Here is a 56,555-nt window from a genome sequence, read left to right on the forward strand (position 1 = left end):
GCCATTTCGCGGCGGTTTGGGCCGCGAAGCGCGATGCGCAATTCGTCGATGTCGTTCGCCGGCACCTTCGCTATCCCGCGCATTTCGGCTGCTGAAAGGCTTTCGCCCATGATGAACCTCGCCGAATACCGCAAACGCTCATCGAGCCTCGCCGACTATCTACCCTGGGCGGCACTGGTTGCGCCGGGCGTGGTGCTCAACAAGGATGGCAGCTTCCAAAGGACGGCCCGCTTTCGCGGTCCCGATCTGGATTCCGCCACACCTGCGGAGTTAGTCGGCACGACCGCGCGGCTGAATGGCGCGCTGCGCCGTCTCGGCTCCGGCTGGGCGATCTTCGTCGAGGCGCAGCGCAATCCCGCCACCGACTATCCCAATAGCCGGTTTCCGGATTCCGCGTCAGCGCTTTTCGACGTCGAGCGGCGCGAGCAATTCGAAGCCTCGGGCGTACTGTTCGAAAGCGGCCATTTCCTTACCTTCGTCTGGCTGCCGCCAGTCGAAGAAGCCTCGCGGATAGAGAGCTGGCTTTACGAAGGTCGGGAGAAAAGCGGTGTCGATCCGTGGGAACTCCTGAAGGGTTTTGTCGACCGCACCGACCGCGTGCTGAACCTGGTCGAGGGGTTTGTCCCGGAAGCCACTTGGCTCGATGACCGCGAGACACTGACCTACCTGCACTCCTGCGTTTCCACCAGGCGTCATCGCGTCCGCGTGCCGGAAACGCCGATGCATCTCGATTCGCTGCTGGTTGATCAGCCACTCGCCGGCGGATTGGAGCCTAGGCTCGGCGACGCCCATCTTCGCACGCTCATCATCATAGGATTTCCTACCGCGACCTTTCCGGGGATCCTCGACGATCTCAATCAGCTGGCCTTCTCCTACCGCTGGTCGACACGGGCGATCATGCTCGACAAGACGGACGCGACCAGGCTGGTGACGAAGATCCGCCGCCAGTGGTTCGCCAAGCGCAAATCGGTCGCCGCCATCCTCAAGGAGGTGATGACCAATGAGGTGTCAGTCCTCCTCGACACGGACGCTGCCAACAAGGCGGCAGACGCAGACGCGGCCCTGCAGGACCTCGGCTCCGACCAGATCGGGCAGGCCTATGTCACCGCGACGGTGACGGTATGGGACGCCGATGCCTCGATCGCGGACGAAAAACTGCGTCTGGTCGAAAAGGTCATCCAGGGGCGCGACTTCACTTGCATCGTCGAGAGCGTCAACGCCATCGAGGCATGGCTTGGCAGCATTCCCGGTCACGTCTACGCGAATGTCCGCCAGCCGCCGCTGTCCACTTTGAACCTCTCCCACATGATCCCGCTATCGGCGGTCTGGGCTGGACCGGTTGAGGACGAACATTTTGGCGCACCGCCACTGTTCTTCGCCAGGACCGAAGGCGCGACACCGTTCCGGTTCAGCCTGCATGTCGGAGATGTTGGTCATACTCTCGTCGTCGGCCCGACCGGCGCCGGCAAGTCGGTGCTGTTGGCGATGATGGCGCTGCAGTTCCGGCGCTACGAGAACAACCAGATTTTTGCATTCGACTTCGGTGGTTCAATCCGCGCGGCCATGCTTGCCATGGCGGGCGACTGGCACAATCTGGGAAGCAATGCCGAGAGCGGCAGGGGCAAGATGACCCACTAGCCCTGCTCACCCTTGCAAATCTGTCGGACGACGTTGCTGTCGTTTCGCTACAGCCGCTTCGCAGCATCCATCATATTCCCGAGCGCGCATGGGCTGCCGACTGGCTGGTCGACATTCTTCTGCGGGAAGGCGTCCCTGTCACGCCGGACGTAAAGGAATATCTCTGGTCGGCACTGACGTCTCTGGCCTCTGCTCCGGTTCAGGAACGGACGCTGACCGGCCTGACGGTTCTGCTGCAATCTTCACCGCTCAAGCAGGCGCTTCGACCCTACTGTATCGGCGGTCCCTACGGGCGGCTGCTCGACGCCGAGCACGAACGCTTGGGTGAAGCATCCGTCCAGGCCTTTGAGACTGAAGGCCTTATCGGTACGGGTGCAGCGCCCGCGGTGCTCGCTTATCTCTTTCACCGCGTCGAGCAGCGTATGGATGGGCGGCCGACGCTGCTGATCATTGATGAAGGCTGGCTGGCGCTCGACGATGGTGGCTTTGCCGATCAACTCCGCGAATGGCTAAAAACTCTTCGCAAGAAGAACGCTTCCGTCATTTTTGCCACGCAATCGCTCTCCGATATCGACGGCAGCAGGATCGCGCCGGCCATCGTCGAGAGCTGCCCGACAAGGCTGTTCCTGCCGAACGAGCGGGCCATCGAGCCGCAGATCACCCAGATCTACCGGCGCTTCGGCCTCAACGATCGCCAGATCGAGATCGTCGCCCGGGCGACACCGAAGCGCGACTATTACTGCCAGTCGCGCCGCGGCAACCGGTTGTTTGAACTCGGCCTTGATCCAATCGCGCTCGCACTCTGCGCGGCATCGTCCAAATCCGATCAGGCGGCGATCGACCGGATCATCCGGGAGGGCGGTCGAGAGCATTTCCTCGAGGCCTGGCTAACCGATCGCGGCCTCTCCTGGGCGGCCGACCTTGTTCCCAATCTCACCAACGTCATCGACCGGTCCACAAAGGAGATTTCGTAATGAATTCTGTTCCCAGCAAGCTTCGCGCCCGTGACATGGCTGCCGCCAGCGTTGTCGCCGTGACAATCGCGCTGTCCTGCGCACCGGCTTCGGCGTTCATCGTCTTTGATCCAAGCAACTACAGTCAGAATCTGCTCACGGCAGCACGCTCGCTGGAGCAGATCCAGAACCAGATCACCTCGCTTCAGAACGAAGCGCAGATGCTAATCAACCAGGCGAAGAACCTCACCTCGCTGCCGACATCGCTGCTTGGCCAGATCGAAGGCAACTTTTCCGAGATGAAGACCATGCTCGGCGAGGCCGACAAGCTCGCCTACAGCGTCCAGGATATCGACAGGCAGTTCACCTCGACCTACGAAAACTTCGGTTCGAACCTGTCCAGCCAGCAGCTTGTCGATGGCGCGCGCGAGCGCTGGAAGACCTCGGTGTCGGCCTTCGAACATTCGTTGAAGAGCGGAGCCGTCGCCGTCGACAACATCGAGGGGACACAACAGCAGACCAGCGCGCTGGTCGGCGCCAGCCAGTCGGCCGTCGGCGTGCTGCAGGCGACGCAGGCCGGCAACCAGCTTCTCGCCGTGCAGGCAAGGCAGGTGGCGGATCTGACAGCGATGATGGCAGCGCAGGGGCGCGCCAGCGCGCTCGAGCAGGCGAGGAAGGCCGCTGCGCAAGAGCAGGCGCGAGAACAGTTCAGCCGCTTCATGGCGGGTAGCAGCTACAGCCCGTCGACAGTCCGCATGTTCCACGACTGAGGCTGGTCATGAATCTCAAGATCGCCGCCCGGATGACAGCCGTTCTTGCCCTTGGCGCCGCCATGACCGCCGCCTTCATGGCGTTGCGCGGCGACGGCTCGCAGGAAGCGTCCTCCCCGCGTTCCGCACATCCGGGCGGCGAGCCGGCAAGGGTCGAGCTTGCACGATGCCGGGACATCGGCATGGCCGCGATTGCTGACAAGGCCTGTAGGAAGATCTGGGCGGAAAACCGCCGGCGTTTTCTTCAGCCGACACAGCATGTTTCACCATATGCGATTCCCTTGGTCGACAAGGACCAGAGCCGGCTTCTGCCTGTTCAACCGTCTGCGCCGCCGGGTGCGGAAGACCAACTCCGCCCGAACACGGTGGCGCCATGAACGACACCGGCGTCATCGATCGTTTCCTCGAGACTTTTACCCGCTACATCGACTCAGGCTTTGGTCTGCTTGGCGGCGAGGTGGCCTTTCTCACGTCGACGCTGATCGTCGTTGATATTACGCTCGCCGGCCTGTTCTGGGCCTGGGGTGCGGACGAGGACATGCTCCACCGGCTGGTGAAGAAGACGCTTTACATTGGCTTCTTCGCCTTCATCATCGGCAACTTCAATCGTCTCGCCGGCATCATCTTCGAGAGTTTTTCCGGGCTCGGCCTGAAGGCGGGAGGATCGGGATTGTCGGGCTCCGCACTCCTGCAGCCGGGACGTGTCGCACAGGTCGGCATCGACGCCGGCAATCCGATCCTTGAGGCCGCCAGCCAGTTGATGGGCTACGTCTCGTTCTTCGAGAATTTTGTGCAGATCGCGGTGCTGATGATCGCGTGGGCGATCGTGCTGATTGCCTTCTTTATCCTCGCTGTCCAGATTTTCGTCACGCTGATCGAGTTCAAGCTGACGACGCTTGCCGGCTTCGTGCTGATCCCGTTTGCGCTGTTCAACCGGACCGCTTTCCTTGCCGAAAAAGTGCTCGGCAACATTGTTGCTTCGGGCGTGAAGATCCTCGTGCTCGCTGTCATTGTCGGCATAGGCTCGGGCCTCTTTGGCGAGTTCACCCAAGGTTTTGGCGGGCAACAGCCCACGATTACGGATGCGTTGTCGCTTGTGCTGGGCGCCCTGTCGCTGATGGGGCTGTCGATCTTCGGTCCCGGCATCGCTACTGGCCTTGTTTCCGGCGCTCCGCAGCTCGGGGCGGGTGCTGCTGTCGGAACGAGCCTCGCGGCCATCGGTCTAGGTGCCGCCGGCGCCATGGGCGCCCGTGCCGGATTGAGCGGCGGCGCAAGTGCGCTCAATGCCGGAGGGCGCATGTCGGCAGCCGCTGCGCGCGGTGGCGCGCATCTTGCCGGCAGCACCTCGACGGCTTACGGCCTCGCCGCTGCCACATCCGGACAGAGCGGTGCAGGCTCGATTGCCGCCGGCATGGCAGGCGTCGCCAGGGCGGGCGCCGGCGCTGCCGTCCAACCGATAAAGCAGGCAATGTCGCGCGCGGCTTCAGCGCTGTCTTCCAGTCATCAAGCCGGCCGCTCGGCGGCATGGAACGCGACCGGCGGCGAGCCGCCGGGGGGGACTGCTTTCCCAGCTACCGCTCCAAACACACAATCCGGCCCCGGATCGCCGCCAGCATGGGCCAACCGCATGAAGCGCGGCCAGACCATGAGCCATGGCGCGAGTATGGCCGCGCATTCAGTCCGCTCCGGCGACCACGGCGGCGGCTCGATGAATGTTTCCCTCAATCAGGACGACCGCCGATGACCCTCTTCAGACGACCTTCCGTTCGTTACGGAAAGACGCCTCAACCGGAGACGCCATATCAGCGCGCCGCTCAGGTCTGGGATGACCGCATCGGCTCGGCTCGTGTGCAGGCGAAAAACTGGCGGCTGATGGCATTCGGGTCGTTGGTCCTTGCCGGTGGCTTCGCTTCTGCCCTGGTCTGGCAATCGACGCGGGGCACGGTTGTTCCATGGGTCGTGCAGGTCGACAAGCTGGGCGAGGCGCAGGCGGTTACCCCAGCCGTCGCCGACTATCGGCCGACCGATCCGCAGATTGCTTGGCATCTCGCCCGCTTCATCGAGCAGGTCAGAAGCATCCCGGATGACCCGATCATTGTCCGCCAGAACTGGTTGCGCGCCTACGACTACACGACTGACCGCGGCGCCATTTCCCTGAACGACTACGCGCGTCTGAACGACCCTTTTGCCAAGGTCGGCAAAATCCAGATCGCGGTCGAGGTTTCCAGCGTCATCCGGGCTTCGCCGGACTCGTTCCGTGTCGCTTGGATCGAGCGTCGCTACGAGAACGGCAGCCTGGCCAGCACCGAGCGTTGGACCGCCATCCTTACCATCGTCACTCAACAACCCCGCGATGCAGATCGGCTGAAGGCCAATCCGCTCGGCGTCTACGTCAATGCGATCAACTGGTCGAAGGAGCTTTCATGATGGGTGCGGCACCAACACGTAAAACGACAGGACAGTCCGTCCACAGCATCACAACCGTGCGGCTACTTGCCCTGGCGCTGCTGTCGGCAACGGCGCTCGCCGGCTGTGCCTCGAAAAAATACATCCCACCCGAGATCCAATACGATGATGCCAAGCCGGCCATGCTAAAGGCCGATCCGACCGGTCCCGTGAAGGTCGTGGAACTGCCGAAACCGCTTCCGCTTCCCGGCCAGTTGAAGCCTATTGTGACCAGCAAGGCTCAGGCGGAGCCGGCCGACCCCAAGCAGCGTATCAGCCAGGCAAACGAGGCCGCACGAATGCAGCCCGTCCGCGACGGATTTATCAACGCGATCCAACTCTATCCGTGGAGCGAAGGCGCGCTCTACCAGATCTATACCGCGCCGGGCCAGGTCACCGACATCGCCCTGCAGCCTAGCGAGCAGCTCGTCGGCTCTGGTCCCGTCGCCGCCGGCGATACCGTGCGCTGGATTATCGGTGATACGCAGAGCGGGGCAGGGGACCGTCTCCAGGTCCACATTCTCGTCAAGCCGACGCGGCCAGATCTTCAGACCAACCTTGTCATCAACAGCGATCGCCGCACCTATCATCTCGAGCTGCGATCGACCGAAAGCACCTACATGGCCTCTGTATCGTGGCAGTATCCGCTGGATCAGTTGATAGCGCTGCGGCGCCAGAACGCGCAGGCTTCCGAAGCCCAGCCGGTCGCTTCCGGCATCGACATCCAGAAACTCAACTTTCGTTACCGCATCGAGGGCGACGCGGCACCGTGGAAGCCGCTACGCGTGTTCGATGACGGCTCAAAAGTCTACATAGAATTTCCATCCGGTATCGGTCAGGGTGAGATGCCGCCGCTCTTCGTCATCGGCCCATCGGGCGGCTCGGAACTGGTCAACTACCGCGCTCGGCAAAACTACTATGTCGTCGACCGCCTCTTCGCCGCGGCTGAACTGAGGCTCGGCGACAAGACGAGCGGGAAGCGTGTCAGAATCGTGCGCACTGACGGTAGACCGCAGCGCAGCGCGAGGCTGTTCCGATGAGCGACGTTGCAAATCTCCCGAACCCTGACATCAGGGCCGAACTACGTCTGAGGCCCGCGCCCGCCAGGGTCACGCGCCTTTCGCGCAAGGTGCTGATCGGTCTTGGTGGAGTGGTCAGTGCTGCGATCCTTGGCACACTGATCTGGGCGCTCGACACCAGGCGGCGCGGCAACGATGAGCCATCCGAACTCTTCACCACTGAAAATCGATCGACCGCCGACGGGTTACAAACCCTGCCGAAGGATTATGCCGGCATTCCAAAGCTCGGGCCCCCTTTGCCCGGCGATCTCGGCCGGCCAATCCTGCGTGCACAGGAGCGCGGCCAGTCGATCGAGGTGCCCAACATCAGTACGCCGCGCGCCGATCCGGACGAGCAGCGTCGCCTGGCCGAGATTGAGGCCGCGCGTGTCGCGAAGCTCTTTACCGACACCAACGCGCGAGCGAATACCGCGCGGCAGGATACTGGTGCAGGAAACATCGTGGCGAACGCCATGTCCGGCTTGACGCCACCGACCGAACAGCCGCCGCTCGATCCTGGCACGGCTCAAAACATGCAGGATCGCAAGCTCGCTTTCGTCAACGCGATACCGGATCGACGCACCGTAAGTCCTGACCATCTCATCGAGAAGGTCTCGGCCTACATCGTGCAGGCCGGAACGGTCATTCCAGCGGCGCTTGTCACCGGGATCCGGTCCGATCTTCCCGGCCAGATCACCGCCCAGGTCACCGAGAACGTCTATGATAGTCCGACAGGGTCATACCTGCTGATCCCGCAAGGAGCGAGGCTGATTGGGCAGTACGACAGCCAGGTCGCGTTCGGCCAGTCGCGCGTGCTGCTGGTTTGGAGCCGGCTCATCATGCCCGATGGCATATCCATTGTGCTGGAGCGTCAGCCGGGCGCCGATGCGGCAGGCTTTGCCGGACTGGAGGATGAGGTCGATCACCATTGGGGCCAGATGTTTCGGGCCGCAGCGCTGTCGACGTTATTGGGCGTCGGCTCCAGCCTCGGTTCCAGCAACAACGAGAGTGATGTCGCCAAGGCCATTCGAGAGAGCGCGCAGAATTCAGTCTCGAATATCGGTCAGCAGATCGTTCGCAACCAGCTGAACGTCCAGCCGACGCTCACCATTCGGCCCGGCTTCCCGGTTCGCATCATCGTCAACCACGACCTTGTGCTCGCGCCGTATGGCACGCGGAAGGATCCGTCATGACCAAGCTCAAACTTTCCGCCATCCCTGATGATCGCCCGGTCAAAGTCATATGGATTCCCATGCGTCGAGAGGCGCCGAGGAAACTGCCTTCCTCGGCGATAACTGCAGTGTTCTCGATATTCGGGAAACGAACCGGCGTTACCCGGGTCAAGCCGCTCAAAGGTGGCAACGACGCAATGATTTCTTCCGCGTGAAATCTCTTGTCGTTGTTTCCGTAGTCCAAGACATCGAACGGATCCTTGCCGATCGAGGCGATAGTGCCGCCGGCTCCGATGAAAACCACCTCGGGTGTTGGTTTTACCATGTGCTGCCGTTTCCTCTGTCGGATGGGCCGCCTGCTGCGCCAGTCGGCGATCACGTTTGATAGCGTAAAGGATCGGCCAAAAGCCAGATCTCAAAAAAGCTCTGCGGCCTTCCGTCGTGGCAAAAGCGCTGGCAGTCCCCGCTCGGCGGCGAGGTGGGCCACCGATCCGGCCATCGGGTAGTCGAGGACCGCAGCGATCGCGGTGGAAAGCGCTCAGCTTCTCGATCATGGTGCCCTCTCGCTCGGCCGCCAACCACCCGGCATCGGCCGCCCGCCCTCAAGACGTTTCCATCATCATCACCGGGAGTCGTCGCTGCCCGGGGTTTGCACCGGTTATTTGCGAATGGAAACCGCGCGGATTCGTTGCTTCCGACCACAGGCTAGATCGCCAATGCGGTGGCCCATTGATGATCTCTCGAGATCGCTACGGCACTTACAAAGGCTCCGTTTGCTCAACATACGATGGGCGGGACAGGCCGGGATGGACGCCGAGCCTAAGACCCTGCTGGATGGCAACCCGTTGGAGAAGTCCGGCAAGCTGATCTTGCTCTTCCGTTGACAGGGCTGCGAGCAGTTCGTTTTTATGTTCTCGCGCCTCTCTAGCGATGATCGCAAGTTCTGCCTCACCGCCGGCGGTTAGAGTAATCCGATGCGACCGGCGATCTTCTTCGTCGCGTACCCGGCAGACGAGCCCACGACTTTCTAGCTGATCCGCCATAGCGACAAGCCTGCTAGCTGGCATGCCGATGGCGTCGGCGAGCTCCTTTTGAATCGATCCAGGATTGCGAGCCAAAAATCGCAGGACGCCTACCAACGGGGGCGTGAGATCGATAGCGCGCATCCTCGCGGCAAATTTCGAGGCGGCATGCGCTCCCAACTGAGCCAACAAAAATGCGGGACCGTCTCTCTCTCGGTCCGCGGGAGCTTTTTCCATATTCATTTACCTTGCATAAAATAATTATATTGCGTAATAGTTACATTAAGTAATTATTACGCCTTGAATGAATCAATGTCAGAAGCTGCATCGTCTGTCACGCAGCGATCCGTGCAAGCCGCTAATGATGGTCGGGATGGGTTATGCGCTGCTCTTCAACGTCGGAAGGTTGGCAGTTGGCTCGCTGTTTGCGCCGGTTCATTTCCGGTGTGATCGTCGAGCGCCGAGCAGGCGGGCTGTCCCAATCGCTACCCTAATGGTTTGCGTTGCTCGGCGTCGCAGCCGCCATCACCGGAGAGTTGTGCTGCCGGGATGGCCCATTTAGAGAAATGAAGGAACAAGACGATGGACGATCAGTCTATCGAGCAGGCCCCAGGCTTATTAAGCGAGAAAGTCGCACTTTTGATTGGCGCCAGTCGCGGTATCGGTGCACGAACAGCGAGGGTCCTGGCTCGGGCCGGCGCGAAGGTGATGCTTGCTGCCCGTGACGAAAAGGCGCTGGAGGCCGTTGTTGGGGTAATCCAAGCCGAGGGCCATGAAGCGCATTTTATGTCCTTGGATGTGGGCGACGAGCGCTCTGTAGAGTGCTTGGTCGATGCGACGTTGGGTGCATTTGGGCGGCTTGATATTGCTTTAATAACGCATCTGATGGGGGAGCGCCGCAACCTCTCGCCGACATAAGCGTCGATGATTTCGACCGTGCTATCCGAACCAATGTCAGGGGAACCTTCCTCGGCATGAAGTTCCAAGTTCCGGCCATGCTTGCCACGGGCGGCGGCTCCATCGTCAACATGGCTTCATTGGCTGGCGTCCAAGGCGTTGCAAATCTCGCGGGCTATGTGACTGGTAAAGCAGGTATAATAGCGCTGACCAAGGTCGCTGCGCTGGACTATGCGGATCGTGGAGTTCGCGTGAATGTTCTTGCGCCAGGTCCTATCCTTACGCACCATCTGGAGGCAGCTGGCGAACAAACCCAACGACAAGCGGCGAGCGCGACACCGATGCGGCGTCTTGGAACAGCCGACGAAGTCGCCAAAGCAGTCCTGTGGCCGGGGTCGGACGAAAGCAGCTTCATCACCGGCGCTACGCTGCCGGTCGACGGAGGGCAGTTGGCAGGCATCAAGCCTGATCGGATGTCCAGGCAGGGTCGGGAGATGCCGCGCGCCCGCGATTGACCCGCACGCCTCGGATGATGACCAGGAAGAAGCTCAAGCGGTAGACGTGAACGATTGCCTGGACGAAATCGACAAGCACGGATTTCATTTGTAATGCGTGTGCGCTGCCAACCAGGCGGTTGCCAGTATCCATGACACGCCCCTATGGTCGAAAGTCCGAGGGAACTATTCAGTTAGAATGACGCAGCGGTCGGCCGGAATTGAAAATCCCAGGGTCGTCCCCGTCGGCACAGCATCGGGCCAATCAAGCCGGACACGCTGTTTGCCGAGTTCAATGACAAGACGCCAGCATCTGCCCTGAAATGCTTGTGAAACAACGGTTCCCTGCAACCGGGTGGCGGGATGAGACGTGGCGGGTCGGGCGTCCTCGGGCCGGATAACCAAGTCTCCGACCCCGGGTCGAGCGCCGGTCGCCTGAAGCGGCTCCGTTTCAACGTCGGCAAGCTTGAACATTCCTTGGTGGACGGTACCCCGCACGAGCGAGAAACCGCCAATGAAGCCTGCTACAAATGCGTTCGCGGGCTTCTCATAGATCGCCTGCGGCGTGTCGAACTGGGCGATGACGCCGGCACGCATTACGGCTATGCGATCCGAGACCGCCATAGCCTCTGCCTGGTCATGGGTGACATAGACAACCGTGATCCCCTCGGACCTGACCAAGTCCATCATCTCGACGCGCATGTCTTCGCGCAAGGCCGCATCGAGATTGCTGAGCGGCTCGTCGAAAAGCATCAGCGCTGGACGGGCGGCGAGACACCGGGCAATTGCCACCCGCTGCTGCTGCCCTCCGGACAACTCGACTGGATAACGGCCGCGATAGGCCGCAAGGCGTGTGACCTCGAGTGCGTGATTGAGCCGCTCCGCGACGTCCCTTTGCGACAATCGCTGCGACTCAAGGCCGAAGCCGAGGTTCTTTTCGACTGACATGTGCGGCCAAAGGGCATAGTCTTGGAACACCATGCCAATGCCGCGCCGCTCGGAAGGAACCGCAGCGTTCGGACTCCAGACGGTACGTCCATCGAGTGTGATTTGCCCCTGATCGGGATCGGTAAGACCTGAAATGACGCGCAGCAGGGTGGTCTTCCCCGAGCCACTCGCCCCAAGGAGCGAGACGACTTCGCCCGCGTTGACGCTCAGGCTCAGATTATCGAGCACAGGACGACCGCCAAGTGACTTCGAAATGCCCGAGCACCTAAGGGAGGCGGTCACGATGAGCTTATCCCGGAAGAGGCAGGTGTTGGCATGACGGCTGATGCAACGCCACGCCGCGTCACAAACCTCTTGGCAAACAGCCAGATGATCCCGGCGCCACCCCCAGCCACAAGCATGCTCAAGAGCGACAGCGCCGAGCCAAGGCCGTCCTGGTCGTGACTGAAGAGATGGGTCACCATTGGCGGTACCGGTGGGCCGTTCACTGGAACCAGCATTTGTGAGATCGGAAGTTCGAACATCGTGCGGATGAAAGTGAACAGGAATGCCGTCACCACGCTCAGCAGCACCAGCGGCAGTGTGATCCGCAACAGCCGTCGCGTGGCGCCGACACCATGGAGTTTGGCGGCTTCCCCGAGGCTTGGCGACAACTGGCCGATTGCTCCCATTATGATGACCAGGCAGTAGGGCAGGGCGGCGGCGATATAACCGGTCACCATCAGCGAAGCGTCGCCATAGTGTGGAAACGGCCAATTCCGCAAGCCAGGCAGCCGGTTCCACATCAGGATATAACCGAAGCCCAGCACAATGCCGGGGATGGCAACGGCTCCCAACGAAAGGCCGAGCACCAGCGGTCTCAAGATGCCTCTCGACCGGTCGAGTTCGGCCGCGAGTATCAGCGCACCCCCGCAAGTGATCACCGCGGCAATACCCGCATAGGCGAGGCTGCGAAGAAGCGCGCCGTCGGTATCGGTGCCGAAGGAAAGCGCGGTCAGCACGTTCGCGGCTGTAAAATTTCCAAACGTCAATCCTGCACCGAGGGTGCGGGAAAAGGCGCGCGCAGCGATCGCCGCGACCGGGAGGAACAGGGCGAGGGAGGAAATCACCAATGCGGCGATCGCAGCTGGCCAACGCCAGAGGCCGAGATCATAGGTGCGCCCATTTTTTGAGCGGCCAGAGATCAGTCGCGGGTCGGCACGGCGCCGCAGCAATCGGTCGACCATCGCGACGCCAACGACGAGCAGCAGCAAGATCAGGGCCTGCACGCCGGCCATCGGGAAATCAACAGGATAGTCGCTGGCGGCGGCGTAGATGCCATAGGTGAGGACGCCGAAGTTCGAGACCCGCGCGATCGTCGAGGCCATGCCGAAATCCGACAGCACCTCGGCAAAGATTGTAATCAGGCTGAGGGCGATGGCCGGCATCAAGAGCGGCCCGTTGATATGAAGCCATATCCGCAACGGCCGCACGCCCGCCATGCGCGCGGCGTCCTCGTATTCGCCACCCAGTCCGGCGAGTGCCGCTCCGATGACGAACGTAGCAAGCGGAAAAAGGTTGAGAGTCTGTACGAAAACGAGACCCGGCAAGGCGAAGAACGTATGGATGAACTGGGTCGACAGAATGCCCCATTGCGCCAGATAGCCGCCGGGCGAGATCAGCAGCACCCAGGCCAGCGCCTTTAGATAGGAGGGGGTGAGAAAGACCAGCCATGGGACTGCCGAAATGAACCGCCGCGCCGGAATGTTGCAGCGCCGCGCCAGCAAGGCAAAGGCGCCACCCAGCAGCGTGGCGGTGAACGCGGTCGTTGCCGCCAGTTCCAGCGAATTGACGACAGCATTGCCGACCCGCGATGATCCAAACGCCTTTTCCAGCGGACCAAGGCTCAGCGCCATGTCCGGTGCGTTGACGTCGAACAGGCCCGGCATCACGGCCTGCACCAGCACCAACAGCAACGGCAGTCCGAGTAACATCGCGAAAACGGCGTAGATGATAAGCGGCAGGACGCTGACGCGCCCAATCGCGCTCCTTACGAAGGCAACCATCTGCTTGTCGCTGGAGCCACGGACAATTCCCGTGGCCCCCAATTGCTGTTCGTGTGCCATGCTCAAGCTGACAAGGTCATTGGACGAAGGTGTCCTTGTACCAGGTCTTCCACTCGGTCTCGTGAGCCGAGGCGAGCTTGTCGTCGAGCACGACGAACGGAATGTCGATCTTCCTGCCCGGCTTGGCGCTGACGCCCTGGATGATCGGGATAAAGAAGAAGTCGGTGTCGTCGCCATTCATCATGGCAGCCTGGCCTTCTGGGCTGGTCATGAAGGCGACGAACTTTTTGATCGCGTCCATGTGCTGGGTCTTGGCACTGATGCCGATGCTGGCAGGCAGCGCGACAGAGCCCTCGGTCGGGTAGATGGCGACGACCGGTTCGCCGCTCGCTATCTTCGCGAAAATCGAGCTGTCCTGATTGATGCCAACCTTGGCGTCGCCGGTGAGAACCGACTTGTCGACCGGGCCGCCGCTCGGAAAGCCAGCTAGAGCCTTGTTGGTGAGGATCTTGGCCAGCATAGCCTTGCCGGCATCGACGCCCTCGGTCTGGAACACGCCGGCGAGCCACTGATACATGGGCCCCGACATGTTTGGGTCCTTCGAGGCAACACTGCCAGCGAACTTTTCGAGATCGGCCCACGACTTCGGTAGCTGGTCGGCCGGGACCTTCTTGGTGTTGACTTCGATTGCCGTCGTGCTGGCGCCCGTAGGCACAAAGGCATGACTGGCCGGAATGAGCGACTTGCCAAGATCGTTGAACTTGATCGAGTCATAGAACGCGGCCGGGACCGGCTGCAGCACGTGGTTCTCCATCATGCGTTCCATGACGGCGGAACCGTCCACCCACACGATGTCGAACTGCGGATTGTCGCCTTCAGCTGCGATTTTCCCCAGCGTCTCACCGGTGCCGCCGGGCTCCACGACATCAACGGTGACGCCCGTTTTAGCGGTGAAGGCCTTCGCCGCCGTGGCTGCGAAATCGAGTGCATCATACATGATCAGATCAGCGGCCATGACCGATGAGGTCAGTAGCATTGTAGATATACCCAATGTAATTCCGATACTTGCGCAAGATATCATGGTTTAACTTCCCATATCTTTGAGGCGGTAACTGTGATGTAAAATACAGACTATTATCTCTTCATGAATTTTCTATGTCAGTATTTGGTTTACTGCGAGATTTACTTTTACGTGTTCCTCGCTTTGTCCATGATTTGTCAAGTGCGCCGCGCAGGGCGCTGAATCGATCGAGATTGTCGAGCGCCGCCTCGCGGTGCCGACTAGCGAGTCCAATGATCATCGCCTCGATCAGCACCATCGTGCCGCCGTGCATGGCGAGGTGATCGGCTTTGCCGCGCGGCACCGGGAGCAATTCGGCGATCTGGTCGGCGACGCGCGCGCCCAGATTGTCGCTGATGAGGACCACAGGCACGCCTTGACGCTGCGCTTCCGCCAGGACCACCGTTACCTCACGGTAAAGTGGTGCTTGGGCTATCATAAGGATGGCGTCGCCCGGCTCGATCCACAGCAACCGATCGGCGAGACCAACCCCGGCGACCGACATCGCGCTGGCGCTCAGCCCGATGCGATTGAACTGGAGCGCGGCGTAGTCCGCCATGGCGCCGGATGGTCCAATACCGAAGATGTGCCGCCGCCTAGCCTTCGAGAGGATTTCAACGGCATTGCTGAAACGCTGTGACATGTCGGGGCGCTTGAGGACGTCCAGCACGCTCTCGTGGATGCCGATGACGTGACTGAGCGCGCCCTCGCCGTTGGCACCTGTCGCGTCTAGCGTGTGTTCGAGGCGCTTTGCGGGAGAGGGCGTTCCCGTCAATTCGGCGAGGAGTTCCTTGCGCAACTTCGACAGGCTGTCGAAACCGAGCGAGCGGGCCGTTCGCACGACCGTCGCGTCGCTGGCGCTGGCCATCTCCCCGATCTGAGCTGCGGACCCCAGCAAGACGGCGTGCTTTTGCTCGACAAAGAACAGGGCCATGCGTTGCTCGGCCGGGGTCAGCGTCCCCAGTGTCGACTGTACGTGCTCGTCGAACGTTACCCGTTCGACTGGTCCTGTCGTTCCGCTCAACGCACTCTCCGTGCCATACGCAAGTAGCAATCTCTACGGGATTACTATGAGAAGCGTTTGTTACAGAGAGATGACGGGTTTCCACTCGCAATCATGTCAAGGACGGCGAAGTTTTTTATTCTGTGCCGGAGCGCCGGCGCGCCGTGGATCGTCAACGCGCCGATGAATGGCGCCATCTTCGAACACTACGTCGAAACTCAGCTCGCTCCCGAACTGTCGCCCGACGATGTCGTCATTCTCGACAATGTCGGCTTCACAAGACCGAGCGCGCCGCACAACTGGTTCGCCAAAGGGGCGCTTGGCTCCTGTTCCTGCCGCCATACTCGCCCGATCTCAACCCCATCGAGATGGCCTACTCAAAACTCAAGACGCGGCTGCGAAAGAAGGCCGCCAGAACCTTCGACACACTCTGCCAGGCTCTCGGCGATACCTGCCTGTTTGAGCCAGCCGAATGCAGAAACTTCTTCAAAGATGCAGGATATGAGGCCGGTTAATCGCGACGCGCTTTTAGGTGTGGCGCGCATATCCGCATTCACCGCTTGCACAGTCGAGCCACAAGGCCTCGAAAGCCGAATGGCAACCAAACTGGTTGAATATCGATCTGATCCGTCGCAAATGCGCTCCTACTCAAGAAATCCTCCAGTCCTTTCCGATCAAATGTTTGCCGGGTTTCAGGACCAATGAATTGCAACCCCCTCATAGAAGAGCAATCCGTCGCATAGATCGACATTGTTCCGCCGGGGCGTAGAACCCTGTGGGCTTCCGCGAGGGCGGTCCCAATCGGCGAACAGAAGTAGATCACGTTGACAGCTAGAACCTTGTCAACCGAGGCGGTTTCCAGTGGAAGCTGCTCGCAGGTGCCCTGGATCAGTTTCAGCTTTCTATGGTGAATTGCTGCTCGATTTCGAGCGTGGGCCTGACGAACCATCGTTGGCGACCGATCCACCCCGGTAACCGTGCCGCTCCGCGCAAGTTTGGCCATTTTCTTGAGCGCCCAGCCCGGCCCAAATCCTATTTCGAGCACGTCATCCTGTTCGGCGATGTCCAAGAGTTCGATGGCGCGCCTGTTGGGTAGGTGGTTTATCAGGCCCATGACTGCCCCGGTCAAACGCCCGCACATGCCCTGCGGCATGGAAAACTGCTGCGCGATAAAGTTGTGCAGGCCCAGGGTGCCTTTGCCATCGAGTGTCTCGACGACCGCCGCTTGCGGCGGTGCCAGATGGGTTTGCCGGCTAAACGCGCCTTGAAAGACGAGGTCATCGTCCCTGCTGCATCCGTCGATCCTCGGAACCAATGCTATTGCCGGCCATTCCCGGGCTTTTTCATCTAACATTCATCGTTGCTTTTTATTGCGGTCGATACACAGGGATGCCAGTTCGATATGCGGCGTCCGAAACGCGACCTGCTGAAGTGTGCGACGATAGCGATCGTTGCAGCGGCAGGCGCGCTCACGCCATTACGACCGATCAACGACCGTGTAGGTCGTTTCGATGGTCGGAGGAACACGGGACCGAGCAGCCGAGCCATTTCGAGTGGAGGGAGAAACGACATCGCCACAATTGCGTCGCCGGCGAACCCTCTGCATTGCCACAGCGCGGACGCAACCCAGAAGGTTTCAGCGATCCTGTTCATTGAGATGACTCCGTTTTCCCCGAAGCGATGGGCCATTGATATTTCCCGCGCATTGCCGCTCGAATACATATTCGTAAGGTGCCGTGGTGCCTTGGCTGGCGCATTGGATAAGTCGCGTTGCGGATAGGGAAGGGGCATTTCTCGCCCGCGCGATGATACTTCTGGATGGCAGCACAAGCGCTCGACGTCCCGCCTTTCGGGCGGCGGCTCAAAAGACTCGCCTGGCTGCCTTCAATGATATCGCCAATCACCGCGGATAGTGCCGATTCATCCCCGAGAAACTGCCCCAACCATGGCGTCAAGCACGCGATCGTGCTCAAGAACGTCGTCGTTAAACGCGAAGTCGGCGTTGGCCGCCAGTATCGAGAAGGCAAGCAGCGTCCTCCTGAACTGGATGCACGGCTTTGATTTCGGCTATCGCTGCTTGTGAGCAGCCCTATAGAGGCTCTCGATCAACAGCACTACGCAGCCCAGGAGCAGAGACCCTCCACCGAGGAGCGGCGAGACAATGCTTGTTTTCACCGCGGCCGTGACCAGCGCGATCAGTATGACGACAAACAGCGCCAGGCTGCCGTCGTCGATGAACAGGCCCAGGAATTCGGAGATTGCGGTACGGATGACTTTCATGGCGTATTGGCCTCAAGTTTGGCGGCATAAGTGCCGCGAAGAATGCGGATGGCGACGAAGGCGACCACAGCAAGGATCACCATGATCCCTAGAATCGCCAGATCGGCTCCCGGCCACGCCGCGCCTAGACCTTCGCCGGTCCAGAAGATGCCGAACGAGGTCAGCATCAGCCCTACAACGAATTTGAGGGTGTTCTCGGGCACAGTTGACAGCGGGCGGTGGATAACGAGGCCCAACACGATAACCAGGACGCAGGCGGCCGCGGCGCCAAGGCTGGCATAGCCGAGCAGGCCGTTTCCAGCGCCGACCGCGATCACGATGAAGACGACTTCGACGCCCTCGAGCAGCACAGCCTTGAAGGCCGTCAGCCCTGCCAGGAAGTCGGCACGACGGTCGGAGGCCTGCCGTTGCAAGGCGTCCGTCTCGGCAGCGAACGCTTTCGCCTCGTCGTGGAGCGCTATGTATCCGGAGGCGCGCAGGATCGCCTTGCGTAGCCAGCGTATGCCGAACAGGATCAACAGAACGCCGACGACATATTGCAGGAGCTCGATCGGGATCTGGCCGAGCAATGGTCCGAGCACGATGATGAGCGCCGCCAGAACTGCAAGCGCCAGCCCTGTTCCGACGAAAGCGGGCCGCCAACTGCGCGACAACCCGACGGCGAGGATGATGGTGAAGGCTTCAACGACCTCGACGAAGGAGCCGAGGAACGACGCGGTGACTGCCGATGAGATGGTGGTTATGTTCGTCATCAAGGTTTTCCCACAAAGGTAAAAATGGCCACCAGATGCTTAGTTCGAAAGCACGGTGCAACGGTCTGGCGGCAGCGAGAATTCGATCACGGTGCCCAGGTTCTCGCGGGTGGGCCAGTCCAGGCGGATGATGTCGGTCGAGACCTTGATCATCAGCCGCCAGCAGCGGCCCTGATAGGCGCTGTCGATCACTTCGCCGCAAATCCTGTTTTCGGGATGGCTGGCCGCGGGCCGGCCATCCTCCGGCCGGACGACAAGCACGCCATCGCCGCTCACGCCAGGCGAGCGATGGCGTAGCTTGAGCGTGCCACCTTCGGCATGGAAGGCGTCTTTCTCGGTCCATCCCTTGAGCAGGGAGAAACCACCGAGGAACTGTGCCACGAACGCATTGGCCGGTGCCTCGTAGATCTCCTGCGGCGTTGCAAATTGCGCAATCGTGCCGCGATCCATGACGGCGAGGCGATCCGAGACGGCCATGGCTTCCGCCTGGTCATGTGTGACATAGATGGCGGTGATGCCCTCGGCACGGATCAGCCGCACCATCTCGGAGCGAAGATCGTCGCGCAGCGCGGCGTCGAGGTTGCTGAGGGGCTCGTCGAGAAGCAGAATCTGCGGCCGAGCGGCCAGACACCGGGCGATCGCGACGCGCTGCTGTTGTCCACCCGAGAGTTGGCTTGGCCTTCGCCCCCGCAAGGAGCCGAGACGCGTTACATCGAGCGCATGATCGACGCGCCGCTTGATCTCATCGCTCTTCATGTGTCGGGCCTCGAGGCCGAAGCTCAAGTTCTGCGCCACCGTCATATGCGGCCACAAGGCGTAATCCTGGAAGATCAAGCCGATCTGCCTGTGCTCGGCCGGCACGCGGCGGCGCTTCGACCAGACCGGATCGCCCATTAGGTAGATCTCGCCGCTATCTGGCGTTACCAGGCCCGCGATGGCCCGCAGCAGTGTGGTCTTGCCTGAACCGCTCGCACCGACGAGCGAGACGACTTCGCCTCGGGCGACCACGAGGTCCAGGGACGCGAGCACGGTCTTGTCACCAAGCATCTTGACCAGGTTGCAGCATTGGAGGGCAGAAGGCAGCGAAATCGAGGACGTCATGGCCTATGAATCTCCTTGCGACAAAGCATCGGGTCTCCTGGCAAGGGAGGTGATCGCGCCGATTGCAGCGACGACGCCAAGGGTGGCGATGGCAAGCGCGCACGCGACGGCGTCGCGGCCTTGGGTGAAATCGTCGACGATGACCACGGGGACAGGCGGACCTGCTTGCGGAAGCAGGAATTGCGACATCGGCAATTCGAAGATCGAGCGGATGGTCGTGACGCCGAAAGCAATCAGGATGGCGCTGCCGATAAGCGGCAGCACCACCTTGACCAGATGGCGGCCGGGTGAAGCGCCGGCGAGGCGCGAGGCTTCATGCAGCGACCCGCCTAGACGCCCCAGTGCCGACCACATCAAGATCAGGCAATAGGGTAGCGCCGTTGCCGCGTAGCCTATGATGAGAAGCAGCCGCGATCCGTAGAGCGGCACGTCCTTGAAGCCAGGAAGGCGGTCATAGACGAGGATATAGCCGAAGGCGAGCACGATACCCGGCAGCGCCACCGTCGTCAGGGCGAGGCCCGACGCCACGAGGCGTGTCGTGCGACTGGCGAGCGATATCTGATAGGCGAAGACCAGCCCGAAGGCGACGGCGAGCACGGCGGCGGCAAGACCGTAGACCACGCTCCAGACAAGGCCCTGGCCGGGTATGCTCGAAACATCAAAGACTGTCCGGACCGCAGCGAGCGAAAAATTGGACCGGGCAAGACCACCGCCGAGCGAGACGGTGAGCGAGCGCAGGACGATCGCTATCAGGGGGAGTACAGCCGAGCCTATCGTAAAAAGCGCCATCAGGGCCAGCGCCGGCGCCTGCCAGGGGCCAAGGTGGAAGCGGGCAAGCGAACGATTGCGACCGGTGACGAAAGTCGTCGTGCGATCGCCGCCCATTAGGCCGGCGACCACGATCGAGCCGGCCACGAGCAGGACGAGAACCAGGGCCTGTGCCCCCGCGGAAGCGAAATCAACGGGATAGTTCGCGGTCGCGGCGTAGATATTGTAGGTGATCAGCCCGAAATTCATCGACCGCGCGATTGTCGTCGCAATACCGAAATCGCCGACGACCTCCGCGAAGGTCGTGAGAAGCGCCAAGGCAATGGCCGGCACGAGCATAGGCAATACGACCCGCAGCACGATCCGCCACGGTCCAGCCGAAGCGACACGCGCTGCGTCGATGAACTCGCCGCCGAGCCCCTCAAGGCGGGATCCGACGATGAAGTACGGTATGGGAAACAGTGAAAAAGCCATCACCATCATCAGCCCAGCCGGGCCGAAGAAGGCACTGCCGGTTGCCGGACTGACGAGACCAAGGCCAACGAAATATCCGCCCGGCGACATCAGGAGCACCCAGGCAAGCCCCTTGAAATAGCTCGGCGTTGCGAACACCACCCAAGGCAGGGCGGAAAAAGCGCTCTTGCCGCGAATGTCGGTCAATGCGAGCAGGAGCGCCAGTGCCGTGCCGACCACGGTTGAAAGGACCGCGCCGACAACGCCGAGCACCACTGTATCGATGATGCCCCGCGCCAGACGGGGCGAGGTGACAAGGTGGTTGATGGCATCAAGCGAGGGGACGAAGCTCGGCCCTGCAAGGTCGAACAGCCCCGGCAGGAAAGCCTGCACCACAACCAGCCCAAGCGGCAGGCCGATCAGGATGAAGGCGACCGCCCAAAGCGCCGGGGCGGCGACGCCGCTGCCCCAGCGCTCTACGGAGATGTCAAACGCACGCGCCATAAATAGATTGTCCTAAGCCGCAGTTCGAAGCGATTGCCTCACGGAACGAACTGGTCGCGGAACCATTGCTTCCAGGCCGCCTCATTCTTCGCTGCGACATCGTCATCGAGGATTGCCCAGGACGCGGTGTTGTCGACACGCGCACCGTTGCCCTTGATGCCCGTGATCAATGGCGCGAAGTAGCCATCGCCGCCGTCGGTCGTCAGCATGGCCTTCTGGCCCTCGGTAGTCAGCAGGAACTGAATGAACGCCTTTGCTGCCTCCTCATGTTTGCTGGCTGTCGCGATACCGGCAGTCGAGGGAAGCGCGGTCACGCCTTCGCTGGGATAGACGACCTTGATTGGCTCGCCCTTGGCTATCAGATCGTAGATCGTGCTGTCCTGCTGGATGGCGATCTTCGCATCGCCGGAAATGACGGCGCGATTGACCGTTTCACCACTCTGAAGACCGCTTAGCGCCTTGTTGGTGAGGGTTTTCTCAAGCTGGCCCTGTCCCTTGTCGACGCCGACCGTCTGAAAGTAGCCGGACAGCCACTGGAAAGCAGGACCCGAGAGGTTCGGATCCTTGGCGGCGACAGAGCCGGCGAAATTCTGGAGGTCGGCCCATGATGTCGGTAGAGGCACCGTACCGATCTTCTTGGTATTGACTTCGATTGCCGTCGTCGACACCGAGATCGGGAAAAAGGCCTCGCTGCCGGGAACAAGTTTTTTGCCAAGCGCGGTATAATCTGCCTTAGTGGTGAGGCCATGTTCCGGCTTCAGGATACCCTGTTGAGCGAGCCGGCTCATGACGGCTGAGCCTTCGACCCATAGGATGTCGAATTTGGGATTGTTGCCTTCTGCCGACACCTTGCCGAGAAGCTCGCCGGTGCTCAGAGACACCAGATTGACGTCGATGCCGGTCTTCTCAGTGAAGGCTTTGGCCGCCGCGTCCGCCGTGTCGAGCGCGGTATAGAGTACGAGGGTCTCGGCCTGGCTTGCCTGCATAGCGGTGCCCAGCATCAAAGCCGACGACAGTGCGGTAAGAATAATACTCTTCATCATTGTCTCCATACATGTAGTGTTGGATATAATTGGCATATTAACCTTACATTATATTTATGACAGTACTTTAAAGGAAAAGTCATATTATCAAATCTTGCTTCGGCCTATGCCGCGCTTGAGCCAGGCCTTGTCTATTGTTCCCCGCAGAACGCCAAGCGACTCGAGGCTGGCGATTGCCTTGGCACGATCGCGCGCCGCTAGGCCGACGATCATCGCCTCGATCAGCACCATCGTGCCGCTATGCATGGCCAGATGATCTGCCCGTCCACGCGGCACCGGCAGGACTTCCGCCATGTGTTCGGCGACGAAGGGGCCAAGACTGTCGCTAACAAGGACAATGGGGTTGCCGAGCTGGCGGGCGCGCTCGATGACGATCTCGATCTCCCGATAGAGGGGGGCATAGGCGATCATCAGAACGGCATCGCCTTCGCCAAGCGCCAGCAGCCGGTCTGCGAGTGCCACTCCCGAGGCCGAAAGCGCTGTCGAAGCGAGGCCGATGCGGTTGAACTGCAGGCTCGCATAGTCGGCGAGCGCGCCCGACGGGCCGATCCCGAAAACATGCCGTCTTTTGCCGGCAAAGAGGATATCGATCGATCGTGAGAAGCTGGCCTGAAAGGACGGGGCCTTCATCGCCGCGAGCGCTTCCTCGTGCATGCCGATCACGTGGTCGAGGACCTGTGCGCTGTTGTCGCCCGCATCTTCGAGCGTGAGGCGAAGCCGGGCGCTCGGCGTCGGGGTGGCAATGATGTCGGCAAGCAGCGTCTGCCGCAGATCGGACAGGCCATCGAAGCCAAGAGAGCGAACAGTCCGCACAACGGTTGCATCACTCGTTCCCGCCAATGCCGCGATTGCAGCCGCCGATCCCAGCAGAGCCGCATCTTTCTGCTCGACCAGACAGCGCGCCACACGCTGCTCGGCGGGTGACAATCGACTAACGGACTCGGCCACACGATCGGCGAATGGCGCCCGGTCGGGAGCCGGAACAGCAGCCAAAGGCGGTGACGCACCCATTTTGACCCTCATGTCGAGATCACTACAGAGCTTCAGTATCTGTAGTGAATGTAACGGGATGATGACGGATCCCGACAAAGGGCGCGATGATTGGGATGGGTGCCCCTGGGGGCGCCACCGAGCAACCGAACGATGGACCGCCTGCTGACATATCGAAACCCATGTGCCCGGTTGCGACGAACTTCACCGGTTCTGCAGAAACGGGAAGGGCGGAGGCAAGCGCTATGGCGAGTGCGGTTGCGATAGTGCGGATCTTCATTTTCCCTCTGCTGTATAGACAGGAAACTGTTTCCGGCTTACCCGTCTGCACAGCAGATTTGTTCGTGACACTTGCCCCGCACCTCCCGGCAGCCTCCACTTTTTGAGGAATACAATGAACTGGCACATCCAAGGTGGCCGCGTCCTTACCGATCGGAGACTTGCAACAGGAGACCTGAGCGTTACGGGGGGAAACCTGACAGAGGTTCGAGCGGCCCACGCACCCGTGATCGATGCCGATGGCCTATTGGTGCTCCCAGGAATCGTCGATATCCACGGCGACGGCTTCGAGCGGCAAATCATGCCACGGACAGGCGTCCGTTTCGACACCGCGCTGGCGCTAAAAGATACCGACCGCCAACTTGTCGGCAATGGCGTAACCACGGCCTTTCATGGTGTCACGGTATCATGGGAGCCCGGACTTCGTTCCCTCGAGGCCGCCGAGCGACTGATCGGCGTGCTCTGCGACATTCGCGACACGCTTGCCTGCGATACGCGTTTGCATCTGCGCTGGGAGACCTTCGCGCTTGATCAGATGGCGCAGGTCATCAAGTGGCTCTCGCTCGTCCCGCGACCGATCATCGCTCTCAATGATCATACGACCGGCTCGGTATTGAAGGGCGCGAGCGCGCGTAAGATCGGTCAAATGGCGGAGCGGTCGAGCTTGAGCCGGGAGGAATATATGACGTTGCTCGATCGGGTTTGGTCCCGCCGGGACAACGTGGCGATCGCGATCGAGACGCTGGCTGCGACTGCGCGGGCCAACGGCAATGTGCTTCTCGCCCATGACGAAGCGTCGCCCGAGGAGCGTGCGCATTTCCGCGCGCTCGGCGCAAAGGCCTCGGAATTTCCACTGACAATCGAAACAGCGAAGGCCGCACGGCAAATGGGTGAGGATGTGATCCTCGGCGCGCCGAATGTCGTGCGCGGCGGCAGCCACAATGGTGCGCTCGATGCCACCGATGCCGTCAGAGCCGGGCTCTGTACGGTGCTGACCAGCGACTACCATTATCCTTCGCCGCTACATGCGGCCTTCAGGCTGTCTTCGCCTGGTGCGAGCGATTTCCCCTCGATCTGGGACCTGGTTTCGGCAAATCCGGCCCGGGTCGCCGGTTTCGCGGATCGCGGATCGCTTGTCGCCGGCCGCCGGGCGGATCTGATTCTCGTCGATGCCCAAGATCCGGCACATCCGCATGTGGTGGCCACCATGGTTCATGGAAGGATTGTCTATTCCTCCGGACTTCTCCAGCGTAGACTGCCTGTCAGCACGCCGATTGCCGCTGAATGAACCAGGGCCCGAAAATTCCAACACGATACGAGCGCGGCGGCGATGGCCTTCTGGCATTTGACGGACTGGTCTTCCGCCCACGCCGCGACACGCCAATCTGGCAGCAGATCTACGATCACATCTTCGGTCTGATTGAGAACGGTTTTCTTTCGCCGGGTAGCCAGCTTCCCGGCGAAACCCATCTGGCAGAGAAACTCGCGGTCACCCGCATCACGCTTCGCCGGGCGCTGCAGCAGTTGCAGCATGAGGGTCACCTCACCGCTCGCAAGGGTGTAGGCATCTTCGTGCGCAACCTACCCTCCACGTTCACGGTTCGCGAAGGCCGGCGATTTCTCGACAATCTCGCAGCCCCCGGCCAGGAAATCGGCACCCAGACACTGCTGATTGTCTGGGAACCGGCTGGACCGGCCGTGGCGGAACGGCTGCGCCTCGCACCTGATACCGCCATTATCCGGCTATGCCGGATCAGAATCTCCGGTCAGCAACCGGTTTACGTCAATACCAAGGTCTTTCCGGCCCACCTCTTTCCCGATTTTGAGCAGACATACGACATGTGCCAGTCGGTCACCGATGTTTTTCACGCGCATGGGGTCAACTACCGGCGGATCGAGACGCGCATCAGCGGCGGCTTTGCATCCCCCGATGAGGCGGAAATCCTGCGGCTGACGCCCGGAACACCAGTATTCCGCACCAACTCCGTCAACGAGGACGGCAACGGCATACCAATCGAATGGACCCGCGGTTGCTGGCCGCTGACCTCCGTCGAATTCGTGTTCTGATTCGGGCGCATTGGTTTCAACGACATCGTTACAGGCGACAACGGGTGTTTCCGCGTCCGCGTGGGGCTGATCCATGCGCGGGAATCGGAACACTGATCGCGGATAAGTTGACCGGGCTATTCAAGGCAGCAGGCAAATCCTCATCGGGAACGGAAAGGGTGGCGCGCAGTCGAAGGGTGAGGTCCGAAGAGCACAAACATCACGCGGCCGGAACAACTTGCTTCCCGGGATAATTCCATCAGTGCCGCGCAAATCAGGTATCGCGCGCGACGCATGCATCAGCCCGATTTATCGCTCGGATCGCCTGCCAACCTGGCCTCCGTCATCCAAATCGCGCCCCGGTCAGCAGCCCCACCAACCTGTCTTCAAATGTATCGAGATCGGCGCCGAGATCCTGCGCAGGGCCGGAGAACACGAGTTTGCCTGTGGCGACGACGCTGATCCGCGTGCACAGAGTGCGAATCTCCTGTGCATCGTGGCTGCTGAGGAAGGTCGTGACGGCCTCGCTGGAGGCAAGGTCCCGCAGCAGCTTCCATGTCTCGCGCTTGGCCGGCAGGTCCAAGCCACGTGTCGGTTCGTCCAGGAAAAGCACTTTTGGACTCCCCAGCAGGGCGCGTGCGATTTCAACGCGGCGCTTCATGCCCGTGCTGTAGGTTCCGATCAACTTGCCGCGGAATTGCTCCGCCAATCCCACGCTGGTCAAACACCGCTCGACCGTGTCGCGGACATCCTCGATACCCCGGATACGGGCGAAGTAAGCAAGGTATTCGCGGGCCGTCCAATCCGATTGGCTCTCACTCGTCTCGTCGCTGACGAGACCGATGAGTTTGCGAACGGCCAATGGCTCCGACGCGATGTCGTGACCCCATAGTTTCGCGCTACCCCTTGTCGGTGGAAGCAGCGTCGTGAGCATTCGGATGGTCGTCGTCTTGCCGGCTCCATTGAGGCCGAGAAAACCGTAAAGTTGGCCTTTTTCTACTTTGAGGCTGATCTCATTGACCGCGACAAGCGAGCCGAAGCTGCGCGTCAAGCCGGTTGTTTCGAGGGCTAGCTCAGTCATCGCGTTCGTTTCCAGCGCGTAAGCATTGCAAGGAGGCACAAAAGAGGAAGGACGGCGCCGATGCCCGCCATCTCGGCAAGCGCGTTGGGCACGTGTGCCTCGACTGCTGCCCTGGCATTAATCGTGTTTGTCTGGGGGCTGCCATCGACCACGTACGTGGCGCTGACATCAATCGGATAGCGTATGCCGCCTATATCCCATGGCTGGTTCGGAATCAGGCTGATGGGGATGCGGGCGACCCATCCCGTTTCGACGCGATGTCCAGCCGCATCTGCGGGTCCGATGCCTGGCGGATAGGTTCGCGTCTCGAGATTGTGCAATAACTCGGTGACGGCTCCCGGCGGGACTTGGACGTCCAGCCCGCTCTGGCCTGTGACCTGGATTTCCAATCGCGTGAGTCGTTGCTTGCTATCGACTGGCAGAAACAGCAGGAGATCCTGGCGGGTCGCTTGCCCGACCGGCAATGAAGGCCATTGGTCACGGTTGAGAAGCGTATCGCAGCAAGCCGTGGGAGCGGGTCCATTCGGGTTGACGAGCGCAAGCGTGCCGCCACCCCGCAAGAACAACCCCGGTATGTCCGGGGCATTGTTTTGGGGCGGCGCATCCTTGTTATAGTTGGTATCTCCGAAGAGCGCGGGGACCAGCACCAACGCAGCCAGCCCCAGCGCAATAACCACGCGCTGACCCGGGGAGGCTTCCCAGGATTCGACGCCCTGTGCCCGCAGGAATATCCACGCAGCCAACCCAAGTGATCCAACCACGATCAGGCACAGGCAAATCCATGTCATGATTGTCGAAGCGGGAATGGCACTCGTGGCCAGAGTAAACCCCAGTCCATTCTTGAGGAGCACAAGTGGGCTGATCAGGGCAACGTGACCTGTGGCAGTCGCGCCATACCCTCGCGTGACCAGCAGTTCCTGCAACGGCACCAACACGGCATAGACAAGCATGACACCGACGCCCGTGGCGACGGGCGGCGCTACGCTTCGTCCGATGAACAATACGCCAATGAGGGTGCCGACAGCGACGCAGACGAGCAGGATTCCTGGCGTCCAAACAAGGTAGCGGTTCAACAGGAACGGCATGCCGACATTGGCCACGTAAACGGCAGCCAGGGGCGCGATGGCGAGATAGTATACGCCCGCCAGCGTCAGGATGACGAGAGTTTTTGCGACAAACCAATCCTGCCGGTCCACCGGCGCGGTAAAGACGCTTTCGACAAAACGGTTGGCACGCGGGCTTGCGATCATTCCGGCCGCCAATGGCAAGAAACAAACCGGCGCAAGGAAGTAACCGATAGTGCCGTAACCATCGAGCCAGCTGTCCTGTGTGGCCACGGCAGCAAGGCCTCCCAAGCCCAGAAGGACAATCGCCACGCCCATCCATGCGAAGCGGCCCCGCATGACGGCCCGCAGTTCTTCCTTATAGAGTGTTAGCATGGCGCTCCTGTCTCCTTCCATCGCGCGAATGAGGTCCCGCCGGCGGGCTCGCCCCGGAGAAGCGCGTCGAGCGTCTGGCGCAAGGCTGACATTGTTCGATCACCCATTATGACGTTGCCGCGGACATGTGACCGTCGGCATGCTTCAATTCTCGAAATTCGACCTCGAAGGAGGTGCCACCGCCAGGCCTTGCGACACAATGAACATCGCCGTTGTGGCGTCTCGCAATCTGCCTCACAAGGGCAAGCCCGAGGCCGACGCCCCCTTCCTGCTCGCGTGTTCCGGCCGGGCGGTAAAATGGTTCGAAGATGCGCTCGCGCTCCTCGGTGGCGACGCCAGGGCCTCGGTCGCATACCGAAAGCTTGATTGCTACACCTCGACGCGCCAACGACACCTCAATGGCGGTGCCGCCACCATAGCGACGGGCATTGTCGAGCAGGTTGCGGACAAGCCGACGCAGTAGCCGAGGCTCGCCGAAGACCGTGACTGGTTCACCTTCGAGCGAAGCATCGGCTGCCGCGCACTCCTCGGCAGTGATCGCCAGCAGATCGACGGGGTGCATTTCGGTGACGATTTCGAGCGTCTCGAGGCGGCTGGCCAGCAGGATCTCGCCGACAAGTCCGTCGAGTTCGGCAATGTTGCTTTCGAACTCCTGCCTCAGCCATTTATCTGCCTGTGGCTGTAGCAGCTCCGCCCCCATTCGCAGGCGTGCAAGCGGAGAACGCAATTCATGCGAAGCGTTGGCGAGCAGCGTTTTATGGGCGGACAGCAGTTCGCCGATGCGCTCCGCCATCCGGTTAAAACTGTCGGAGAGCGCCGCGACTTCGTCATTGCCGGAGACTTCCACGCGCCTCGACAGGTCTCCAGCGCCGAATCCGTCGACCGCTTTCTTCAATCCTTCCACGCGTCGGGTCAGGCGGCGAGTGATGGGGTAGGCGCCAATTGCTACTGCAACGAGTGTGGCGCCGAGCAACAGGAAAACGCTCGGGATCGGCTCGTCGTAGTCAGTGGGACGGCGGAGCACCAGCACGCGCCCGTCCGAGAGTGCAAGTGTCCAAACCCAACCGTCGAGCGTAAGCCGTTCCTTGAAGCTCCTGTCTTTCGCATGCTCCGGCGGAGGAAGTGGTGCGCCCACCGACGCGACGGACACACCGTCTGGCGAAAAGATGGCGATATCGGCCCGCCCCAGCCGCTTCTGGAGTTGAAGCAGCGTGGCGGCGAGGTCCGAGGGCACGGCCGTGGATGCAGACATGGCGACCTCGGCCAATGCGGTGTCGATCCCGACGCGATTTCCGGTCTGAACCTCTCCCAGCACATAGCGCCACAGCAATCCGGCGAGCACGGCGAATACGCAAAGGCTCAGCAGCAGGGCGGCATAGATATGCTGGTAAAGGCGTCTCATTCGATCTTGTCCGGCCGATCATGATGACGGGCGAAGAGATAACCCACTCCCCGAATGGTCAGGATTTGCCGGGGGCGGCGAGGGTCTTTCTCGATTGCCGCACGGATGCGAGAGATGTGGACATCGATGCTACGGTCGAATGCCTCAAAAGGTTCGCCCTTGACCATGTCCATGATCTGATCCCTGGACAGGACGCGGCCGGCATGCCGGGCGAGTGCGACCAGGAGATCGAATTGATAGCTGGTGAGGCTTTGCTCGGCGCCGTTGACGCGCAACTGTCGTGCCGCCGGATCGATTTCAAGCGGGCCGAAGCAAAGGAGCTCTTGTTGATGCGGACCCGCGTTGCGACGCCGCAAGACAGCGCGGAGGCGCGCCACAAGCTCACGAGGACTGAATGGCTTGGGGAGATAGTCATCCGCTCCGAGTTCCAGGCCAACCACACGATCCGTCTCGTCACCCCGCGCAGTCAGCATGAGTATGGCGGCATCCGAAGTCACTCGAACCCGCCTACAGACTTCGAGGCCGTCGATGCCTGGAAGCATCAGATCCAGGACGATCGCCGACACACCGCCTCGCGCCAGGCGAGCCAGGCCTTCTTCGCCCGTTGGCATGTGTTCGACGGCAAAGCCGTTCTGGGTCAGAAAATCCAGGACCATTCCGGCCAGCCTGCGGTCGTCTTCAATCAGCAGTATGAGATCGGACATTTTTTCGCTTGATGCTCCGTCATGCCCATCGCCGCGCGAAGCCCAGTCTGGATAGCTGCCTCCTATTCCTCGCGCCATTGGTCGCGTCGAAGAACTCCCAGTCTCGCCGGAACAGGAACCTCGCGAGGTCATGGACTCCATAGCTGATGAAGAATGCCGCGAAGACATCGATCGAATAGTGGAGATGACCGAGAAGTACCGCGACACCGAAGAGTGCCGTGGCCGCCAGGAAGGCAAATCGCAGCCTCGAATCCTTCCAGAACATCAAGGCGAGAAGAAATGGCGCGCCCGTATGGCCCGAGAAAAAGAGGTCGCCGCCAAATGTGAATGATTGCATGATTGCGTTCAGGTCGAACGTGCTTCTGGTGGGAAAGGGCCCAATGTGGGTCAGAATAATGAACCCCGACCTCACAAGAATGAAAAGGGCCAGCCCGTTGAAGACGAAAGGAATGCGCTGAGGTCGCGCAAGCAGAAGGACGCCAACGAACATCCACATGAAAAGCGGCCCGTCGACGAAGATGAAGTCCACATTCACGACCGGGACGTTGTCGAGAATGATGTCAGTCACTGGATTGCTGACATTCGCCGTCGCGAAGGTTCCGGCGTAGAAATTGGAAACGATGCTCAGTGCCAGCAGGATCATGCTGAAACCGATATCATAGGCAAGGCGCTTGCCGAATTGGCGTGCAAGCCGACGGGGCGGCCTGGTGCCTTGGGAAGGTTGCGTGGTTGTCATGGCAGCGGCTTTTGCGGCTGGTCGCGAAAGTCCAGCCAGGATTCGGTGAACGGCTTTTTCAGGAATGTCGCCCAGAAAAAGTTCATCGCGTAACGCAGCCCGATGCGCGCCACGCCTTCGCCGACCAGGCGCCGTCCGGACGACAACGCGGGCAATGAAAACGTGAAATCGACGTCCCCGACTTTGGAAAGGCGGCGGGCGAGTTCAGTGTCTTCGCCATAAAATGCAAAGTTCGGATTGAAGCCGCCAATGCGTACCAACGCGTCGCGTTTCACGACGAAGTTGCCCCCTTGCATCATCGATCCGACACGCAGGATGTAACGGTTGAGAAGATAACAGACATAGCCGCCGCAATAAAACGCGCGTACCAGCGCCCGTGTACGCTTTGGCAGATCATAGTAGACAAGCGGCCCGCTCATGGCGGCGAGCTCGGGATTGGCCGCAAACGCTCGCAGGACCTTGTCTATCCATCCCTCGGTAAGGATCGTATCGGCGTCGATGTTGGCGATCAGGTCGCCTGTTGCGACGTGAAACCCTGCGGCGCGGGCACGAACGAGGCCTTTGACTGGCTCGTCGATGACGAAGATCCCGGGATAAGCCTGCGCTGTCTGACGCGTCTTGTCCGTGCTCGCGTTGTTCACGACAATGATTTCGGCGGCGCATTGGGATCGCGCGATCTCAGCGACGATGGCTTCCAGCGTTCGCGGAAGACATGCTTCCTCATTATACGCTGGCACGACAAAGCTGATCTTGATGGCTTCTTTCATCGCTTGTTTTCCGTTCGATCAAGAGTTGATAGTGATGCTCCCATTGGTCCGCGATCCGTTCCGTGGCGAATTGCTTCACGTAGGAAGCTCCGCCCCGCCCGAGCCGTGACCGCAAATCCGAATGGCCGAGCAAATCCGCAAGACGATCCGCAAGCGAGGCGACATCGGATGCCTCCACCAGGAAGCCGCGGTCGTTTGCGATGAATTCAGGCAGGGCTCTCGCATTCGCGCCGATCACAGGGATGCCGCACGCCATTGCCTGAAGCAGAGCGATCCCCTGGGTCTCGGAGGTGCTCATGGTCACGAAGACGTCGGACGCCTGGAACAGTTCAGCGAGGTCCGATTTCGGCAGCGTCCCAACGAACCGCACGCTCGGCTGGAGGCAGAGCCGTTGCACGAGGGCGCGAAGGTGACGCTCCTGACTGCCATGGCCGGCAATGACCAGCTCCGCCGACGGTACCCGCTGCTTCAGCAGCGCGAGCGCATGAAGGATGGGATCGATATTCTTCTCTGAACCCAGCCTGCCGGCATAGACGATCGTCGGGCCATGGAGGTGCAGTGCCGTTCTGAGCTTGCGCTTCATCGCCGGGGAGACCGGTCGGAAGATGTCCGTAGCGATCGGGTTGGAAACGACTTCCAGCGGGCGGCGCAGCCTGTCCTGGCCAAGCTCGTTGAAAACCGACAGCGACGGCGCGGTGACAAAATCGCAGCGGTTGTAGTACCAAAGAACGTAGGCCGCTGCGGCATCCATCCCGAATGGCAGATACGAACCGAACGCCTTGATGGCGGTGTGATTTGTTCCCGCAACAGGAATTCCCAGTCGCCTTCCCGCTAGAAGCGCGCTCAATCCGGCTCCAAAGAAGGTCTGGGTGTGGATGACGTCCGGTCGCGCCGCCGGGGGCAGACGGAGCCACGAAGCGGGCAGGGGAAAAACCGCTCGCGATTGCTTTGTCGAGGATGGAAACGGCACCGAGTGCAAGCGATGAACGCGGATGCGAGGCCCCAAATTCAACTCAACGGGTGCTGCGTTGATGCGTTCGAATTCACGACGACCGTAGTGCGGTACGTAGAAGTCGATAGCATGCCCTCGCTGTCCAAGCGCCTTCGCCAATGCTTCGATCGAGTCCTGGATCCCGCCGATCTCGGGATGGAAATTGTCGGAAAAGATGGCGATGCGCATGGTGTCTTCTTGCAGCTGGTTATCTGGACAGGAGGAGATAGAGCAGGATCAGACCCGCGATCAGCAAAACAATGATGTAGTAAGTCATATTTTGACCGATGGCAGCGTATCCCGAGTGAAACGCGTAGCCGATACAAAGAAGAACAAGGGATTTTGGCAGAGTGGCTAGAGAGTTTACTGTAAAGAACCGCCAAAATGGCATCCGCACCATGCCTGCGGCAACCAGGACCGGCGCACCGACTGCATGCGTGAGCTTTCCCGTAACGAGAACTTGGTCCGCCTTGCGGCGAAACTGGTCCTGAAGGTCGGTTGCCCGCTTGATCGTGCGCTGACTCGCCCACTTTGTGACCATTCGAATTCCTCCCCATCGCCCAAGCGCGTAAAGAGCCGAATCTCCCACCAAATCCCCAGCCACGACGATCGCAAGCACAGGCCAGAACCTGAGTTGGCTGTTGGCAATCAAGACCCCGCCGGCGATGGTCACGAGCGGTCCTTCAGCTATCGCCAGCGGTAGAAGCACCGCATATGGATGGGCTGACAGGAGGCCGAGAATATTGCTTGGGCTGAACACCATCGTCAGATACTGCCGCCACCTTGCTGGCGCGCGGATTCCTACAGGCATCGACGACGTCGCCTGTGGCGTTTCGCGCTTCGATCTCGCTTCGATCTCAAGCTAGATCGCGGCTGTTTCCGGCTTTCCGTAGATGCGTAAAGTTTTGTAAAGTCTGCGCCGTAGCTTTGTGAGCTGCCGTTGAGTCAGTTTTGTTGCAGAACCATCCGGAAGGATACGGGAAGATTTCTGAAACAGACCCCCGAAAAGGCCGATGAAATCAACGATGATGGTGCATAATGGCCCGCATTTCTTTCGCATTGAAAGTAGGTTGCTTGGCTTATCTCGGCTTTCCGACAGATATCTCTCACCGATACGTCAGGGCGGGGGATTGCGGAGTATCATCGTTCCGAGGCGCTCTTGGGCGGCCGAGCACATCGCAAACTTATTTCCGCACAGGGCAACCTTGAACCAAGGCCGTCAGCAAGCGCGCTAGATCGAGCTCGAAATCAGGCTGCATTGCCGGCAGCTCGGGATGGGAAGGCGCCTCGAATAGGGGCGTTGAGTGGGCTGTTGCGAAGCCTCGTGGATTGACACGCACGGCTAGAGGATACAAACGTCAGGTAGGGGGTCATCCGCGACGACCCCGTGAGGCGTTAGCCAAATGTTCGCGTCCAGGCTCTCTTTTTTGAGGTGGACGCCATGCCATCATCCCTTGCTGCCAAGAAAACGACGGATATCCGAGATCCGAAACGAAGATTTGCGCTGCTGCCTTCCGGCGCCGGGCCGGCGGCTTCCTACCTGCTGGCCTCAAGGGGACTGCGGGCGTTTGGCGATGGACTCGTCAGTCTTTTGCTTCCCGCCTATCTGGCGGCGCTCGGCTTCAACGCCTTCGAGATCGGGATCTTCGCCACGGCCACGCTTTCGGGATCGGCCGCGCTCACGCTGGGTGTCGGGGCCGTCGCACACCGTTTCTCGCCCCGCTCCCTGCTCATCGCGGCAGCAGGCCTGATGGTTCTCACCGGACTTGCCTTCACGCTCATCCAGGATTTCTGGCCGCTGCTCCTGGTCGCATTCGTCGGGACGCTGAACCCATCCTCCGGCGATGTAAGCGTGTTTCTGCCACTGGAACATGCGCAGCTCGCGCACAATGTCACAGATCGGGACCGTACCGCGCTATATGCCCGCTACAGCGTCGTCGGTTCCCTCATTGGGGCTGTCGGCGCTCTGGCGGCCGGCGCACCCGACATCCTCCGACAGCTTGTCGGCCTGGAGATCAAGCAGGCCCTCCAGCTCGCATTCCTGCTCTATGCCTTCCTTGGGTTCGGATCGCTGCTCCTGTATAGGAGGCTGCCAGATGAATCGATCGACGAAAGTGCGGCGCCGGCGGAGCCCTTGCACAAGTCTCGAACCATCGTCCTCACGCTGGCCGCACTCTTCAGCCTGGACGCATTTGCCGGCGGCCTTGTGGTTCAGTCCTTGCTGGCACTGTGGCTTTATCAAACCTTTGGCCTTTCGCTCGCCACCACGGGCGCAATTTTCTTCTGCACGGGCGTGCTTTCAGCCGTGTCATATTTGGTGGCTGTTCAAATCTCCAAGCGGATCGGGCTGGTGAACACGATGGTGTTCACCCACCTGCCGTCGAGCCTTTGCCTGTTGCTCATTCCCTTCATGCACAGCCTCGGTCCGGTGATCGTTCTTCTGCTGATCCGGAGCGCATTATCGCAGATGGACGTCCCGACCCGCACCTCCTACGTGATGGCGGTGGTTACGCCCGGTGAGCGCGCCGCAGCTGCGAGCGTCACTGCAGTTCCGCGCAGTCTCGCATCAGCGGCCAGTCCGATGCTCGCCGGCTCTCTGCTTGCCGTTTCGGGTTTCGGCTGGCCGCTGCTCATCGCGGGCGCCTTGAAGATCGTCTATGACATCCTTCTGCTCGCGACGTTCCGCAAGATTCGGCCGCCGGAGGAACGTGAATGAGCGCGCTCATGCGCAGGGTGAGCAAACGGCAAGCCGTTCGTGGAAACCCTGTGCGATGCCAGGAAGCCGTTTGTCGACAGTGGAATCTGGCTCCGAAAAAAGAGACAAGGGGTTAAAAATCGCAGATCTCTACGGGCGACGCCTTCTCGGATCGATTGCGGGTCAGGACTATCCGGCAACCGGGTGGTCCTTCGATGACCATATCCATGTCGTGTAAGCGCGCGATCGCCGCCACCAGACTGAGGCCAAGGCCGTTGCCGGGTTCGTGACGGCTTGGCTCCGCGCGGTAGAAGCGCTTCAGAACCATGATTCTGTCAGCTTCGGAAATGCCCGGACCGCTGTCGCTGACAGAGACGACGTCGGCCGAGCCGCTGCGGACAAGCCGGACCTCGACGGAGCCGCCTGCCGGCGTGAATTTGATCGCGTTGTCGATCAGGTTGGCGAAGGCCTCGAAAAGCAGGCTCGGGTCACCACGCGAGGAGCTTGCCGTCTCACCCTCGAAGAGGGCACTGATCGTGATGTTCCTGTCGTCCGCCAGCGGCTCGTAGAATTCGACGGCATCGGTGACGATGGCGCCAAGGTCGACGTCGATGAAGCCGGCCCGCCGCGCGCCATCCTCGATTTCGGAAATACGCAACAGCGCGCCGAAAGTCTTCAATATGCCTTGCGTTTCGGCAATCGCCTCGTCGACGCTTTCGGCATAGTCGGCAGTGGATGACGACCGCCTTCGCGAACGGTCGAGACCAGCCAGCAGGCGGGTCAGCGGCGTGCGCATTTCATGGGCGATGTTGTCGCAGACGCCTTTCACTTCGTTCATCAACCGCTGCAGTTCGTCCAGCATCTCGTTGACGACGGCGACAAGCCGCCCGACGTCTCCGCTGCCCCGCATCGGCAGGCGGCCGGAGAGGTCGCCCTTGACGATGGTGCGGGTCGCCTTGGTGATGTCGTCCAGTTGCCGGACGGCACCCGCGCCGATCAGGATCGCTCCAACCAACCCCAGAACCGTCGTCACGCCGCCGGCGAGCAACATTGCGCCGAGCAGGACGTCGCCGAATTCGTTCAACTCGTCGACGCTTTGCGCAACAAGCAGGGTTTGACCGGTCGGCAATCGCCAGGTCAGCCCGCGAAAGGGCGCCATGGGAAGATGGCTTCCGTGGCCGAACTCGAACGGGGCGGTGGCACTGTCATGTCCGGCGGGGAAGGGCACCGGGCTGCCGGCGAGGACCTTGCCGGCCGGATCGTAAAGGGTGATCGGCCGCTCGGTGGTGGCGTCGTCGCGCTGGCGGTTGTCCAGCCTCTGCGCCAGCGCGGTCGCATCGAGACGCGATAGCACCTTCCCCTCACGCTGCACCCACTCGTCGACCCTGTTCGAGAGAAAGCCTTTCACTTCCCATGAAATGAAAGCGAAAAGTGTCAGCGACGCCAGGCCGAACAAAGCCAGGAACGCGATCGCCAGCCTGAAGCTGGTTGTCTTGGAGAGGTCAGCCAGCCGCATTGAGGACGTAACCCGAGCCGCGCACCGTCTGGATGACCGACGGCTCGCCGGCCGTGTCGATCTTGCGCCGCAGCTTGCTGACATGCACATCGATGAGATTGGTCGGCTCGTCGTAGCGGTAGTGCCAGATCTCCTCGAACAACATGGTGCGCGTCACCACCTGTCCGGCATTGCGGACAAGATATTCCAGGAGCCGGTATTCCCTCGGCAACAGGTCGACGAGCTGCCCGTGACGTCGAACGGTGTGCGTCAGAAGGTCCACCTCCAGCGGGCCGGCCCGCAGCACGGATTCGGTTATCGGTGCATTGCGCCGGCGAAGCAGGACATCCAGCCTCGCCGTCAGCTCAAGGAAATCGAAAGGCTTGGTCAAATAGTCATCGCCGCCGGCCTTCAGCCCGCGAACGCGTTCGTCGACGGCCGTCAAGGCGCTGAGGATCAGCACCGGCGCATGGATGCCGGCTGCACGCAGCGCCGCCAGCACGCCCAGTCCGTCGAGGTCGCCTGGCAGCATGCGATCGAGAACGATGGCATCGTAGGGATCGCTGATCGCTTTCACGAGACCATCACGACCCGTGAAGGCAGTCCGCGTCTCATATCCATAGTCGACAAGCGCCGCCTCGATTTCGCGCGAGGTCTGCACATCGTCCTCTATCACCAGTATGGTTGTCACACTGCACTCCGACGGCGGGCAAGATCATGCCGCTGCTTGCGTATGGTATTCCTTATAGACGCATCATAGACGCATCCGACCTAGATCAGTTTCGCGCCAACATTAAATCGGATTCATGTTTGATTCCGGAAAGCCCATGCGGAAGCTCCACAGCGGCTGCGAACTGGCGGGCTTGGCGAGACTGAGAAAATCTGGTCATGGTCGCCTCCCGCGCCTATGTTTTGCGGGAGATGCAAATCCGGTCGGTGCGTTTGGCGTCAGCCTGATCCCGGGAAGCTCGGTTTCTCCTTCCAGATCCTCTGATCCGGCAATTTCGCCATATCATGGGAGCGGTTCATCTTCCGGCGGCGAGAATGGCGGTCCGATGCGTATCCTGATTGTCGAAGACGATGAAAAGACGGCGAGTTACCTGAAGCGCGGGCTTTCGGAAGCCGGCCATGTCGTCGACCGCGCCCGCGACGGCGCGACGGGTCTGGCCATGGCGCTGGAAGACATCTACGACGTTCTGGTCCTCGACAGGATGCTTCCGCAGATGGACGGCATCGAATTGGTCAAAGGCATCCGCGCCCATGGCAACCAGGTGCCGGTGTTGATGTTGAGCGCCCGTGCCAGCACGCAAGACAGGATCGAAGGCCTGCAGGCGGGATGCGACGACTACATCGCCAAGCCCTATGCCTTCTCGGAGATCCTGGCGCGGCTCGACGCGCTGGCAAGGCGCGTCCAGCCGACAAGGCGGCAGGCGGTACTGAAGGTCGGCGATCTGGAGCTTGATCTGCTTGGCCGGCGCGCGGTGCGCGGCGCACGCCACATCGATCTCCAGTACCGGGAGTTCCTGTTGCTGGAGCTGCTGATGCGCCACGCCGGCCAGATCGTGACGCGTTCGATGCTGCTCGAAACGGCATGGCCCTATGATTTCGAACCGCGCGGCAACGTCATCGACATGCATATCCACCGCTTGCGCGGCAAGGTGGATGAGGGGTTCGCCGCCCCGCTGATCCACACGGTGCAGGGCTCGGGCTACGTTCTCAGTCCGCAGCGGCCCTAGCGTTTTTTCCTACCTGAACGATATTTCATGTTCGGGCGAACGGCCCGACATGAACGGGACCCCATGGTGATTGTGCAATGCAACATTTGCACTGCGCTGCCTGTCGAGAAGCGGGACGCCGGCCCGACAATTCTCTCCAATTTGAAGGGATGCCCGCACATTTGATGCGGCACGCCGTCGAAGCAGAGAAATGCCAGCCGTCCCTTTCGCCGCAACGACAGTCGAACCGATGGAGACCCCTGTGCGCGACGACCCCGAAAACCAAGACAACCAGACAGATGCCGGCCAGCCGACAGACAATCAGGGGCCCGCTTCCCGTACGGTACGGTGGCTGGCGCTCGGCGCGATCCTTGTCGTGGCGGCAGGTGCTGGAGCACTGACGCTACGCCAGGGGGACACCGCGCCGCTTGCCAAGATCGCCGCCGCACCTATCCCGGTCACGGCGGCCCTTGCCACTGTACGCGACCTGCCGATCGCGCGAACCGGGCTCGGCACCGTGCTTCCGCTGAACCAGGTCGACGTCAAGGCTAGGGTGGACGGCCAGATACAGCGCATCTTCTTCAGCGAAGGACAGGAGGTGAAGGCCGGCGACGTCCTTGCGCAGATCGATCCGCGCGCCTATGCCGCGCAACTGGCGCAGGCGCAGGCCACCTTGCACAAGGATGCGGCGCAGCTTGCCAATGCGCGCGCCGATGAAGCACGGGCGACGAAGCTCACCCAGTCCGGCGCCGGCACCACGCAGGCAGCCGACACGGCCCGCGCCCAGGTTGCGGTCATGCAGGCGACGGTTGACGGCGACCAGGCCGCGGTCGATACCGCCAAGCTCAATCTCGACTATGCGACGATCACCGCGCCGATCTCCGGGCGCGTGGGCCTTAAGCAGGCCAATGAAGGTACGCTGGTGCATGCCAATGACGCCACCGGCATCGTCACCATCACGCAGATGCAACCGATCTCCGTGCAGTTCTCGCTGCCCCAGGACCAGTTGCCCGACCTTCAGTCCGGTCAGTCCGCCGGCTCGCTTCCGGTTGCCGCCGACGCCAGGGACGGCTCGAGGAAGATCGCCGACGGCAAGCTGACGGCCATCGACAGCCAGATCGACACGACGACCGGCATGGTCAAGCTGAAAGCCGAATTCGACAACAGCGACAAGGTGTTATGGCCGGGAGCGCTGGTGACGGTCCAGGTCGGCGTGCGCACCGAGCACAACGCTGTCGTGCTGCCTTCAGCCGCGGTACAGAACGGCCAGGCCGGGCCTTTCGTCTTCGTCGTCAAGCCGGACAACACTGTTACCATCGCCAAGGTGACCACAGGCGACGTAGTCGGCGACCTCACCACGCTGACCTCCGGCGCGGCCGCCGGCGACAACATCGTGGTGTCGGGACAATCTCGCCTGACCGAAGGGACGAGCGTGAAGGTGACGCAGGCTGATGAACCGTCCCAGAAGGTGGCGCTGGAGACGAAATGATGAGCATCTCGGAACTCTTCATCCGGCGCCGCGTCGGCAGCTGCCTGCTGGCGCTCGGCGTCCTGATGTTGGGCGCGGTGGCTTATTTCAGCCTGCCGGTGGCGCCGTTGCCGCAGATCGACTTCCCGACGATCGAGGTTGAGGCGCAAGTTCCCGGCGCCAGTGCTGACACGATGGCGAACACGGTTGCGACACCGCTGGAAAACTCGCTGTCGAGCGTTTCCGGCGTCACCCAGATGACGTCGTCCAGCTCGTCGGGACGCACCACGATCGTCATGCAGTTCGACCTGTCGCGCGACATCAATGCTGCCGCGCAGGATGTGCAGGCGGCGATCTCGGCGACCAGCGGATCATTGCCCAAGAGCATGACCAGCCCGCCGACATACCACAAGGTCAATCCGGCGGAAGCGACGCTGCTGACGCTCTCGCTGAGCTCCGACGTCATGGCGACGACCGAGCTCGACCACTATGCAGAGGACGTCATCGCCCAGCAGCTGTCGCAGATGACGGGCGTTGGCCTCGTCGATTTTCACGGGCCGCAACGCCCATCGGTGCGCATCCGGCTCGATCCCGACAAGGTTGCCGCGCGGGGCCTCACGCTGGAGGACGTGCGCACCGTCATCGGCCAGCAGACGGTCAATGCGCCCAAAGGCTCGCTCAGTGGCGATGGGCGCACCGTCGTGCTCGACGCCACCGATCAGCTTGTCGATGTGCCGGCCTATCAGGGAATGGTGGTGGCCTATCGCAACGGCGCGCCGATCTTGCTTGGCGACCTCGGCACGGTTCTCACCGCGCCCGAGGACACGCACCAGGCGGCCTGGCTGCAGGGCACGCGCTCGGTGATGATCGATATCCACAAGCAGGCCGGCTTCAACGTGCTGAGCACCATCCAGTCGATCAAGGACCGACTGCCGGCGCTGTCACAAAGCCTGCCGGCATCGATCAAGCTGACGGTGGTGGGCGACCGCACCCAGATCATCCAGGCATCCGTCACCGATGTGCAATACACGATGCTGATCACCATAGCGCTGGTGGTCGGCGTGATCTTCGTGTTCCTGCGCAATTTCTGGGCGACGGTGATTCCGAGCATCACGATTCCGCTGTCGCTGTTTGGCACGTTCTGCGTGATGTATCTGCTCGGCTACAGTCTGGATAACCTCTCGTTGATGGGCCTGGTCATCGCGGTGGGTTTCGTCGTCGACGACGCGATCGTCGTCATCGAGAACATCACCCGCCATCTCGAAATGGGCAAGTCGAAGATCAAGGCGGCGATAGACGGCGCGCGCGAGGTCACCTTCACAATCATCTCGATGACCATCTCGCTGATTGCTGTCTTCATCCCCATCCTGTTGATGGGCGGTGTGGTCGGCCGCCTGTTCCGCGAATTCGCGGTGACGGTGAGTATCGCCATCCTGATATCGGGCCTGGTTTCGTTGACCGTGACGCCGATGCTGTGCGCCTGGCTGATCAAGCCTGACCACGACCGGCAGCATGGACGGTTCTATCGATGGTCGGAACGGGGATTCCAGGCCGTAACCAACGGCTATGTGCGCTGCCTGGACGTCGTGCTGGCGCATCGCACACTGATGCTGCTGGTTACAGTGGGCACGCTGGCACTGACGCTGTGGCTCTACACGATCACGCCGAAGGGGTTCCTGCCAGAGCAGGATACCGGATACATCCAGGGGCAGGCACAGGCGGCCACCGACATTTCCTTCGAGGCGATGTCGACGAAGATGCAACAGCTCGGCGCCATCGTGCAGAAGGATCCCGATGTCGACAACGTCGGCTTCTGGATCAACCCCAGCCCGTCGGTCAGCGTCGGACAGATCCAGGTCAATCTCAAGCCTTTTGGACAGCGCAAGGCCAGCGCCAGGCAGGTGATGGCTCGACTGAAGTCGGCAGCGGCCAACATCGAGGGCCTGACTCTGAACATGCGGATCCGCCAGGACATTCAGATCGGTGGGCGCCAGGGCGCGGCACAATACCAATATACGCTGCAAAGCGGCGATACCGCCGAACTCGACAAATGGGCGACGACCATGAAAAAGGCGATCACGGCGCTGCCTGGCCTGCTCGACGTGTCTTCGGACGCGCAGCCGGCGGCGACCAGCGCGACGCTCGATATCGACCGCCCGACGGCGGCGCGGCTCGGCGTCAGCGTGCAGGCGATCGACGACGTCCTCTACGACGCCTTCGGCCAGCGGCAGGTCGCTACCTTGTTCACGCAGGTCAGCCAGTACCATGTGGTGCTGGAGCTCGATCCGAGCTTCCAGCTAAACACGGACGCTCTGACCCGCCTGTATGTCCGCTCCTCGACGACGCAGAAGCTGATTCCCTTGAGTATGCTGGCGAGCGTAAAGAACGGCGTCCTGCCGGTAACGATCAACCACCAGGGCTCACTGCCGGCGACGACGCTGTCGTTCAACCTGGCACCCGGCGTGTCGCTCAGTGACGCGGTGACAACAATCCACGCCGCGGAAATCAATGCCGGAATGCCGGTCAGTGTCACCGGCTCTTTCCAGGGCACGGCGCAGGCCTTCCAGGATTCACTGGCGAGCCAGCCCTGGTTGATCCTGGCGGCCGTCATCGCGGTCTATATCGTGCTCGGCGTCCTCTACGAGAGCGCGATCCACCCGTTGACCATCATTTCGACGCTGCCGTCGGCGGGGCTCGGTGCGCTGCTGGCGCTGTTGCTGTTTGGGCAGGACCTGTCGATCATGGGCATGATCGGGATCATCCTGTTGATTGGCATCGTCAAGAAGAATGCGATCATGATGATCGACTTCGCGCTGGAGGCGGAGCGTGAACAAGGGCTCAGTCCGACCGAATCGATCCGGCAGGCATGCCTGATGCGTTTCCGGCCGATCATGATGACGACACTGGCCGCGCTGCTTGGCGCCTTGCCGCTGGCACTTGGCCATGGCCCCGGCGCGGAACTTCGCGTGCCTTTGGGAATAGCGATTGTCGGCGGACTCGTGATCTCGCAGATACTGACCCTGTTCACGACGCCGGTCATCTATCTGACCTTCGACCGGTTCGCCGGTCGGCGAGGAAAGCCGGCGGCGAAGGCTGCACCCGCCCTCCCCGAGGTAGCGGGCTTTGGGTCAAAGCCGACTGGATGATCCGCTTCAGAGTTCCGTCGCCGTCGATGTTGGCAGCGGCGACCTCCAGCAGTGAGCTGATGCGCCGCCAACCCCAACGCTGCCTGCGGCGACGCATCGATCGAACCCTGCAGAAGAAGCAGATTTTCAGCGCCGATCTTGCTGACCAAGGCTTCCGCTTGTGGTTTGATTTCTGCAGGCAAATCTTGAACGGCAACGATCACTACGTTGGTGAAATTCTAAGCAGACAATGGGGCGGTCCGCAAAATGCCTGTAGTCTGGCCGTTATCGATTTTTGCGAACGGTGCACGCGATAGGCCAGGCGACCAGCCCGAGCGCGAAAGCTTACCAAATTGTATGGTCGAAGAGATTAGCTGGAAAGGCGTGACGCACCATATCTAGGCTTTGCGCAAGGCGGATAACCGAGACCTATCGAAGGATTTTCAGATGCCTAAGTTACGGCTGATCCAAGTAGCGTCGATATTGTTGATACTGTCGACGGCACTTGGGAGCATATCGCTCAACCCGGCAGAAGCACGCAGCGGCGGCAGTTTCGGCAGTCGCGGCAGCCGGACTTTCCAGGCACCAGCCCCCACGACCACCGCACCGTATACCGCGCCGGTAAAGCGCTCGATGACGCCGAACACCGTCCAGCCGGCGTCACCGTCGCCGCCGTCGCTTGCTCAGCCGCGTCCAAGTTTTTGGAGCGGCTTCGGTGGAGGGTTGGTTGGCGGATTGGTCGGAGGGCTGGTCTTCAATGGCATTTTTGGCATGATGTTCGGCCACGGATTCGGCGGCATCGGTGGCGGCCTCAGCTTCATAATCCAGTTGTTGCTGATCGGCGGCGTCGCCATGTTGGCAATGCGGTTCTTCAACCGAAACAATATGGCTCCGGCCGATGTGAGAAGTCCCGGCTTTCCGTTTGGCCAACAGGGTTTTGGAACCAGCGCGCAAGCCTACAGCCCGCCTGCCGCCACCGGCACTGGAGCAGGTGGCGCGGACGAAATCGGGATTACCGACGCCGATCGTTCTGCGTTCGAACGCATTCTCGCGGACCTACAGGCCGCGTTCACCCGCGAGGACCACCAGGGGCTACGCCGGCTGACAACACCGGAGATGGTCTCCTACCTCTCCGAGGAATTGGCGGATAACGCCACCAAGGGCCTGAAGAACGAAGTATCAAATCTTCAGTTCTTGAATGGTGAAGTTTCCGAAGCGTGGCGTGAGGGCATGCGCGATTATGCGACGGTCGCAATGCGCTGGTCTGCCATAGATGTGATGCGCAACCGTCAAACGGGTGCCATCGAAAAGGGAGATCCCAACAATCCTGTCGAAACAACGGAGTTGTGGACCTTCACGCGTGAGACTGGGCAACCATGGCTGCTTTCCGCGATCCAGGAAACGGCCGGTTGAAGGCAACGACGCCTCTGCAGTCGAAGAGGCAGGATTGCCCTATCGCGTCATGAGCACCATTTCGCGCTCGGCGCGCGGGGTTTCACGGACTAGATGTTTTGACGGAAGCGTATCCAGCGTTGTTGAGGACGAGGTCGATCATCAGTGGGGTCAGTTGTTTCGGGCCGCAGCGCTGTCGACGTTGTTGGGCGTCGGCTCCAGCCTCGGTTCCAGCAGATCGTTCGCAATCAGCTTAACGTCCAGCCGACGCTCACCATCCGACCGGGTTTCCCGGTCCGCATCATCGTCAACCGCGACCTTGTGCTCGCGCCGTATGGCACGCGGAAGGATCCGTCATGACCAAGCTCAAACTTTCCGCCATCCCTGATGATCGCCCGGTCAAAGTCATAGTAGAACTGCCTGCCGCTGTTCACCGCGATCTTGCGGCATATACCGAGGTGCTCGGTCGCGAGACGGGGCAGACAGTCGCCGACCCGGCGAAGCTCATCGCGCCAATGCTGGCTCGGTTCATGATGACTGACAGGGCGTTCAGTCGGGCCCGTCGCAATACCAAGCCAGGGCGAGTGTGTCGCCGCGCGCTATGTCTTCGCAAGACGGAGGATGACATCCGGGCGGCTCCGAATGAAGTCGACAACTATATCCAAAAGCTCGGTTGCATGCACGGAGGCATCGAAGTCGGCTGCCAGGTTGCCGGCTTGTCCCTTCTTGGCTGTCGCGACCATTGCAAGTGTACCGTCGAGTTCTGCCAGAACGCGACGAAGGTTGCCTAGAAACTTCGCGCCGAGCAGGGTTGGTCGGACACCAGCCGCGTGGCGTTCGAACAGCACCGTTCCAAGCGAGTGCTCAAGGCTACGGACACGCCGGCTCAGAGCGGAATGATGGATTCCCATGCGTCGAGAGGCGCCGAGGAAACTGCCTTCCTCGGCGACGATGAGTGCGCAATCCAGCGTAATAAGTTGGACGCGTCGCCGCATTGCGCTTCCTAAGCTCTGGAGACGATCTTAGTCCACCGGCTCACGGTTCGAGCGACGAGGCGCCTCTCCACCTGGTGAAATTCCATGGGCGCTCATCCTTCTGTGACCGGTTTGCAAGCTTCAACTGTCGCCTGCGCCCGCCTGCACGCTCGCCTTGCGCATTTCGTGCAATCTAGCGAGTGTCCGCGCATCAAAGCTCGCGGTCACGGCAACCGTCTCTTCCCCGCCGACAATCCGAGGCACGCCGAGCGGCTTTACCATGAAGTGCAGTTGCACAAGCCGCAGGAGCCAGAGCGGGTTCATCTCGATGATTATCGTGTCGATCCCTCTGGCAAGACCCCACTCGACGATACCGGCAAGGAGAACGTTGGCGACCGGGCTGAGCATTCTGCCGCGCTCACGATGGCCTGCCGCGACGCAGTACCGTGTCCACTCCCAGACATTCGGACCGACCGGCGGCTCAACTTCGCAGAGATCCGACAGGATTTCAGTGAGGAGATGCGGCCTTGTCGATGGAAGCATCCGTTGGTAGCCAATGACACGGCCGTCCGCGATAAACAGCATGTGGACGGCGTGTTCGTCATCGAAGTGGTCCGTCTCGCGACGGTCCTCACGCGCAAGTTCGGTCCAGTTCCTTTCTTCGACAAAAACCTTATGGCGGAGTTGAAAGGCTTCATCCAACTCCGCGCGATAGAGGTCAATATTGTCTTTTGTCACAATGTGCAGCATCGGTTGTTCTCCATATTCGAGGCCAACCGAGTTTGAAGCTGCTAATAGCGTTTCGGCATCACGTGATCCCGTGAGATTCTCAGCTGATCAGGCCTAGTCGGAAGGCCTCAGCGACCGCGTGAATGGTGCTCGATACACCCAACCTGTCACGCACCGCGCGCAGATGGGTATCGGCTGTGTTGCTGCTGATGTTCAGGCGCGCAGCGATCTCGTCGAGGGTGAGGCCTTCTGCCGCCCAGCGAAGCACATCACGCTGCCTTGGTGAGAGGTGGACAGACTTGCGATGGCGCACGCCTCCAATGAGAGCAGACGCGCAACCGAAAGCGTAGGCCATAATGAGTTGGAGGGCCAACCTATCACACGGATCGGGGTTCAGTTTCTCACCGGCGATCGAAAAGCCAACCGGATGTCGTTCGATGGTCGAGAACGCTATTGTGAACCCCTCATCCAGGCGAAACTCCTTTGCCTCATCCATGATGCGGCGACCTAACGGGCAGACCTTGCATAGATCGCCGACCTCGCGCCAGTGAAACGGCGAGCTGGCCTGTCTCACAAGCCGGATCGTCGGATCGCTGGAGAGATAGCCGCTCGAGAAGTAGCGTTTTGTCCATTCCTCAGGCCAAGAGGCCAGTACCACGTGTGATAGCTGTTCACGGTGAGATGCGCAGAGTGGCGGAATTGCACCAGCAAGAAAGTTCGTGGCACCAAATCGTCCAACATAGGCCAGCAATAAATTGCAGATCCTCTCCGTATTGCTACATTCCCGCATCTCATCGATGATTACGCAAGTTTCGCCCAATCTCCGGCGCCAATTGCCCGAGACTATTTCTGAACTTACTGAATGGGCTCTCTTTATCACTGCTTTGCACACCAGGCGGCGATGAGGTTCCGCAGAAAGGACGATTCTGGTGAAACCGATGGCGCCGGAATGGCGCGGGCAACATTGATCCAAGCCCCCGCCCGTCAGAAGAAGTTCAGGTCCGGCTTTTTTGGGCGTCACGCCCGAACGCCTGTCCGCTCCGAGCGCCCTTTAACTCGACGGCAACCTGCGTTTCATCGTTCTGGATGCGCAGGGCAAGGACCCGTGCCCATCTTGTGTCATCCATCCGCGGTCGGCGTGGCAGCGTCCAGTTCCCTGTTTCGGTCACGTTTGGCCTGTGCCTCCAGACCCAGAATGAGGGTCTCGATCAGGAAGTTGTAACCGTCCTCAAGCGGGGCGACATTTCCACTTTTCCAGCGCATCACGAACGACCGATTGTACATCTGTGAGAGGTGTCGCTTGACCAACGGAAAACGCGCTGCGTCAAGCGCATTGAGACCTGCGTCGAAGGTTTGGACCCATTCCGAGCCTTCGGTAGCGCCATCCGCGGCCAGTTCCATGGTGATATAGCCTTCCAGCGCACCGACTACAGAGTTGAAGGCATCTATCAGAGCCTGGTCTTCAAATCCGGCTTCGGTTAGCGCAGTCAGGATGATCTCGACCCAAGGTGCATTCGGCGCGCCGTTTGAGCGGATATGCGGGCCGAGTAGGGGCGCGGCACGAGGGTGCTCGTGAACGCGCGCGCGAAAGCGCCGGAAGAGAAGTCGGATCGTCTCGCGCCAGTCGTCTGGAAGGTCCGCGGGCGTCATCAGGCTGGCGATGAGCGCGCCAGAGATTTCGGCGAGCAGGTCGGACTTGGCGCCACCGATATGCCAGTAGAGAGCGGCCGGATAGACATTGAGGCGGCGGGCGAGGGCACGGACTGAAAAACCCACCAGCCCTTCGTCGTCGATCAGGGCGATGGCCGCCTCGACAACGCGCTCCCGGGTCAAGCCGATGGCGCCGGCTCGACCGACGGAGCGTTTTTCCGGCGCTGTTTTTTTGGTCAAAGCGGCCATCGGTCGACGCTAGGCCATGCCGAGCGCGCGCCCGAGTTCCCATACAAATCGTTCATTGTCCCCAGCTGTTCCGATGCTAACCCTGAGAAAGTTGGTATAGCTGGCCTCAGTCCATGGTTTGACGATTATGCCCTTTTGAAGCAAGGCGCTAGCCACGGGCGCCGCTTCGGTTGCTACGTCAATGAACAGGAAGTTCGTCTGCGACGGGACAACGCGGACACCCAGCTCGCGCAGGCGGTCGGCAAGAATGGCACGGTCGCGCCGTATCTTCGCGCTGGCCTCACGCGTCCAGCCGTCATCCTGAAGCGCGGCGACGGCGGCCAACTGTGCGGCGGCATTGATGTTGAACGTGGTCAGGCACGCGCGCATAGCCTGGGCGATGCTGTCGTCCGACGAGATGCCGTAGCCTACGCGCAAGCCGGCCAGACCATAGGCCTTGGAGAAGGTGCGCAGCACGACCCAAGACAGAGCCAGACGCTGGGTCAGTACCTTCAGCCCATCGGGATAGCCTGGGTCGATCAATTCGAAATAGGCCTCGTCCAGTACGAACAGTGTCGCGGGCTGCACCGCGTCCAACAGCCGGTTGAGTTCGGGCAACGACAGGGCCTTTCCGGCGGGATTCGAGGGCGAGGAGATGAAGACGATCTTCGGCCTGCGCGCGAGTTCGCGCACCAACGCATCGACGTCATAGTCGAATGCCGTGGTCATCGGCACCTTGATCACGTGGGCACCGGCCGCCATGGGCTCGATCTCATGCAGGCCGAAGCAGGGAGAAATGGTCAGGACGGTATCATCCTTTTGCAGATAGGCGCGGCAGAGTGCGGCGATCAGTTCCTCCGATCCATTGCCGCAGACGATCCGATCGGTGGCAGTACCAAGCTTATCCGAAAGCGCCTGCCGCAGTGCGCCGGAAGCTGAGTCGCTATAGCGGGATGGCACGAGTGACCGCAGTGCCGTAGCCACGGCCGGCGATGCGCCATAGGGATTTTCGTTGCTCGCCAAAGCCGCGATGTCCTGTCGTCCGCTGACCTGCTGTGCGGTCGAGGCCGAGATACCCGCATTGTAGATGGGAAGTGCTGTGACTTCCTGGCGCGGGCTGAGGGCGTTCTCCTGAACTGACTGCATGTTCCAACCTTTCATGGGTGCAATTTTTGTTGCGTTTTCGAATGCTTTCGGCGTCTGCCGCGCGTGATCCTGCGGCCCAATGCGCGCTCCAATCATGCGCTGCTCATCGTCCGCATAACCCCGCCAACCGACACCTGACACGAACGCAAAAAGCACCATTGACACGGGAAAAGTATATACATAATGTTTTTATTGTCCACTGAACAATAACTTAGAAGGGCGGACAAGCGGATCCTCAGTGCCGTCCTTAGGCACAGACGAACTTCGAAGCCGCCCCCGGAGTGAGGAGCTCCGGCAGCAAGGGAACAGTTCACATGATGATGAAAACGATCGCCTTTCGCCCCCGCCGCTGGCTCGCCAGCACTGCCCTGTCAGCGCTGTTCATGGCCACGGCTCCGGCATTTGCAGTGACGCCGGCCGACACGCTGGTCGAGGGCTTTGCCATCGACGACATCATCACCATGGATCCTGGCGAGGCGTTCGAACTATCCACTGCCGAGGTGGATGCGAACATCTATGACCTCTTGGTGCGGTTCGACCTCGCCGACACCTCCAAGGTCAAGGGCGACCTGGCCGAGAGCTGGGCCGTCTCCGACGACAGGTTGACCTACACGTTCAAGCTGAAACCCAACCTGAAATTCGCCTCCGGCAACCCGATCACCGCGCAAGACGTCGCTTGGTCGTTCGAACGCCTCATCAAGCTGGACAAGAGCCCCGCCTTCATCATCGGCCAGTTCGGCCTCACCGGCGACAATGTCACGGAGAAGGCCAAGGCCGTTGGCCCCGACACCTTCGTCTTCACGGTCGACAAGCCCTATGCGCCCAGCTTCGTACTGGATTGCCTGGCGTCGGGGGTGGCCTCCGTAGTGGACAAGAAGCTGGTGCTGGAACACGTCAAGCCGGCGACGCCCAGCGACGACTACAAATATGACAATGACTTCGGCAACGACTGGCTGAAGACGCATACGGCTGGCTCGGGTCCATTCCAGCTGCGGGAATGGCGTGCCAACGAGGCGGTCGTCATGGATCGCAACGACAGCTACTGGGGCGAAAAGGCCAAGCTCACGCGCGTCATCTATCGCCATATGAAGGAAAGCTCAGCCCAGCGGCTGGCGCTGGAGGCCGGCGACATCGACGTCGCCCGCAACCTCGACCCGAACGATCTCGAATCGGTGGCCAAGAACGGGAACATCGCCATCACCAGCGCGCCGAAGGGCACTGTGTACTACATCGGTCTCAACCAGAAGAATGAAAAGCTGGCCAGGCCGGAAGTGAGGCAGGCGTTCAAATACCTGATCGACTACGACGCCATCGGCTCGACCTTGATCAAGGGCACTGGCGAGATCCACCAGACCTTCCTGCCGAAGGGCGTGCTGGGCGAGTTGGACGAGAACCCTTTCAAGCTCGACGTCGCCAAGGCCAAGGCGCTTCTTGAGAACGCCGGGTTGAAGGATGGGTTCTCCGTGACCATGGACGTGCGCAGCACGCAGCCGGTGACGGGTATCGCCGAATCCATCCAGCAGACGGCCGGCGAGGCGGGCATCAAGATCGAGATCGTCCCGGGCGACGACAAGCAGACACTGACCAAATACCGAGCCCGCAACCATGACATCTATATTGGCCAGTGGGGACAGGATTATTTCGATCCGAACTCCAACGCCCAGACCTTTGCCTCGAACCCCAGCAATTCGGATGACAGCAAGAATCAGACGTTGGCCTGGCGCAACGCCTGGGACCTGCCGGAACTGACCAAGGAGACGGAAGCCGCGCTCCTGGAGAAGGATTCCACCAAGCGCGCCGCGATGTATCGGGATCTTCAGAAGGATGTGCTCGACACCAGCCCGTTCGCCTTCCTCTACCAGCAGATCGAGGTCGCGGGACTACGGAGCATCGTCAAGGGCCTCAAGCTCGGACCGAGCTTCGACACCAATTTCGTCGGCAATGTCTCGAAGGAATAGCTGGTGGAACCACATCACCCAAGTGTCACTGAAGCGCAGGCAGTGGCGGACCGAGGTGCAGGCTGGGCCGCTGCGTTTTTTGCATCCGTCGCCCGTTTCCTTGTCATCGCAATCACGACCTATCTGGGCCTCCTAGTGGTGACTTTCTTCATAGGCAGGGTGATCCCCATCGATCCTGTTCTGGCGGTGCTCGGCGACCGCGCACCAGCAAGCGTCGTCGAGCGCACCCGGCGCGAGATGGGCCTGGACCTGCCATTGATCGAGCAGTTCTACATCTACCTCAAGGGCACGCTAGCCGGCGATTTCGGCAGGTCCGTGCTGACCACGAACCCGGTCATGGACGACATACGCCGCTTCTTCCCCGCCACCGTCGAACTGGCGACGCTCGGTACGCTGATCGGTTCGGTTGTCGGCATTCCGCTCGGCGTGCTGGCTGCGGTCAAACGCGGCAGCGCGGCTGACCAGATCGTGCGTGTCATCGGCCTGATCGGCTATTCGGTGCCAATCTTCTGGCTGGGCCTGCTGTCGCTGGTGCTGTTCTACGCCAAGCTGCAATGGGCAGCATTCCCCGGCCGCGTCGACATCGCTTACGAATATTCCTTCAGGCCTGTTACAGGCTTCTTCCTGCTGGACTCTGCCGTGCAAGGGCAGTGGGACGTCTTCCGCGACGTCGTACGTCACATCCTTTTGCCCGCCTCGCTGCTCGGATATCTGTCGATGGCCTATATCAGCCGCATGACGCGCTCTTTCATGCTGAACGAGCTCGCCCAGGAATATATCGTTGCCGCCCGCGCCAAAGGCGCTTCGGAAACGCGCATCATCTGGGGCCATGCGCTGCGCAACGCGGCGGTGCCGATGGTGACGGTAATAGCACTTTCCTACGCCGGATTGCTGGAGGGCTCCGTACTGACGGAGACGGTGTTCTCATGGCCGGGCATCGGCCTCTACATTACCAACTCGCTGCAGAACGCGGACATGAATGCGGTACTCGGCGGCACAGTCGTCATCGGTTCGGTATTCATCGCCATCAACCTGTTTGCCGACTTGCTCTACCGGCTGCTCGATCCGAGGACGAAAGCGCAATGAGCTGGCTCATCGCCTGTCTTTCTCCGCACCCATTCCCACAAGGAAGAGAGCGACGATTGCCGCGCCGGTCCTGCCGTAATCGCCGAAGCCTGATGCAAGGCGCCGGTCACCAGACAGTCGTCATCCCTCTCCCGGTCAGAGGCGAGGCTGCAGCACTCTTTCACACCAGTCTTCGGAACAATCGACCATGAGCGCGGTAGAACAATCGACGATATTCCATCGTGAATGGCTGCTATCGGAGCGGCCGGCCTCACGATGGCAAGCCAGGCTCGGTCGCGCCTATCTGATGTGGCGGCGCTTGCTGGCCAACAAGCTGGCGACGGTGGGTCTTCTCATCATCGTGGCCCTCTTGTTCGTCTCGGCCTTCGCCGACCAGCTCGCGACATTTTCGCCGGTGATTGGTGACTTGAAGAATGCACGGCTTTTGCCGCCGTCGTCCCAGCACTGGTTCGGCACGGACGATCTCGGCCGCGACATCTATTCGCGCATCATCTACGGTTCCCGCTGGACGCTCTATGTGGTGGTGCTCGTCGCCGTCATTGCCGCACCGATCGGCCTGCTGGTCGGCACTGTCGCCGGTTATGCCGGCGGCTGGACCGATGCGATCCTGATGCGCATCACCGACATCTTCCTTGCCTTCCCCCAGTTGATCCTGGCGCTGGCCTTCGTCGCCGCCCTTGGCCCCGGCATCGAGAACTCGGTGCTCGCCATCGCCATCACATCCTGGCCGCCCTATGCCCGCATCGCGCGGGCCGAGACGCTGACGGTGCGCAATTCCGATTACATCAAGGCGGTGCAACTGATGGGGGCATCGCCGTTCCGCATCGTGCTGCGCCACATCATGCCGATCTGCACGTCATCGCTGATCATCAGGGTGACGCTCGACATGGCCGGCATCATCCTGACCGCCGCTGGTCTGGGCTTCATCGGGTTGGGGGCGCAGCCGCCATTGCCGGAATGGGGCGCGATGATCGCCTCTGGCCGCCGTTTCATCCTCGACCAGTGGTGGGTGGCGGCCGCGCCAGGCCTGGCCATCCTCATCGTCAGTCTCGGCTTCAACCTGCTGGGCGATGGGCTGCGCGACGCGTTCGATCCGCGCAGCGCCGACCAATGAACACGGAGGCAAAGACTATGGGAGTCATGAGCATGAGCACAGCCAGAGCAGGGGGCGGCCGTTTGCTCGAAGTGAAGAACTTGCGGGTGACCTTCCCGACACGCACCGGCTTGATCGAGGCGGTGCGCGGCGTCACTTTCTCGCTTGGCCGTGAGCGGCTTGGCATCGTCGGCGAATCCGGTTCCGGCAAGTCGCAGACCGGCCGCGCCATCATGGGCCTGACGCCACCACAGGCACGCATATCGGCGAACAAGCTTGCCTTCGACGGTATCGACCTGCTGGCGGCGTCGCCGCGCGAACGGCGGGCGCTGCGGGGAAAACGCATCGCCATGATCCTGCAGGACCCGAAATATTCGCTCGATCCGGTGATGAGCATCGGTCGCCAGATCGTCGAGACGCTGCGCACGCATGAGAAGGTCGGCAAAGCCGAGGCACGCGACCGGGCGCTGGCCATGCTGGAAGCGGTGCAGATCCGCGACCCCGGCCGTGTCTTCGACCTGCACCCACACGAAGTATCAGGCGGTATGGGCCAGCGGGCGATGATCGCCATGATGCTGATCGCCGGGCCGGAAATGATGATCGCCGACGAGCCGACCTCGGCGCTCGACGTCACCGTACAGCTCGATGTGCTCGGCATCCTCGACAAGCTGGTCAGCGAGCGCGGCATGGGGCTCATCTTCATCTCGCATGACCTGCGCCTGGTCTCGTCCTTCTGCGACCGGGTCATCGTCATGTATGCCGGCAAGGTGGTGGAGCAACTCGCTGCATCCGACCTCGGCCGCGCCCAGCATCCCTACACGCGCGGCCTGCTCAACTGCATGCCCAGGATCGACGACGACCGTCACCCGCTGCCGGTGCTCGACCGCAAGCCGGAGTGGGCGGCATGAGCGCGGCCCTGGTTGTCGACGGGCTGGAAGTGCTCTTCGACCGCTTCCGCGCGCTGAAAGGCGTCAGCCTTGAGGTCCAGTCGGGAGAATCCTTCGGCCTGGTCGGCGAATCCGGTTCGGGCAAGTCGACGCTTCTGCGAGCCATTGCCGGTTTGACGCCGGTCGCATCGGGCAGCATTACCGTCAGCGGCAAGCGCCTTGGCGCACGGCGCAACAAGGCCTTTTACCGCGAAGTCCAGATGGTCTTCCAGGATCCGTATGGCTCGCTGCATCCGCGCCAGACCGTCGACCGCCTGCTGCAGGAGCCGCTTGCCATCCACGGTTTTGCCGACGGCGAAAAGCGCATCCAGCAGGCGCTGGACGAAGTTGGCCTCGGAAACGGCTTTCGCTTCCGCTATTCGCACCAACTGTCGGGCGGCCAGCGCCAGCGCGTGGCGATCGCGCGCGCCCTGATCCTCGAACCGTCGATCCTGCTGCTCGACGAGCCGACCTCGGCTCTTGACGCTTCGGTGCAGGCGGAAGTGCTCAACCTGCTGGAAGAGATCCGCCGGCGGCACAAGCTCACCTTCCTGATCGTCAGCCACGATCTCGGTGTCATCCATCATATGTGCGAGCGCCTGATCGTCATGCAGAACGGCAAGGCTCTGGAGGAACTCGCGGCGGAAGACCTCGTCGCCGGACACGTCGGCGAGCAATACACACGCAACCTGCTTTGCGCCAGTGAAGGCTTCGCGCGTGCACCGCAAACTTCTTTTGATCGGAGCTTTTCTGCGTTGAAATAAAATCAATAAACGACAGGGGAACAGCATGAAGCAAGGAATAGTCCTGAGGGGCGTGAGTACTCTTCTGTTTAATGTACCGTACGTTTATGCCGCGAATACAGCGGCACTCGCCGATCCAGAGCCAGATCAATATGTTCGCGTTTGTGACGCAATGGGCGCGGGCTTTCTCAAGCTTCCCGGAAGTGAAACCTGTTTGAAAATCGGCGGGTATGTCAGTTATGAAGTCACAGCGGGTGCCGACGTCAATTCAGGCGAGCGGAAAAGGACTTGGAGCCAGCAAACAAAAGCTGCACTCCGCGCCGATACCCAGTCCCAGACTGAATTGGGAATACTGCGCACATATATCGAGATCGAAGATACCGTCACTGACGGTATTGATGAGGGTGCAGCCCTCTCCGAAGGAATGATTGGACTAAATGGGTTGCAGGTTGGCGCTTCAGGTTCGCAATTCGATAGCTGGCTGGGCTCTGCGGGCAATGTGCCCAGCGACGATGTCGTTGCCTCTGCGGGCGGGATGACCAATCAGATAAACTATACGGCAAGCTTCGGCAGCGGGCTTTCTGCCATGTTTGGTGCCGAGCAGGGTGCGAAGGATAAGGGGGACGACGGAGACGGGGAGGATAACGCCCACGACTATACCATCGACAGCTATGTGCCGCACCTCGTCGGAGGGCTAAAATTCGAGAGGAACTGGGGAGCGATCGCGACAGTCGTTGGCTACGACTCGGTGATTGAGGGCGTCGCGGCAAAGATGCGGCTGGACGTCCAACTGGGCGATACCTTCTCAGCCTTCATCATGGGTGGCTATCAATCGGATCCTGAAAAGCCAAATTACTTTGGAGCATGGAAAGGTACCTACGCCGCATGGGGTGGCATTTCTGTCAGCCCTTCGCCGAAGGTTACATTCAACAGCCAGGCAGCCTACGAAGATTCAGGGACATATGCTTTGGCGCTCAACCTGGACTATGAAATTGCTCCAGGGTTCATAATTAGCCCCGGATTGAACTACACATCGTTCGACAGCGACCCGACGAAACCCGACGATGCGTTGTCCGGCATAGTCAGCATTCAGCGCGATTTCTAACACGGGGGCTGTCATAGCGCACACTGCTGTCAGTTCTTCCGTCATCCACCAATTCGATGATGCATGACTCATGCAGACCTGGTCGCAGGCGCAATAGATCCCTCATCCAAACTCCAGATTCAATCGGCGGAACGACCGCCAGGCAAGGGAAATGACCATGACCTCAACGCGACGTTCATTGCTCAA

Annotated in this window: 53 protein-coding genes and 4 pseudogenes (2 of these 57 cut by a window edge); 29 read left to right on the forward strand and 28 right to left on the reverse strand. The window is 60.9% G+C overall.

Annotated elements, in window-relative coordinates; all coding sequences use genetic code 11:
* The 8 genes and pseudogenes from ABVQ20_RS28785 to ABVQ20_RS28820 all read left to right on the forward strand — a co-directional run.
* Positions 1-95, forward strand: the 3' end of a protein-coding gene (locus ABVQ20_RS28785) for a VirB3 family type IV secretion system protein (RefSeq protein WP_354463076.1). 187 nt of this gene lie to the left of the window's left edge; 95 of the gene's 282 nt are visible here — the last part of the coding sequence; its start codon lies off the left edge, out of view; it ends in the stop codon at positions 93-95.
* Between the two features lie 13 nt (positions 96-108).
* Positions 109-2,612, forward strand: a pseudogene (gene trbE / locus ABVQ20_RS28790) (conjugal transfer protein TrbE).
* A 35-nt stretch (positions 2,613-2,647) separates the two neighbouring features.
* Positions 2,648-3,361 carry a P-type conjugative transfer protein TrbJ gene (gene trbJ / locus ABVQ20_RS28795; RefSeq protein ID WP_435528442.1) on the forward strand — a complete coding sequence of 238 codons (714 nt, stop codon included), beginning with the start codon at positions 2,648-2,650 and terminating at the stop codon, positions 3,359-3,361.
* 8 nt (positions 3,362-3,369) lie between these two features.
* Positions 3,370-3,738: a putative entry exclusion protein TrbK-alt gene (gene trbK-alt / locus ABVQ20_RS28800; RefSeq protein WP_354463080.1), complete on the forward strand. Its 369-nt coding sequence runs from the start codon at positions 3,370-3,372 to the stop codon at positions 3,736-3,738.
* The gene (gene trbL / locus ABVQ20_RS28805; RefSeq protein ID WP_354463082.1) at positions 3,735-5,105 is read left to right on the forward strand and encodes a P-type conjugative transfer protein TrbL; all 1,371 of its coding nucleotides are present in this window, start codon (positions 3,735-3,737) and stop codon (positions 5,103-5,105) included. Before trbK-alt ends, trbL begins: the two co-directional genes overlap by 4 nt.
* Complete coding sequence (trbF, locus tag ABVQ20_RS28810; protein WP_354463084.1) at positions 5,102-5,788, forward strand: conjugal transfer protein TrbF; 687 nt, start codon at positions 5,102-5,104, stop codon at positions 5,786-5,788. The genes trbL and trbF overlap by 4 nt, the downstream gene beginning before the upstream one ends.
* Positions 5,788-6,846, forward strand: a complete 1,059-nt coding sequence (trbG, locus tag ABVQ20_RS28815; protein ID WP_354463085.1) for a P-type conjugative transfer protein TrbG — start codon at positions 5,788-5,790, stop codon at positions 6,844-6,846. Before trbF ends, trbG begins: the two co-directional genes overlap by 1 nt.
* Positions 6,843-8,057: a TraB/TrbI/VirB10 family type IV secretion system protein gene (locus tag ABVQ20_RS28820; protein WP_354463086.1), complete on the forward strand. Its 1,215-nt coding sequence runs from the start codon at positions 6,843-6,845 to the stop codon at positions 8,055-8,057. Before trbG ends, ABVQ20_RS28820 begins: the two co-directional genes overlap by 4 nt.
* Here ABVQ20_RS28820 and ABVQ20_RS28825 read toward each other — a convergent pair.
* Both ABVQ20_RS28825 and ABVQ20_RS28830 read right to left on the reverse strand, forming a co-directional pair.
* Complete coding sequence (locus ABVQ20_RS28825) at positions 8,005-8,361, reverse strand: hypothetical protein (RefSeq protein WP_354463087.1); 357 nt, start codon at positions 8,359-8,361, stop codon at positions 8,005-8,007. The two genes, ABVQ20_RS28820 and ABVQ20_RS28825, sit on opposite strands and share 53 nt — an antisense overlap.
* A 433-nt stretch (positions 8,362-8,794) precedes the next feature.
* The gene (locus ABVQ20_RS28830; protein WP_354463088.1) at positions 8,795-9,295 is read right to left on the reverse strand and encodes a MarR family winged helix-turn-helix transcriptional regulator; all 501 of its coding nucleotides are present in this window, start codon (positions 9,293-9,295) and stop codon (positions 8,795-8,797) included.
* 345 nt (positions 9,296-9,640) lie between these two features.
* Between ABVQ20_RS28830 and ABVQ20_RS28835 the strand changes: the two genes are divergently transcribed.
* Complete coding sequence (locus tag ABVQ20_RS28835; RefSeq protein ID WP_354463089.1) at positions 9,641-9,976, forward strand: SDR family NAD(P)-dependent oxidoreductase; 336 nt, start codon at positions 9,641-9,643, stop codon at positions 9,974-9,976.
* Positions 9,973-10,470 carry an SDR family NAD(P)-dependent oxidoreductase gene (locus ABVQ20_RS28840; RefSeq protein WP_354463168.1) on the forward strand — a complete coding sequence of 166 codons (498 nt, stop codon included), beginning with the start codon at positions 9,973-9,975 and terminating at the stop codon, positions 10,468-10,470. The genes ABVQ20_RS28835 and ABVQ20_RS28840 overlap by 4 nt, the downstream gene beginning before the upstream one ends.
* A 165-nt stretch (positions 10,471-10,635) precedes the next feature.
* Here the strand turns inward: ABVQ20_RS28840 and ABVQ20_RS28845 are convergent, their stop codons facing one another.
* From ABVQ20_RS28845 to ABVQ20_RS28860, 4 genes are all read right to left on the reverse strand, one after another.
* Positions 10,636-11,679 (reverse strand): ABC transporter ATP-binding protein, encoded by a 1,044-nt coding sequence (locus tag ABVQ20_RS28845; protein WP_354463090.1) that lies wholly within the window; start codon positions 11,677-11,679, stop codon positions 10,636-10,638.
* The gene (locus ABVQ20_RS28850; RefSeq protein ID WP_354463169.1) at positions 11,676-13,502 is read right to left on the reverse strand and encodes an ABC transporter permease; all 1,827 of its coding nucleotides are present in this window, start codon (positions 13,500-13,502) and stop codon (positions 11,676-11,678) included. Before ABVQ20_RS28850 ends, ABVQ20_RS28845 begins: the two co-directional genes overlap by 4 nt.
* 16 nt (positions 13,503-13,518) lie before the next feature.
* Entirely contained in the window at positions 13,519-14,478 is a 960-nt protein-coding gene (locus tag ABVQ20_RS28855; protein WP_354463091.1) for an ABC transporter substrate-binding protein, read from the reverse strand.
* A 106-nt stretch (positions 14,479-14,584) separates the two neighbouring features.
* On the reverse strand, positions 14,585-15,556 hold the full coding sequence (locus ABVQ20_RS28860; RefSeq protein ID WP_354463092.1) for a MurR/RpiR family transcriptional regulator: 972 nt from the start codon (positions 15,554-15,556) through the stop codon (positions 14,585-14,587).
* A 108-nt stretch (positions 15,557-15,664) separates the two neighbouring features.
* On the opposite strand from ABVQ20_RS28860, the pseudogene ABVQ20_RS28865 reads away from it, so the two are divergent.
* Positions 15,665-16,020: pseudogene (locus ABVQ20_RS28865) on the forward strand (transposase); the annotation flags it as partial.
* Positions 16,021-16,058: 38 nt separating this feature from the next.
* Here ABVQ20_RS28865 and ABVQ20_RS28870 read toward each other — a convergent pair.
* Positions 16,059-16,859 carry a class I SAM-dependent methyltransferase gene (locus ABVQ20_RS28870; RefSeq protein WP_354463093.1) on the reverse strand — a complete coding sequence of 267 codons (801 nt, stop codon included), beginning with the start codon at positions 16,857-16,859 and terminating at the stop codon, positions 16,059-16,061.
* A gap of 464 nt (positions 16,860-17,323) precedes the next feature.
* Here ABVQ20_RS28870 and ABVQ20_RS28875 point away from each other — a divergent pair, with 464 nt between their 5' ends.
* Complete coding sequence (locus ABVQ20_RS28875) at positions 17,324-17,566, forward strand: hypothetical protein (protein WP_354463094.1); 243 nt, start codon at positions 17,324-17,326, stop codon at positions 17,564-17,566.
* A gap of 6 nt (positions 17,567-17,572) precedes the next feature.
* On the opposite strand, the gene ABVQ20_RS28880 is transcribed toward ABVQ20_RS28875, so the two are convergent.
* The 6 genes from ABVQ20_RS28880 to ABVQ20_RS28905 all read right to left on the reverse strand — a co-directional run bounded on the left by ABVQ20_RS28880 (position 17,573) and on the right by ABVQ20_RS28905 (position 23,495).
* Positions 17,573-17,785, reverse strand: coding sequence for a hypothetical protein (locus ABVQ20_RS28880; RefSeq protein ID WP_354463095.1), 213 nt, complete (start codon positions 17,783-17,785; stop codon positions 17,573-17,575).
* Positions 17,782-18,537, reverse strand: a complete 756-nt coding sequence (locus ABVQ20_RS28885) for a COG4280 domain-containing protein (RefSeq protein WP_354463096.1) — start codon at positions 18,535-18,537, stop codon at positions 17,782-17,784. The genes ABVQ20_RS28880 and ABVQ20_RS28885 overlap by 4 nt, the downstream gene beginning before the upstream one ends.
* 39 nt (positions 18,538-18,576) lie before the next feature.
* Positions 18,577-19,638: an ABC transporter ATP-binding protein gene (locus ABVQ20_RS28890; RefSeq protein WP_354463097.1), complete on the reverse strand. Its 1,062-nt coding sequence runs from the start codon at positions 19,636-19,638 to the stop codon at positions 18,577-18,579.
* A 3-nt stretch (positions 19,639-19,641) separates the two neighbouring features.
* Complete coding sequence (locus tag ABVQ20_RS28895; RefSeq protein WP_354463098.1) at positions 19,642-21,363, reverse strand: ABC transporter permease; 1,722 nt, start codon at positions 21,361-21,363, stop codon at positions 19,642-19,644.
* A 38-nt stretch (positions 21,364-21,401) separates the two neighbouring features.
* Positions 21,402-22,403: an ABC transporter substrate-binding protein gene (locus ABVQ20_RS28900; RefSeq protein ID WP_354463099.1), complete on the reverse strand. Its 1,002-nt coding sequence runs from the start codon at positions 22,401-22,403 to the stop codon at positions 21,402-21,404.
* 90 nt (positions 22,404-22,493) lie between these two features.
* On the reverse strand, positions 22,494-23,495 hold the full coding sequence (locus ABVQ20_RS28905; RefSeq protein ID WP_354463100.1) for a MurR/RpiR family transcriptional regulator: 1,002 nt from the start codon (positions 23,493-23,495) through the stop codon (positions 22,494-22,496).
* A 295-nt stretch (positions 23,496-23,790) separates the two neighbouring features.
* On the opposite strand from ABVQ20_RS28905, the gene ABVQ20_RS28910 reads away from it, so the two are divergent.
* Both ABVQ20_RS28910 and phnF read left to right on the forward strand, forming a co-directional pair.
* Positions 23,791-24,963 (forward strand): alpha-D-ribose 1-methylphosphonate 5-triphosphate diphosphatase, encoded by a 1,173-nt coding sequence (locus ABVQ20_RS28910; RefSeq protein ID WP_354463101.1) that lies wholly within the window; start codon positions 23,791-23,793, stop codon positions 24,961-24,963.
* Entirely contained in the window at positions 24,960-25,742 is a 783-nt protein-coding gene (gene phnF / locus ABVQ20_RS28915; RefSeq protein WP_354463102.1) for a phosphonate metabolism transcriptional regulator PhnF, read from the forward strand. The genes ABVQ20_RS28910 and phnF overlap by 4 nt, the downstream gene beginning before the upstream one ends.
* A gap of 322 nt (positions 25,743-26,064) precedes the next feature.
* On the opposite strand, the gene ABVQ20_RS28920 is transcribed toward phnF, so the two are convergent.
* From ABVQ20_RS28920 to ABVQ20_RS28955, 8 genes are all read right to left on the reverse strand, one after another.
* The gene (locus ABVQ20_RS28920; RefSeq protein WP_354463103.1) at positions 26,065-26,802 is read right to left on the reverse strand and encodes an ABC transporter ATP-binding protein; all 738 of its coding nucleotides are present in this window, start codon (positions 26,800-26,802) and stop codon (positions 26,065-26,067) included.
* Positions 26,799-28,241, reverse strand: a complete 1,443-nt coding sequence (locus ABVQ20_RS28925; protein WP_354463104.1) for an ABC-2 transporter permease — start codon at positions 28,239-28,241, stop codon at positions 26,799-26,801. The genes ABVQ20_RS28920 and ABVQ20_RS28925 overlap by 4 nt, the downstream gene beginning before the upstream one ends.
* A gap of 106 nt (positions 28,242-28,347) precedes the next feature.
* The gene (locus ABVQ20_RS28930) at positions 28,348-29,643 is read right to left on the reverse strand and encodes a sensor histidine kinase (protein WP_354463105.1); all 1,296 of its coding nucleotides are present in this window, start codon (positions 29,641-29,643) and stop codon (positions 28,348-28,350) included.
* On the reverse strand, positions 29,640-30,347 hold the full coding sequence (locus tag ABVQ20_RS28935) for a winged helix-turn-helix domain-containing protein (RefSeq protein WP_354463106.1): 708 nt from the start codon (positions 30,345-30,347) through the stop codon (positions 29,640-29,642). Before ABVQ20_RS28935 ends, ABVQ20_RS28930 begins: the two co-directional genes overlap by 4 nt.
* A gap of 19 nt (positions 30,348-30,366) precedes the next feature.
* Entirely contained in the window at positions 30,367-31,083 is a 717-nt protein-coding gene (locus ABVQ20_RS28940; RefSeq protein WP_354463107.1) for a phosphatase PAP2-related protein, read from the reverse strand.
* Complete coding sequence (locus tag ABVQ20_RS28945) at positions 31,080-31,850, reverse strand: glycosyltransferase family 2 protein (protein ID WP_354463108.1); 771 nt, start codon at positions 31,848-31,850, stop codon at positions 31,080-31,082. The genes ABVQ20_RS28940 and ABVQ20_RS28945 overlap by 4 nt, the downstream gene beginning before the upstream one ends.
* Complete coding sequence (locus tag ABVQ20_RS28950; RefSeq protein ID WP_354463109.1) at positions 31,807-33,030, reverse strand: glycosyltransferase; 1,224 nt, start codon at positions 33,028-33,030, stop codon at positions 31,807-31,809. Before ABVQ20_RS28950 ends, ABVQ20_RS28945 begins: the two co-directional genes overlap by 44 nt.
* Positions 33,031-33,049: 19 nt before the next feature.
* The gene (locus ABVQ20_RS28955; RefSeq protein WP_354463110.1) at positions 33,050-33,652 is read right to left on the reverse strand and encodes a DedA family protein; all 603 of its coding nucleotides are present in this window, start codon (positions 33,650-33,652) and stop codon (positions 33,050-33,052) included.
* Positions 33,653-34,345: 693 nt separating this feature from the next.
* Between ABVQ20_RS28955 and ABVQ20_RS28960 the strand changes: the two genes are divergently transcribed.
* Positions 34,346-35,557: an MFS transporter gene (locus ABVQ20_RS28960; protein ID WP_354463170.1), complete on the forward strand. Its 1,212-nt coding sequence runs from the start codon at positions 34,346-34,348 to the stop codon at positions 35,555-35,557.
* Between the two features lie 112 nt (positions 35,558-35,669).
* Here ABVQ20_RS28960 and ABVQ20_RS28965 read toward each other — a convergent pair whose 3' ends face one another.
* A complete protein-coding gene (locus ABVQ20_RS28965) occupies positions 35,670-37,052 on the reverse strand; it encodes a sensor histidine kinase (protein WP_354463111.1) in 1,383 nt (460 codons plus the stop codon).
* Complete coding sequence (locus ABVQ20_RS28970; RefSeq protein ID WP_258589733.1) at positions 37,039-37,722, reverse strand: response regulator transcription factor; 684 nt, start codon at positions 37,720-37,722, stop codon at positions 37,039-37,041. Before ABVQ20_RS28970 ends, ABVQ20_RS28965 begins: the two co-directional genes overlap by 14 nt.
* Positions 37,723-38,086: 364 nt before the next feature.
* On the opposite strand from ABVQ20_RS28970, the gene ABVQ20_RS28975 reads away from it, so the two are divergent.
* The 7 genes and pseudogenes from ABVQ20_RS28975 (at position 38,087) to ABVQ20_RS40530 (ending at position 45,522) form a co-directional block, all read left to right on the forward strand.
* Entirely contained in the window at positions 38,087-38,767 is a 681-nt protein-coding gene (locus tag ABVQ20_RS28975) for a response regulator transcription factor (RefSeq protein ID WP_354463112.1), read from the forward strand.
* Positions 38,768-39,008: 241 nt separating this feature from the next.
* Positions 39,009-40,235 (forward strand): efflux RND transporter periplasmic adaptor subunit, encoded by a 1,227-nt coding sequence (locus ABVQ20_RS28980; protein ID WP_354463113.1) that lies wholly within the window; start codon positions 39,009-39,011, stop codon positions 40,233-40,235.
* The gene (locus ABVQ20_RS28985) at positions 40,235-43,360 is read left to right on the forward strand and encodes an efflux RND transporter permease subunit (RefSeq protein ID WP_435528443.1); all 3,126 of its coding nucleotides are present in this window, start codon (positions 40,235-40,237) and stop codon (positions 43,358-43,360) included. Before ABVQ20_RS28980 ends, ABVQ20_RS28985 begins: the two co-directional genes overlap by 1 nt.
* On the forward strand, positions 43,357-43,656 hold the full coding sequence (locus ABVQ20_RS28990) for a hypothetical protein (RefSeq protein ID WP_354463115.1): 300 nt from the start codon (positions 43,357-43,359) through the stop codon (positions 43,654-43,656). The genes ABVQ20_RS28985 and ABVQ20_RS28990 overlap by 4 nt, the downstream gene beginning before the upstream one ends.
* Before the next feature lie 130 nt (positions 43,657-43,786).
* The gene (locus ABVQ20_RS28995) at positions 43,787-44,752 is read left to right on the forward strand and encodes a Tim44 domain-containing protein (protein WP_354463116.1); all 966 of its coding nucleotides are present in this window, start codon (positions 43,787-43,789) and stop codon (positions 44,750-44,752) included.
* 121 nt (positions 44,753-44,873) lie between these two features.
* Positions 44,874-45,091: pseudogene (locus tag ABVQ20_RS29000) on the forward strand (TrbI/VirB10 family protein); the annotation flags it as partial.
* Positions 45,088-45,522, forward strand: coding sequence for a DUF2274 domain-containing protein (locus ABVQ20_RS40530; RefSeq protein WP_435528438.1), 435 nt, complete (start codon positions 45,088-45,090; stop codon positions 45,520-45,522). The pseudogene ABVQ20_RS29000 and the gene ABVQ20_RS40530, both read left to right, overlap by 4 nt.
* A gap of 21 nt (positions 45,523-45,543) precedes the next feature.
* Here the strand turns inward: ABVQ20_RS40530 and ABVQ20_RS40535 are convergent.
* The 5 genes and pseudogenes from ABVQ20_RS40535 to hisC form a co-directional block, all read right to left on the reverse strand.
* Positions 45,544-45,726: pseudogene (locus ABVQ20_RS40535) on the reverse strand (helix-turn-helix domain-containing protein); the annotation flags it as partial.
* 120 nt (positions 45,727-45,846) lie between these two features.
* On the reverse strand, positions 45,847-46,455 hold the full coding sequence (locus tag ABVQ20_RS29015) for an acyl-homoserine-lactone synthase (protein ID WP_354463118.1): 609 nt from the start codon (positions 46,453-46,455) through the stop codon (positions 45,847-45,849).
* Positions 46,456-46,534: 79 nt separating this feature from the next.
* The gene (locus ABVQ20_RS29020) at positions 46,535-47,455 is read right to left on the reverse strand and encodes a helix-turn-helix transcriptional regulator (RefSeq protein ID WP_354463119.1); all 921 of its coding nucleotides are present in this window, start codon (positions 47,453-47,455) and stop codon (positions 46,535-46,537) included.
* A gap of 98 nt (positions 47,456-47,553) precedes the next feature.
* On the reverse strand, positions 47,554-48,333 hold the full coding sequence (locus ABVQ20_RS29025; protein ID WP_354463120.1) for a TetR/AcrR family transcriptional regulator: 780 nt from the start codon (positions 48,331-48,333) through the stop codon (positions 47,554-47,556).
* 9 nt (positions 48,334-48,342) lie between these two features.
* A complete protein-coding gene (gene hisC, locus ABVQ20_RS29030; RefSeq protein WP_354463121.1) occupies positions 48,343-49,554 on the reverse strand; it encodes a histidinol-phosphate transaminase in 1,212 nt (403 codons plus the stop codon).
* A 218-nt stretch (positions 49,555-49,772) separates the two neighbouring features.
* Between hisC and ABVQ20_RS29035 the strand changes: the two genes are divergently transcribed.
* From ABVQ20_RS29035 to ABVQ20_RS29065, 7 genes are all read left to right on the forward strand, one after another.
* A complete protein-coding gene (locus tag ABVQ20_RS29035) occupies positions 49,773-51,416 on the forward strand; it encodes an ABC transporter substrate-binding protein (protein ID WP_354463122.1) in 1,644 nt (547 codons plus the stop codon).
* A 42-nt stretch (positions 51,417-51,458) separates the two neighbouring features.
* Entirely contained in the window at positions 51,459-52,502 is a 1,044-nt protein-coding gene (locus ABVQ20_RS29040) for an ABC transporter permease (protein WP_354463171.1), read from the forward strand.
* Positions 52,503-52,689: 187 nt separating this feature from the next.
* Positions 52,690-53,616 carry a nickel transporter permease gene (nikC, locus tag ABVQ20_RS29045; protein ID WP_354463123.1) on the forward strand — a complete coding sequence of 309 codons (927 nt, stop codon included), beginning with the start codon at positions 52,690-52,692 and terminating at the stop codon, positions 53,614-53,616.
* A gap of 32 nt (positions 53,617-53,648) precedes the next feature.
* Positions 53,649-54,503 carry an ABC transporter ATP-binding protein gene (locus ABVQ20_RS29050; RefSeq protein ID WP_354463124.1) on the forward strand — a complete coding sequence of 285 codons (855 nt, stop codon included), beginning with the start codon at positions 53,649-53,651 and terminating at the stop codon, positions 54,501-54,503.
* Positions 54,500-55,285 (forward strand): ABC transporter ATP-binding protein, encoded by a 786-nt coding sequence (locus ABVQ20_RS29055; RefSeq protein WP_354463125.1) that lies wholly within the window; start codon positions 54,500-54,502, stop codon positions 55,283-55,285. Before ABVQ20_RS29050 ends, ABVQ20_RS29055 begins: the two co-directional genes overlap by 4 nt.
* 25 nt (positions 55,286-55,310) lie before the next feature.
* A complete protein-coding gene (locus ABVQ20_RS29060) occupies positions 55,311-56,369 on the forward strand; it encodes a porin (protein WP_354463126.1) in 1,059 nt (352 codons plus the stop codon).
* 151 nt (positions 56,370-56,520) lie between these two features.
* On the forward strand, positions 56,521-56,555 hold the start of the coding sequence (locus ABVQ20_RS29065) for a serine hydrolase domain-containing protein (protein ID WP_354463127.1). It continues 1,147 nt past the right edge of the window; only the first 35 of its 1,182 coding nucleotides appear in the window; the start codon lies at positions 56,521-56,523; its stop codon lies beyond the right edge, outside the window.

It is taken from the genome of Mesorhizobium shangrilense (genome assembly GCF_040537815.1).
GTDB lineage: Bacteria > Pseudomonadota > Alphaproteobacteria > Rhizobiales > Rhizobiaceae > Mesorhizobium > Mesorhizobium shangrilense.

Coding starts and splice junctions, on each gene's coding strand:
- trbJ (WP_435528442.1), top strand. CDS start 2,648: ATGGCTGCCGCCAGCGTTGTCGCCGTGACAATCGCGCTGTCCTGCGCA.
- trbK-alt (WP_354463080.1), top strand. CDS start 3,370: ATGAATCTCAAGATCGCCGCCCGGATGACAGCCGTTCTTGCCCTTGGC.
- trbL (WP_354463082.1), top strand. CDS start 3,735: ATGAACGACACCGGCGTCATCGATCGTTTCCTCGAGACTTTTACCCGC.
- trbF (WP_354463084.1), top strand. CDS start 5,102: ATGACCCTCTTCAGACGACCTTCCGTTCGTTACGGAAAGACGCCTCAA.
- trbG (WP_354463085.1), top strand. CDS start 5,788: ATGGGTGCGGCACCAACACGTAAAACGACAGGACAGTCCGTCCACAGC.
- ABVQ20_RS28820 (WP_354463086.1), top strand. CDS start 6,843: ATGAGCGACGTTGCAAATCTCCCGAACCCTGACATCAGGGCCGAACTA.
- ABVQ20_RS28825 (WP_354463087.1), bottom strand. CDS start 8,361: ATGGTAAAACCAACACCCGAGGTGGTTTTCATCGGAGCCGGCGGCACT.
- ABVQ20_RS28830 (WP_354463088.1), bottom strand. CDS start 9,295: ATGGAAAAAGCTCCCGCGGACCGAGAGAGAGACGGTCCCGCATTTTTG.
- ABVQ20_RS28835 (WP_354463089.1), top strand. CDS start 9,641: ATGGACGATCAGTCTATCGAGCAGGCCCCAGGCTTATTAAGCGAGAAA.
- ABVQ20_RS28850 (WP_354463169.1), bottom strand. CDS start 13,502: ATGGCACACGAACAGCAATTGGGGGCCACGGGAATTGTCCGTGGCTCC.
- ABVQ20_RS28855 (WP_354463091.1), bottom strand. CDS start 14,478: ATGCTACTGACCTCATCGGTCATGGCCGCTGATCTGATCATGTATGAT.
- ABVQ20_RS28870 (WP_354463093.1), bottom strand. CDS start 16,859: ATGTTAGATGAAAAAGCCCGGGAATGGCCGGCAATAGCATTGGTTCCG.
- ABVQ20_RS28875 (WP_354463094.1), top strand. CDS start 17,324: ATGGCAGCACAAGCGCTCGACGTCCCGCCTTTCGGGCGGCGGCTCAAA.
- ABVQ20_RS28880 (WP_354463095.1), bottom strand. CDS start 17,785: ATGAAAGTCATCCGTACCGCAATCTCCGAATTCCTGGGCCTGTTCATC.
- ABVQ20_RS28885 (WP_354463096.1), bottom strand. CDS start 18,537: ATGACGAACATAACCACCATCTCATCGGCAGTCACCGCGTCGTTCCTC.
- ABVQ20_RS28890 (WP_354463097.1), bottom strand. CDS start 19,638: ATGACGTCCTCGATTTCGCTGCCTTCTGCCCTCCAATGCTGCAACCTG.
- ABVQ20_RS28895 (WP_354463098.1), bottom strand. CDS start 21,363: ATGGCGCGTGCGTTTGACATCTCCGTAGAGCGCTGGGGCAGCGGCGTC.
- ABVQ20_RS28900 (WP_354463099.1), bottom strand. CDS start 22,403: ATGAAGAGTATTATTCTTACCGCACTGTCGTCGGCTTTGATGCTGGGC.
- ABVQ20_RS28910 (WP_354463101.1), top strand. CDS start 23,791: ATGAACTGGCACATCCAAGGTGGCCGCGTCCTTACCGATCGGAGACTT.
- phnF (WP_354463102.1), top strand. CDS start 24,960: ATGAACCAGGGCCCGAAAATTCCAACACGATACGAGCGCGGCGGCGAT.
- ABVQ20_RS28920 (WP_354463103.1), bottom strand. CDS start 26,802: ATGACTGAGCTAGCCCTCGAAACAACCGGCTTGACGCGCAGCTTCGGC.
- ABVQ20_RS28925 (WP_354463104.1), bottom strand. CDS start 28,241: ATGCTAACACTCTATAAGGAAGAACTGCGGGCCGTCATGCGGGGCCGC.
- ABVQ20_RS28930 (WP_354463105.1), bottom strand. CDS start 29,643: ATGAGACGCCTTTACCAGCATATCTATGCCGCCCTGCTGCTGAGCCTT.
- ABVQ20_RS28935 (WP_354463106.1), bottom strand. CDS start 30,347: ATGTCCGATCTCATACTGCTGATTGAAGACGACCGCAGGCTGGCCGGA.
- ABVQ20_RS28940 (WP_354463107.1), bottom strand. CDS start 31,083: ATGACAACCACGCAACCTTCCCAAGGCACCAGGCCGCCCCGTCGGCTT.
- ABVQ20_RS28945 (WP_354463108.1), bottom strand. CDS start 31,850: ATGAAAGAAGCCATCAAGATCAGCTTTGTCGTGCCAGCGTATAATGAG.
- ABVQ20_RS28950 (WP_354463109.1), bottom strand. CDS start 33,030: ATGCGCATCGCCATCTTTTCCGACAATTTCCATCCCGAGATCGGCGGG.
- ABVQ20_RS28955 (WP_354463110.1), bottom strand. CDS start 33,652: ATGCCTGTAGGAATCCGCGCGCCAGCAAGGTGGCGGCAGTATCTGACG.
- ABVQ20_RS28965 (WP_354463111.1), bottom strand. CDS start 37,052: ATGCGGCTGGCTGACCTCTCCAAGACAACCAGCTTCAGGCTGGCGATC.
- ABVQ20_RS28975 (WP_354463112.1), top strand. CDS start 38,087: ATGCGTATCCTGATTGTCGAAGACGATGAAAAGACGGCGAGTTACCTG.
- ABVQ20_RS28985 (WP_435528443.1), top strand. CDS start 40,235: ATGAGCATCTCGGAACTCTTCATCCGGCGCCGCGTCGGCAGCTGCCTG.
- ABVQ20_RS28990 (WP_354463115.1), top strand. CDS start 43,357: ATGATCCGCTTCAGAGTTCCGTCGCCGTCGATGTTGGCAGCGGCGACC.
- ABVQ20_RS28995 (WP_354463116.1), top strand. CDS start 43,787: ATGCCTAAGTTACGGCTGATCCAAGTAGCGTCGATATTGTTGATACTG.
- ABVQ20_RS40530 (WP_435528438.1), top strand. CDS start 45,088: ATGACCAAGCTCAAACTTTCCGCCATCCCTGATGATCGCCCGGTCAAA.
- ABVQ20_RS29015 (WP_354463118.1), bottom strand. CDS start 46,455: ATGCTGCACATTGTGACAAAAGACAATATTGACCTCTATCGCGCGGAG.
- ABVQ20_RS29025 (WP_354463120.1), bottom strand. CDS start 48,333: ATGGCCGCTTTGACCAAAAAAACAGCGCCGGAAAAACGCTCCGTCGGT.
- hisC (WP_354463121.1), bottom strand. CDS start 49,554: ATGATTGGAGCGCGCATTGGGCCGCAGGATCACGCGCGGCAGACGCCG.
- ABVQ20_RS29035 (WP_354463122.1), top strand. CDS start 49,773: ATGATGATGAAAACGATCGCCTTTCGCCCCCGCCGCTGGCTCGCCAGC.
- nikC (WP_354463123.1), top strand. CDS start 52,690: ATGAGCGCGGTAGAACAATCGACGATATTCCATCGTGAATGGCTGCTA.
- ABVQ20_RS29050 (WP_354463124.1), top strand. CDS start 53,649: ATGAGCACAGCCAGAGCAGGGGGCGGCCGTTTGCTCGAAGTGAAGAAC.
- ABVQ20_RS29055 (WP_354463125.1), top strand. CDS start 54,500: ATGAGCGCGGCCCTGGTTGTCGACGGGCTGGAAGTGCTCTTCGACCGC.
- ABVQ20_RS29060 (WP_354463126.1), top strand. CDS start 55,311: ATGAAGCAAGGAATAGTCCTGAGGGGCGTGAGTACTCTTCTGTTTAAT.